Below are 56,890 nucleotides of genomic sequence, written 5' to 3'. Positions count from 1 at the left end.
CGACGCTATCCACCGTCACCCGCCGGCAGCGGCGCTGGGCTCCAACACATGCGTGCAGGACGGCTTCAACCTGGCCTGGAAACTGGCGCTGGTGGTGCAGGGAAAAGCCCATCCGCGGCTGCTCGACAGCTACAACGCCGAGCGCCAGCCGGTCGCCAAGCAGATCGTGCAGCGGGCCAATGCCAGCATGTGGCAGGCCAATGGCCTGGCCGACTACTTGGGCGCCTGCCTGTTCAACGTCTATAGCAACGAGCAGGTGGACGCCAAGCTGGCTAGCCCGGAGGGCCGCCAGGGCTACGAGCAGCAACTGCTCGACACCCGCTACAACGGCGAAGGCCATGGCGTGGAGCTGACCCGCAGCTACCGTTCCGGGGCAGTGGTCGAGGACGGCTCTGCCGAGCCGGAAGTGACCCAGGATCCGGAACTGTATTACCAGCGCTCCACCCGCCCGGGCTCGGCGTTGCCCCACGGCTGGCTGATTACCCGCAAGCCTGGCCCGCTGGTGTCGACCCTGGATCTCGCGGGCAAGGGCAAATTCCACATTTTCACCAGCCATGGTGGCGAAGCCTGGAGGGAGGTCGCACGTCGCGTATCCGAGCGCACTGGCGTGGAAATCGGCGTGACCCTGGTCGGCATCGGCCTGGATTACGAAGACCCCTACCTGGACTGGAAGAACATCCGTGGCATCGAGGACGACGGCTGTGTCTTGGTGCGTCCTGACCTGATAGTCGGCTGGCGTTGCGCGCAACTGCCGGACAACCCCATGCAGCAGCTTGACCAGGTGATGAACAGCATTCTGGGCTGGGCATGACCGGTCGTTTCCAAACACACCAATCGAGAGCGCTGATATGGACAAGACACAACTGATTACCCACCTGCGCCATGTAGGTTTCGCCATGCCGCAGTTGCAGGAACAACGGGCCTTCTACAGCCAGCAGTGGGGGCTGAAAGAAGTGGGCGAGCAGGACGGCGTGTACTACTACGCCGCGGAAGGGTCGAGCGAGCCTTACGTCATCCGCCTGCGCCAGGACGCCAAGAAGCGTGCCGACGTGGTCAGCTTCGGCACCGCCAGCCGCGCCAACGTCGACGCCCTGGCACAGCAACTAAAACAGGACGGCGTCGAGCTGATCCAGGGGCCGGGTGAACTGACCACTCTCGGCGGCGGCTACGGCGTGCGCTTCTTCGACCTGGAAGGCCGCGTCATCGAAGTTTCGGCCGACGTCGAGCCCCGCCAGAGCCGCGAGCTGGAAGCCGGCGAAGCGATTCCGAAAAGCCTCTCGCACTGCGTGTTCAACTCGCCCAACCCGCAGGCGACGGTCGAGTGGTACGAGCAGCACCTGGGCTTTCGCGTGGTGGAAAGCCTGCAGATCCACGGCCGCACCCTGATGTGGTTCATGCGCTGCGCCCATCCCCAGCACCATGTACTGGCCATCGGCAACGCGCCCCATGTGGCCATGCACCACGTTTCCTTCGAGATGCGTGGCATCGATGAGTTCCTGCGCGGCGTGGGCCGCCTCAAGCGCCAGGGCCTCGAGCTGATCTGGGGGCCCGGGCGCCACCAGACCGGCGACAACGCCTACGGCTATTTCGCCGATGCAGCGGGCAATACCGTCGAGTACACCGCCGGCATGAGCGACCTTGACGACGATGCGCCGGCCAGCGTCGGTGACCTGAGCGACCCCGAGGTACTCGACACCTGGGGGACCTCCAGCCCCTGGGGCGAGCACGTCATGCAACACCACTTCAACAGTCCGGACGAGGGGCTGTTCACCGCCCCGCCGCTTTGAGGAGACGCACAATGAAAACGCTGATTATCAATGCCCAGGTGTTTGACGGCAGCGGCAGCCCCCGTTTCCCGGCGGATGTGCTGATCGATGGCCAACGCATCGCCAAGATAGCCGCGTACATCGAGCGCCCGGATGACCCGCAGGTGCGCGTCATCGATGCGGCAGGAGCCACCCTGATGCCGGGCATGGTCGATGGCCATACCCACCTGGGCCTTGGCTCCACCGTGGAGCATCGTTCGCCGCGTACCGAGCCGGAAGAAGAGCAGGCGCTCATCATCAGCCACAACGCGCGGGTCATGCTCGACCATGGCTTCACCAGCATCTACTCCGGCGGCAACCGCCGCCCCCGGGTGGAGGTGGCGCTACGCAAGGCCATCGGCGAAGGCTGGATGCCCGGCCCGAGGCTGCGCGCGGCTTCCTGGGAAGTCAGCGCCGGCACCATGCATGCACCGGCCGCCACGCTCAAACCGACCTCGCCAGCCGACCACATCGGCGCCGACGACCGTGAGCCGATCACCGAACAGGTCCGGCAGTTCGTGCATGACATGGCCGACATCGGCGTGGATGTCGTCAAGATGCCCATTACCGGGGAAAGTGCGCTGGTCGAATACACCTCTCGCGTGATGGAGTTCAAGGACGAGGAAATTGCCGCCGCCGGCGAGGTCGCACGCGAGCGCGGCATCTGGCTGACCGCCCACGCGCATTCCTCCGAAGGCATGCAGATGGCCGTGCGCCATGGTTTCCGGGTGATCTATCACGCCACCTACATGGATGACGAAACCATCGAGATGGTGGCCAATGCGCCCAGCCCGATCTTCATCGCCCCTTCCCCCGGCAGCCTGTGGATGATGGGCAATATGGATCAGCCGCCGTCCCCCGGCATGGAGGTCGAGGAAGCCATCCACAGTCTGCGCGAGGTCGTGCCGAAGATGCTCAAGGCCGGCCTTCTGGTGGTGCCCGGCAGCGATTACGGGTTCGGTTTCAACCCCATCGGCCTGAACGCCAAGGACCTTGAGCTGTTCGTCGACTGGTTCGGCATGACGCCCTGCCAGGCCCTGCGCGCGGCCACCGAGCTGGGCGGCCAGTTGATGGGTATGGGCGACGAACTGGGCCTGGTACGGCAGGGCTTTCTCGCCGACCTGCTGCTGGTCGAGGGCGACCCGACCGAGAACGTCGCCATCCTGCAAGACCCCAAGCGCCTGTCGATGATTATGCAGGACGGCAAGCTGTACAAGCTGGCGGCCCATCGCAGCACCAGCTCTTCTAAGGCGGAAGTCGCTTGATGAGCGCCAGGGTAGGGGGGGCCGATTCAGAAGCCTTGGTACGCGTTGCAACTAGCAGCGGTCGCCTCATTGGCAAGAAGGTTGGCACCGTCAGCGTCTTCAAGGGGATTCCTTATGCGACTCCGCCGGTTGGAGCGCTACGGTGGCAACCACCGCGACCCCAGCTGCCCTGGGATGGCGACCGTTTGGCGCTTGAGTTCGGGCCGGCACCTATGCAGGTGCTGCCTCCGCGCTCGTCATTGATGTATCGGCTCAACCATGATGAAGCTAATGCGTTGGTCATGAGTGAGGATTGCCTGTATCTCAATGTGTGGAGCCCGGATCCGTCGCCTAGAGCGAATCTCCCCGTTCTGGTGTGGATCCATGGCGGCGCGAACAAAACTGGCCACGGCGGCCAGGATTTGTTTGACGGCAGTCGCCTGGCTGCACGTGGCATGGTGGTGGTTACTGTCAATATGCGGCTCGGGGCACTGGGGTTCCTTTCCTTGCCCGCTTTGATTGCGGAGGATCCACTTGGGTCCTCTGGCAATTACGGGGTGCAGGATGTGGCTGCCGCACTGCTCTGGGTGCAAGAGAACGTAACCGCGTTCGGTGGTGACCCAGCCAGAGTGACCGTCGGAGGTAATTCCGCGGGGGCCGCGACGGTGACCCATCTAATGGCCGCCCCTGGGATGCGCGGCCTGTTCCGAGCAGCCATCGGGCAGAGTGCGTCGGGGATGTTTCGGCCTGAAGGCCGCATGCTGAATCAACGGGAAGCAGCCGAGCTTGGCCTTGCCGCTGTCTCCTCGCTCGGCAGCACACTTGAGCAACTTCGCGATCTGCCGGCGACGGCGTTCTTGGGCATTCCGCCTCAGGGCGTCATTGTCGATGGTCGTCTGCTGGTTGAGGAAACAACGAAGGTCTTTTTGGAGGGAAGGCAGGTAGCAGTGCCGCTGCTGGTGGGTTGGAATGCGGACGAGGGCAGCCTATTCGCTTCCAATGCGGAGGACGGTTTCAAGAGCTTGTCTTGTTCTCAGCACGCTCGCGCCATTCTGGACAGAACCTATCCCTTGGAGTCAGTTGGTGAAGGGCTCTCAGCCCGCCGAGCGTTGATTGGCGATAAACGCTTTACCTACCCGGTTTGGCGCTGGGCTCGTACCCATGCCGAAACCTCGGCCGCGCCGACGTGGCTGTACGAATTCGACCATCAGCTGCCATTGCCTGATGACGTTCCACCTCCTCCAGATGGGGAGCGGGATTATGGGGCATTCCATACTGCGGAAGTGCCATATACATGGGACAACCTCGCCATGCGGCCGTGGGAGTGGAGCGACGCCGATCACAACATTGCACAACAACTGGCAGATGCCTGGACCAGATTTGTTGCTGACGGAGACCCCAATGGCAGCGGTCTACCAATATGGAGAAAATTCAATGCTTCGTGTGATGAGCATTTAATGATATTTGGCGAAACAACAAAGCCTGGGCGTGCATCTCGTCGTGAGGCATTTGATGTTTTTGACAAGATTAATTTCCGAATTAATTGGTGAGTGAAATGAAGCAAACCAGTTTTGGTGAGGAGGCGCTGCGCCTTGGAAGTCAGGATTCTGACAATTTTATTTCGTACGCGCAGAGTTCGGTTCTAAACGCTTTGCCATTCGACCCGTATGCTGCGATCGTTGGTCCGCGTCCGATTGGCTGGATGGGCACGCGATCCAAAGAGGGGGTTGCAAATCTTTCTCCGTACAGTTTTTTCAATGCGCTGAATCACAATCCACCTCTCCTCGGTTTCGCTAGTATTGGTTACAAGGATACTATTAGGAATATTGAGGAGACTGGCGAGTTCACTTGGAACCTGGTTTCTCGAGATATCGCCTCGCAGATGAATCAGTCGAGTGTCTCTGCTCCGCCAAATGTCGACGAGTTCGATATGGTGGGGTTGACCAAGGCATCCAGTCGGTTAATTGGCGCGCCGCGGGTGGCGGAGTCGCCAGTGAGTCTTGAATGTCGTCTTTCTCAAGTTGTTCGGCTTAAGGATTCTCGGGGTGAGGATCTGGATACATGGTTTGTCTATGGCGAGGTCGTTTACGTCCATATTCGCAAGGACCTGCTTGATGAAGGTGTTTACAATACGGTAAGGGCGCGGCCCGTGTTTCGTGGTGGGGGGTTGTCGGATTACTTCGAGATCATCGAGGCTTGCCGTTTTGCCATGCGTAAGCCGGAAGACTACAAGCATGATAAATAGGGCTGTTGAGGTTTGCACTTTGTTGGAAGGGCGCCTGATCGCTATTGCGATGGAAACTTTTAGCTCTTAGGGGCGGTACGAAAAGTCAGCCGCACGAAGGTCGGGCAACGCCTCGGTGGCACACAAAAAGTGGCGAGGAAGCGGAGTTTACTGGTCATAAATGAGCATGACTCGCTTTGCTCGCCCATTCGGCGTCGCCCTTGGGGGTGTTCAGGGGCAAGCCACTGTCAGAGTCGCTTTTCAATACAGCATGACCAAACGCAGGCACTTTTTGTACCGAGCTTAGTGGTGTGGTGGCTGCCGCATGGTCTTGGATTCAATGGAGGAGTCGTGAGCATGAGAGCGAGTTTTCTTGGCTGGATAATTGGATCGTTGATGTCGCTGGTATCCCTTGGTGCGCAAGCTGGGGAAAACGTTTTGGACCGGATCCAATTACTGCGCAGCGAAAGCTTTCGAGCTTGCGCGAGCATCCTTTTGAGCTATGACCCTTATGCGAGGACTTTCGACAGGGCAGAGACTGACAGCTACCAGAGTAGTCTTGAAAAAATGGCAGAGGTGGTTAGTTCCCCAGATTTGGCTGGAGTCAAAGAAGAGTACTCGTCTTTTTCCAGCTCCATCAAGGCATTGGAGTCAAGTACCCAGGATGCGTCGGTGTTTTCAGTCAATGATGTGCTTGTGGCGCAGGCAAGGTTGATTGCCGCTGCAGATAAGCTCTATTCGTGGTATTTCTCGGATGGGAATACGGTCAAGCGTAAGCTTCATGAGTTGAGCCTCGAGAAGAGTAAGCTCCTGGTTATCTACCAAGCCAGACCCTATGGGGGAGTGGTGAACTATCCTGGAGTTCTGCTGGATGAGAACACACTACCATCGATGGATGCGCTAATAACTAGCGATCTTGAAGTGTTGCGCAAATCCATTCCAGAGTCTGCACTGGAGCTTGATGATATACAGCGAAGCTACGCATTTGTTAGGCCAAGGATCCTTGATGTGCGGAAGAAATTTGTGGCTGACGGCGTCAAGTACTATTTGGGAAGAAATATTGATCGACTTGATGCGATAGCCAGTAAGTTGTGAGTTTGCGCAGCCTCAGAACCCAGTTGGTCATCTAGAGCTGTACTGCTCCGCTGTTGTCTGACAACGGGGCGGACATGGGTTGTGATTTGTAACTCGATTGGCGCTGGTGGCTTAGTTTCCTCGCATAGAAGCAAAGATGGAGTTTTTTGTAAGAGCCTGTCCGGTTTTTTACGGTATTGCTTTATCTGTTGGATTTTGGTCGGCAGGGCAGGGCAGACGAGTGTCGTTTGATATGGTGGGGTGCTTCATGGAGCCTGTTAGTAGGGTGATGCAGAGCTATGGGCGCTGCTGTTCAAGCTTGAAGTTCTTTGATGATTTCTATGAGCACTTTCTGGCTAGTTCGCCAGCAGTCAGAGAATATTTTGTAAATGCCGACTTTGCTGCGCAGAAGCATCTGTTGAGGGCGGGGGTACTGAACTTGGTGCTCTACGCGCGAGGAATGCCTGATACGAAGCTGCGTGCGCTTGGTCAAAGCCACTCTCGTGTGGCTCTTGATATTAAGCCTGAACTTTATGATCTTTGGATTGAGGCTTTTTTACGTGCTGTCAAGGAGCATGACATTCAAGCAACTGACACGGATATCTTGGCTTGGCGAGAGGTTCTGAACAAAGGGATCAGCTTGATCAAGTCCTTCTATTGATCGCCAGTGAGTTAATCCATATCCCCTTGGAACGAACTACAAAATTCGTAATGCTTTCAATTCAGGACGTTGTCGGCCATCTGGGCTTTGAGTAATACCGTGGCCGCTACGCCTGCTTGTTTGGGCAATACGCCTCCTCAGCTACACGATATTTTCCAGGAGATCTGCCCATGCTGATCGGCATCCCCCTCGAAACCCACACCGGCGAGAGCCGCGTGGCTGCCACGCCGGAAACGGTGAAGAAACTCGTCGGCCAGGGCCATACGGTCGTCGTCCAGGCCGGTGCCGGCGTTGCCGCCAGCCTGCCGGACGATGCCTATGTCGCCGCCGGCGCGCGCATCGGCACCGCGTCTGAGGCCTTCGGCGCCGAACTGGTGCTCAAGGTCGTCGCCCCCGATGAGGCCGAGCTGGCCCTGATGCAGCCCGGCGCCGTGCTGGTCGGCATGCTCAACCCGTTCGACAACGCCAACCTGGCGCGCATGACCGAGCGCGGCATCACCGCCTTCGCCCTCGAGGCCGCCCCGCGCACCTCGCGCGCGCAAAGCCTCGACGTCTTGTCCTCGCAGGCCAATATCGCCGGCTACAAGGCGGTGATGCTCGCCGCCAACCACTACCCGCGCTTCATGCCGATGCTGATGACCGCCGCCGGTACCGTGAAGGCCGCCCGCGTGCTGGTGCTCGGCGCCGGCGTGGCCGGCCTGCAGGCCATCGCCACCGCCAAGCGCCTGGGCGCGGTGATCGAGGCCTCCGACGTACGTCCGGCGGTCAAGGAGCAGATCGAGTCCTTGGGCGCCAAGTTCGTCGACGTGCCGTTCGAAACGGATGAAGAGCGCGAGTGCGCCCAGGGCGTGGGCGGCTACGCCCGGCCCATGCCGGCCTCGTGGATGGAACGCCAGGCCAAGGCGGTGCATGAAAAGGCCAAACAGGCCGATATCGTGATCACCACCGCGCTGATCCCCGGGCGCAAGGCGCCAACCCTGCTACACGCGGCCACCGTCGCCGAGATGAAGCCCGGCTCGGTGATCATCGACCTGGCCGCGGCCCAGGGCGGCAACTGTCCGCTGACCGAGGTCGACCGGGTGGTGGTCAAGCACGGCGTGACCCTCGTCGGCCATACCAACCTGCCGGCCTTGGTGCCGGCCGATGCCTCGGCCCTCTATGCGCGCAACCTGCTGGACTTCCTCAAGCTGATCCTCGACAAGGACGGCAACTTCCAGCTCAACCGCGAGGACGACATCGTCGCCGCCTGCCTGATGTGCCAGGGCGGCCAGCTGGTGCGGGTCAATGGCGGCGCTGCCGCTCCCTCGGCCCCTGCGACTCCTGCTGCTTCCGCCGCTTCCGCCCCCCAAGCCACCGCCTAAGGACACTGCCATGGACCCGATCTCCGACGGTCTCTACAACCTGATCATCTTCGTGCTGGCGATCTACGTCGGCTACCACGTGGTGTGGAACGTCACCCCGGCCCTGCACACCCCGCTGATGGCGGTCACCAACGCCATCTCCGCCATCGTCATCGTCGGCGCCATGCTGGCCGCCGCGCTGACCGAAACCGGCCTGGGCAAGACCATGGGCACCCTGGCCGTGGCGCTGGCCGCGGTCAACGTGTTCGGCGGCTTCCTGGTCACCCGGCGCATGCTGGAAATGTTCAAGAAGAAAGACAAGCCGGCCAAGGCGGAGGCGCACTGAAGATGAGCATGAACCTGATCACCGCCCTCTACCTGGTCGCCTCGGTGTTCTTTATCCAGGCACTGAAAGGGCTCTCGCATCCCACCAGCTCGCGCCGGGGCAACGCCTTCGGCATGGCTGGCATGGCGATCGCCGTGCTCACCACCGTCGCGCTGATCTACAAGCTCGGCGCGCAGATGGGCGAAGGCGCCGGCATCGGCTACGTGCTGCTCGGCCTGCTGGTCGGCGGCAGCGCCGGCACCGTGATGGCCAAGCGCGTGGAAATGACCAAGATGCCCGAGCTGGTCGCCTTCATGCACAGCATGATCGGCCTGGCCGCGGTGTTTATCGCCGTGGCGGCCGTCGTGGAGCCGCAGTCGCTGGGCATCGTCGCCGCCCTGGGCGATGCCATCCCCGCCGGCAACCGCCTGGAGCTGTTCCTCGGCGCGGCCATCGGCGCGATCACCTTCTCCGGTTCGGTGATCGCCTTCGGCAAGCTCTCCGGCAAGTACAAGTTCCGCCTGTTCCAGGGCGCCCCGGTGACCTTCGCCGGCCAGCACTGGCTGAACCTGGCGGTGGGCCTGGCGATCGTCGGCCTGGGTCTGGCCTTCACCTTCACCGGTAATCTCACCGCGTTTGCCGTGCTGGTGGCGCTGGCCTTCGTGATCGGCGTGCTGATCATCATCCCGATCGGCGGCGCCGACATGCCGGTGGTGGTGTCGATGCTCAACAGCTACTCGGGCTGGGCGGCCGCCGGGATCGGTTTCTCGCTGAACAACTCGATGCTGATCGTCGCCGGCTCCCTGGTGGGTTCCTCGGGTGCGATCCTCTCCTACATCATGTGCAAGGCGATGAACCGCTCGTTCTTCAACGTGATCCTCGGCGGCTTCGGCGCCGAAGCCGGCGCCACCGTGGCCGGTTCCCAGGAGCAGCGTCCGGTGAAGAGCGGCTCGGCCGACGATGCCGCGTTCCTGCTGGGCAACGCCGACAGCGTGATCATCGTGCCGGGCTACGGTCTGGCGGTGGCCCGTGCCCAGCACGCGCTGATGGAGCTGACCGAGAAGCTGACCCACCGCGGGGTGACCGTGAAGTACGCGATCCACCCGGTGGCCGGGCGCATGCCCGGGCATATGAACGTGCTGCTGGCCGAGGCCGAGGTGCCCTACGAGCAGGTGTTCGAGATGGAGGACATCAACCCCGAGTTCGGCCAGGCCGACGTGGTGCTGGTGCTGGGCGCCAACGACGTGGTCAACCCCTCGGCCAAGACCGATCCGAAGTCGCCGATCGCCGGCATGCCGATCCTCGATGCGTACAAGGCGCGCACCGTGATCGTCAACAAGCGCTCGATGGCCAGCGGTTACGCGGGTCTGGACAACGAGCTGTTCTACATGGACAAGACCATGATGGTGTTCGGCGACGCCAAGAAGGTGGTCGAGGACATGGTCAAGGCGGTGGAGTGAGATGATTTTTTCCGCTGCGTAGCATGATCACGCAGCTTTTTCACGGTCGCCTCCGGGCGACCGTTTTTTTTGAAGGGGCGCCCGGCAGGGCGCACTTACTCCGAGGTGTAAGCCCTCTACTTGCTCTGCATCGGGAGGGGGGCGCCGATCGGCAGGGAGGGCGATTCCTGATGGATTGTGGGAAGAAGCGAGGCTGGCTCACACTGCAACGCAGAGGCAAGCCTATACAGCTTCTCGATGGTGATGTTCACCTCACCCCGCTCAATCCGCCCCATGTAGCTCCGGTCCAGCCCGCAAACGTATGCCAGGTTGTCCTGAGACAAGCCTCGTGCCTTCCTCTGCGCTCGAATTTTTGCGCCTAAAGCCTTCGTTAGCTGGTCCATACCACCTCACACCCTTTGAGGCGGGACTATCTTGCGTTGCGGATTGATCGGCCACGGACTATAGTCCGCATTTTTTGCTGTTCCGGAGGGGACATGAGCCCGAACCAGATCACCGTCGATGAGGATCTGCATGGCCTGATGATGCAGAGTGACAAATTCACTGCCCGCGAGCTCACCGATGCCTATACCCAATCCCGGCAAAAGGTCTGCCTGAATGTCCCCCTGACTGCGGATCAATTCCGGCACCATGTGTCCGAGCACATAATGCGCATGCTGGAGGTGGGGTGGGTAAAGCGGGTCAGGGTGTATGGAGGGGCGGATCAGGCTTTTAAGCTGATGGCAAAACCTCTGAATCTCGAGGTGACCTTCATCAGTCGCGATAAGCCGGTGAGGCGACGCTCTCCTAGGAGGCGGAAAGAAGCGAATGTACCGGTATCGCAAGAGCCCGTTAGCAGAGGACCCGCTTGCGCGCGTACTGAGCCCAAGAGGTATTTAGGAGAGCTTCATGAAGAGATTCGGAGCGATTTCCTTTCCGCTATGGGAGAAGCAGAGCGCTATCAGCAGCTCATTGAGGTAATGCCTCATCTCAAAGGCAAGCTTGAAGGGGCGTATCTTGACGCCAGGGATCGCAGGGCGCGTCTGCAGGGGCATCTACGAGCCGTCCAGACAACACTCTCAATGCTGAGAGCATGAATCGCCATCAGTCGCTCAGGGTCCCCCCTGGCCGCTGGCGGGCTACCGGGGCAGCGCCGAGCGTGGTTTTCGGGAATTTTCATAAGATGTATTAGAATTCCCTCGTTTATAGATGGTGGTTATAAAGATGGCGCTGTTTGAGGGCCGAAAGCGCTATGGTGCGAGTCCAAATTATTAACCTCAGGTAGACGTGGCGCGTGAGGGGGCATTTGGGGGTTTGGGGGGTTATTTCTGCGATGTAACCTTTCATTTACTTTGGAATTCTATAGACACCGTATAGGAAAAACCCCCAAAACCCCAAATCCTCCCTCAGCCAGGGCTACCGATGTGCTAGCCGATCAGATCCTGCTCCTCATCCAATCCCGCCGGAGGTGTTACTTGGCGCACGCACCAACCCGGTTGTTTTTTGGGCCCATCGCCCTTGCTGAAGCGTAAGCCGCTCACTACTCGGCCATAGTGCCGGCGCAGGTAGCCCGCCAAGCTTTTGTCCGTCAGATCGCCGCGGGCGGAAGCAATCCCGTCCAGCACTTCAATCAAGTTGGCTTCCTCTGGAGATGTTCCATGCAGCCCGGAACTCCGCAGCGCCATCAACTCGCGGACCTGCACTGTCCGCCCACCGAATAGGCTCCACCAAGCATCGAGGAAAGCTGCAAGCTGCTGATGCTGGGGGTCTTCTACTTTGTTCAGGTTCAGCGCTTCTAGCGGATCTGACATTGGAACGGGGGTTACGCCTTCTTGGATCAACCAGCAGACGCACTGCCGGATGAGCCGTTCCCATTCCTCGAAGCTGCCGAGCCCTCCTGGTCCTACGCGGGGCGCTCCGGCCTTTTGAAAGGACAGCAGCACGGACAATAGATCCGCCCGGAACGCATCCAGGCGCGAGCGGATAACGTCCTTCGGATTGAAGTCGAATCGGCGGGTTTCCGGTGCTTCACAGTTAGCATCCAGGCTTATCGGTAAAATGCGGCGGAAAGTGTCTCCACCAGCGCCCACATTGTTTCCGTTCAGTACAAACAAAGCACGGTTCGGAACTTTGCGAGTTTCTGACTTACCTAAGATGCGACCGCTCGGGTTGCCGTTGGTAAGGAATGCGCATAAGGCGCTGTTGTCGATTGAGCCTGTCAAATTATCCAGGATCATGCCGAGGCAGCCCGTCAGCAAATGGGCAAAAAGACGTTTCTCCACTTCGTCCGGGTTGTCCGGCATGGGCATCGCGGACGGTGATTTGATACCGAGTAGCAGCATCAAGCATTCAGACAGCAGGGTCTTGCCAGTGCCAGGTGTGTGGGCACGTGCTAGAAACGCCGGAGCTGTTGCCAGCGCAGCACGGCAAACGGTCGTGAGCAGTGCGGCTAGGAAAACGCCCCGGCTCATATCATCTGCAAACGGGAAGCCCTCGAAAGGCTGCCAGATCCGCTTCAGGGCCTCCACCAGTCCCTGGCGGTCGAGTGCCTGCACCGGCGGCTTTCCCGGATTTCCTTCCAGATATAGCAGTCCGGTTGCGGCATCGAAACCAGGGTTTTCCGCAATACTCCCGTCAGGGCGCATGAATGGATAGGTCACCACAGCAGTAACGTGGGGGATCCCCCACTCGCCGCGAGCAGCAATCAGACGCTGGGCCAGTCGTTCCGGGCAGTCTGCACGCTTCATTTCTTTTTCCCGCGCGTCGTAACGCTGGAAGCAGAAAATCGTTTCCAAGTGGTTTTGCAACCAGTGGGGTGACACACTGATCAGCTCGCCATCAGCTACACGCACCAGCTCTCCGGAGCGATCAAATACCACACCATCAAGGCGAAGACGCTCCAGTACTTGGGTCACTGCACCTGAAAGCCCGCCGGCCACAAGGGTGAGTGTCTCTACTGGCCGGTACAACTGATAGCGGACTCCGCCGTGAGCATGGCTAAACAGGTATGGGCTCCCTCCGCTTTTGAGGTTTGCCCAGGCAATACGGCAGTCTCGGTTGCCATACTCTGGTTCCAGGGGGTCGTAGAACCGTTCGCCATGCCAGCGGTCGGGCTCATCCAGGATCTCTCCCACGGTCACATCCTTCCCGCTGGAATGGATCAGTGGGTAGTCCCCAAGAAGGCGGCGGTTATCGATTGCTTGCTGTAGACAGTTACTGAGTTCCTCTTGGAGGCGGTTGGGCACGGAGTGAGCAGTCGCCATACGCTCGGCCACCCATGCTTCACGGGCCGCTTGCTGCTTTGCAAGCAAGTCCGAGGCATTGCAGGCCTCCCGTTGAATCGCCTTTAGGCGTTCGGTTTCTTCGTTGGACAGCGATGGTAGGGCAATAGCTAGATCCACCGGAGAGGCTTCATTGTTGAGGAAGCGCGGGGCAGGTCGACGGCACTCCAGTGGAGGAATACATACAGGTGGCGCGGCAAAGTCTAAACGGTTGGGCTGCCATACGTTTGAATCGACAGGCGCCCGCATCAACAGACTGCCTGAGCGGCTAACCTCGACGCCCCCGTACCCGGCCAGCCACAGGCGCTCAAACAGCGCTTTGCCCGCCCTCGGGATGTCGCGCGCGTCCGCGACCAAAATGTAAAGCCGTTGCCCGCGGATTCCTGTTACCTGCTCTCCGGTTTCGCCATTCCAGATTTCCGAGCTGCTGGACGTGCTCCAGACCATAGGTGCCGGCTTCAGGCCAGGGGCTGCCTCGAATATTATCGACGACAGTTGCTCACAGCTTAAGGCGTCCCCGTCTTTAGGCGGGTCATAGTCGAGCATTAGCCAGCCTGGCCCAGGGTTCCAGGTGAAAAAGTCATTCGTCCTGGCGATGGCACCCGTTTTGCCCTCTCTCGGCAAGTGCGCCTCTAGCTTGTCTGCGGTGACTACGAAGTGATGATCTGCGGGGGGGAGTCCGAATGTCAGTGCTTGAGTCGGGGCAAGTCCACTCAGCAGGGAGGCCAGATCCTCCGGGGTGGCCGCCGCTACGCGGTCGGCGAACCCGTTGATCAACTGTCCGGCACTTAGCTTGTAAGGCTCCCCTTCCTGCAAGCTCCAGGTTTTCGTCAGATACGTGGGGTTGGTGCTCGTGATTCGCGTCAAGATGGTCATGCGCGTTCCCCCCGGCGAAGGATCAGGCTGCCCTCATCAAGGTGGTGAGCCAGACTCCGGGCACCTCCAAGCAGGTGGAGCGCGGCGCGCTTGTAATTGTTGGCTACGTTACGAGCAAAGTAGTCGGCAGGATCGGTCACCTCGATGCGACCGCTCAGCTCTAGCAGGTCGCTGGCGATTTTCCTCAGTTGGTCGGGAGTCATACGTCACCCTCCCGGCGATCCAGGCGGGTAGCGATCCAGGCTTCGACCTCAAGCGAATCCCATCCGACAGCGCGCTGACCGATCTTGCGCGGCTTCGGAAAGTTCCCGCATGCGGCCAAGTGGTAAATCCAGGCGCGGCAGAAGCCAGTAGCGGCCACGACTTCGGGGAGTCGCAGTACGCGGCGAGGGATGTTTGTGGGGGTAGCTGCCATGACGTTTCCTCAGCAGTAGCATTGGATATACGTCGCTAGCTTCCTGGTTATGGGGATGTCGGGTCGAAGACAGATACTCTGGGTTATTTGTCGCGGCTCTGGCGGTAGCTCAATTGGCTGTACGGTGACTTGTCCCAGTACCGGGTAGCCTCTCGTAGAAGGTTGCGACCAGGCTCCTCTCGCCAAGTGTCCGGCACAAGATCGGGGCGCTGCTCGGTAGCGTCCGCGCAGGCTGCTTCAAACGACAGCCCCGGCGTCTCCCGATAGATCCGGCAGGCCAAGGCGTACAAGGCTTCTACCTTCGGGTTGTGGATTCGACGTTTGCCGGGCTTGCCCCTTGGCAGCTTGCCTGCTGCGAATGCCAACGCAAAGAAGCGTTGGAATGCGGGTGCCTTGAATACGCCGGGGTGAACTCTTCGCGCATCTTCAAAGGTCAGCAGCCCGGCTCGGATGTCGCGTTCAAATTCGATAGCTTTCTCGTTAGTGAGCCAGTCACTGAATAGTCGGACACCCAGAGTCGCTCTGGCGGTGTCGGAGTCCAGAGCAACCGCACGCGGTATTCCATGGGCTTCCATATGGTCGAGGAAGTCACCGAAACGTTCCGGGTAATGACTAATCCAGCCAGTTAGCTCGCCCGAATCATCAGCGAACAAAAATCGGAATCCGTTGGCAACCATACGGACATCCTGGACCTGAATGGGGCATCCGCGCCGAACTATGCCCGTCGTCAACGTCTCAGGGAGTTGGAGCGAAACAAGGTTGCCGTCGGGTAGCCGAAGGGTAATACCATGGGTCATTCGTGCGCCTCCACAGGTCTGTTCAAGTGTCATGGATACTGGTAGGGCGGGTAGTAGATGTTCCGTTTTTGTGCCGTCGAGCTACGCAGGTTCAATCAGTAGTAGGAGCTGGCGAGGAAGTCAGCTCGGCATGCGCGGGCATTGGAGCGTTCGGTGGCGATGTGCATGACGTAAATCGGAGGGCTGGTAGTGCGGCGGCATACGGTGAGTCGACCTTTTTTGGGGGGGGATGGTGTTTATGCCTGTTTGGTCGTCACTACGTTGTCGGTGCCGGGGTGGGTCAGTACGCCTAGGCGGTCTCCGAGCAGGCGCCAAGCCGCTGCCATCTCTACGGTGTAGCTGTGCCGCTGATAGGTGCGTTTCACTTTGTTTTCTTCGGTGTGATTAAGGCAGCGCTCAGCTACCTCTGGAAGGACGCCTAGGGCAGTCATGATGGTGGCGCCAGTGCGGCGTAGATCGTGCGGGGTCCACTTGCCGCCGGGGAGCAGAAGGGCCTGTGCCTTGGCACTGCGGCGGCTCATAGCGCCCTGCTCAGGATGGCGCTGACGGTCGCCTAGTTGCTTGGTCACTGTCTTGGAGTTCACTGGGCCAGTGTTGTCAGTGTTTGGGTAGCACCAAGGTGACGCGCCGTTGATCTCCCGCACTCTCTGGAATTGTTGGGCTGCGAACGTGGAGAGGGTGACGATGTGTGCTTTGCCGTTCTTGCTGTTCTCGGCCGGGATCAGCCACGTGCCTTGATCCCGGTCGAAGTGCTCCCAGCGTGCAGCGAGTAGCTCACCGATCCGGCAGCAGGTGGAAAGGGCAATCCAGATCGCTGCCTCTGTGGTGATTAATAGGCCAGCTTCAGGGGCTTGTTGAGCCAGGATGCGGATCTCATCGTCGTTCAACACGCGATCGCGCTCGACATCTTTACCTCCGATCTTGGCCTTGCGGATGCTGGCGCTGGGGTCATGCTCAATCAGGTCGCGATCAACGGCGAATCGAAACATCTGACGCATCAGACTGAAGATCAGCTTGGCCATTCGATTGACACCGCGAGCGAGAAGGGCATCGGTCACTTCCGTCAGGTGGCCCTTTTTTACTTCCGCCACTGCCATATTGCCCAACAAGGGCAGAACGTCCTTTTCGAACATCCGGCGGACCTCTGCGCCGCCGTCCTTGCGGTTGATCAGATCTACTTTCGTCCAGTGCTCGAACAGCTCTCTGACGGTCTTGCGGGCAGCTTGACGGGCTTGTTCTGCTTCTGCTGCGGTCTTCTCCGCAGCCAGGCGAGCCAGCTCTGCATCGCGGGCGGCAATACGCGCAGCCTCTTCAGCCTCTAGGTGTTCCCGTAGGTTGCGAATGCCACTTTGATAGAGGCGTGACCACTCGCCCGCCTTGGCCCGTGCCTCCTTGAGTGTCAGCCCATCTGTGCCGGATGGGTCGTAGGCGCCGATGGGCAGAAATACGCGTTCGCTATTGGCGTCTGTGTATCGGAAGTAGAAGAGGCGTTCTCCACTAGGGCGAATGCGTGCCATGAACCTGCCGCAGCCGCGTGCTGCGTCTTCGATGAGCCAAGACGCTTTGCTTGGCTTTGCGCTCATCTGTTTGTCAGTAATCGTGGCCACTGCCATTCCCCTCCAAGCTGGTCACCGTTGGGTCACCGTTTCTTGCTTGCTGTGAGTGGATGCTAGCAGACGTCAAAAGACTTGAGTAGGAGGTGATTTTCTAGGAAAATCAATGGTATTGCTGAATTTATAGGCTATGCTTTCCACTAATGGTTGAATTTTCACCCTCATGGGGTGCAAGGGGTCGAGTGTTCGAATCACTCCGTCCCGACCAAAAAACCCTAAAAAAGCTCAAGCCACTTAGTGTCTTGAGCTTTTTTTATGTCCGTCGGAAAGGCGTCTGCTAGGCAATTTGCCGATGTCGGTGGTCAATCAGGATTGGCTACGTGGGGATCTGCCTGGTTGCCGCACCTCCATATAACGCCCCCATAGGCTCGATGGTTCGCGGCCGAGTCCTGTACCGGTCACCGCAAGAGCATTCCGCCCGATCCACTCCGGATGGTGGCTCGCTGCCCAGAGTTACCGCCTCATCGAAAGTCTCGGCTGCATACATCCAGGCCGAGCAGCAGCGCCGTCAGGTCGGTCAGCCGGCCGGCGATCAGGTGGCGCACGCCATCCGCTGCCTCCAGATGGCCGTCGATGCGCAGCATCTGCGCTTGCACCAGTACTCGTCGCTGGCGCTCGGCCAGGTGGTGCCAGACCACCACGTTGACCAGGCCGAACTCGTCCTCGAGGGTGACGAAAATCACGCCGCTGGCGGTCTGTGGGCGCTGGCGGCCGATCACCAGGCCGGCGACGCTGACCGGGCGTCCGGGTTCGACATCGGCTAGCTCACGCGAGCTGCGGCAGCGCCGCGCCCTGAGCTGGCCGCGCAACAGTGCCAGCGGGTGCGGGCCCAGGGTGGTGCCGAGGGTGGCGTAGTCGGTGCGCAGGTCCTCGCCGACCGAGGGCAGGGGCAGGTTCACCGGCGCCTCGCGTGGCGCGGCCTGGCCTGCGAACAGCGGCAGTTGCGGCTCCACGCCGGCTACCGCCCAGCGTGCCCGGTGTCGATGGCCGGCGAGGCTGCGCAGGGCGCCGGCGTCGGCCAACCGCTCGCGGGCGCGGGCGTCCAGCCCGGCGCGCAGGCTCAGGTCTTCGACATCGGCGAACGGACTGGTCTGCCGCGCGGTCTCGACACGCCGCGCCTCCGCCTCGCGCAAGCCGCGAATCATGCGCAGGCCCAGGCGGATCGCCGGCTGCGGTTTGCCGCTGTCCTCCAGGCTGCAATCCCAGTCGCTGTAGCGCACGTCCACCGGACGCACCTCGATGCCGTGGCGGCGGGCGTCCTGCAGCACCTGGTCGGGGCTGTAGAAACCCATCGGCCAGCTGTTGATCAGCGCGCAGGCGTAGGCCGCCGGCTCGTGGCATTTCAGCCAGCAGCTGGCGTAGGTGAGCAGGGCGAAGCTGGCGGCGTGGGACTCGGGGAAGCCGTAGCTGCCGAAGCCCTCGATCTGCCGGAAGATGCGCTCGGTGAATTCGGGCGTGTAGCCCTTGGCGAGCATCCGCGAAGTCAGCCGCTGGCGGTGCGGCTCCAGGCCGCCGTGGCGTTTCCAGGCGGCCATGCTGCGGCGCAGCTCGTCGGCTTCGCCCGGGGTGTAGTCGGCGGCGACGATGGCCAGCTCCATCACCTGCTCCTGGAACAGCGGCACGCCGAGGGTGCGCTCGAACACCGGTCTCAACGCCTCGGAGGGGTATTGCACCGGCTCCTCGCCGTTGCGCCGGCGCAGGTAGGGATGGACCATGTCGCCCTGGATCGGCCCGGGGCGGACGATGGCCACCTGGATCACCAGGTCGTAGAACGTCCGCGGACGCAGGCGTGGCAGCATGGCCATCTGCGCCCGCGATTCGATCTGGAACACGCCGATGGTGTCGGCGCGGCCGATCATCGCGTAGGTCGCCGGATCCTCGGGCGGCAGAGTGGCCAGGGTCCAGCGCGTGCCGCGGTAACGCTCGATCAGCGCGAAGCAGCGACGCAGCGCGCTGAGCATGCCCAGGGCGAGGACGTCGACCTTGAGCAGGCCGACCAGGTCGAGGTCGTCCTTGTCCCACTGGATCACCGTGCGCTCGGCCATGCTGGCGTTTTCCACCGGCACCAGGGTCTGCAGCGGATGCTCGGAGATCACGAAGCCGCCCGGATGCTGCGACAGGTGGCGGGGAAAGCCGATCAGCGAGCCGGTCAGCGCCAGCACCCGGCGCAGCAGCGGGTTGGCCGGATCGAAGCCGGCTTCGACCAGGCGTTCGGTGGGGGGCGTCCGGTCGCTCCAGCGGCCGCAGCACTCGGCCAGGGCGTTCACCTGGTCCGGCGGCAGGCCGAGGGCCTTGGCCACGTCGCGCACCGCGCCGGCGCAGTGGTAGGTGCTGACCACCGCGGTGAGCGCGGCACGCCCGCGGCCGTAGCGGCGGAACACGTACTGGATGACTTCCTCGCGGCGTTCGTGTTCGAAGTCGACGTCGATGTCCGGCGGCTCGTTGCGCTCGCGGGAGAGGAAGCGCTCGAACAGCAGCTTGCTGCGCGTGGGGTCGAGTTCGGTGATGCCCAGCACGAAGCACACCGTGGAGTTGGCGGCCGAGCCGCGCCCCTGGCAGAGGATGTGCTGTTCGCGGGCGAAGCGGACGATGTCGTGGACGGTGAGGAAGTAGCTCTCGTAACCCAGCTCGGCGATCAGCGCCAGTTCGTGCTCGATCTGCGCGCGGGCGCCCGCCGGCACGCCGTCCGGCCAGCGCGCGCGGGCACCCTGTTCGACCAGTGCGCGCAGCCAGGCGGTGGCGTCGTGGCCCGCGGGCACCAGTTCGTGGGGGTATTGGTAGCGCAACTGGCCGAGGTCGAAGGTGCAGCGGGCGGCGATGCGCAGCGTCTCGGCGAGCAGCTGCGGGGGGTACAGCTCGGCCAGTTCCGCGCGCCGGCGCAGGTGGCGCTCGCCGTTGGCGAACAGGTGGGCGCCGGCCTCGGCCACCGGCAGGTGGTGGCGGATGGCGGTCATGCAGTCCTGCAGGGCGCGGCGGCCGCGCGCGTGCATATGCACGTCGCCGCAGGCCACCGGCGGCAGGCCGCAGTCCGCGGCCAGTTCGAGCAGGCGGCGCAGGCACGCGGTATCGTCCGCGCTGCGGTGCAGTTCGATGCCGAGCCACAGCCGCGCCGGGAAGCGTTCGCGCAGCCAGGACGCGTGGTGGACATCGTGCTCCGCCAGCCAGATCGCCAGCAGGCCGTCCAGTGGTTCGGCGAAGTCCTCGCGCAACAGCCGATAGCGACCTTTCTCGGCACGTCGTCGGGCGACGGTGATCAGGCGGCACAGCGCCTGGTAGCCGGCGAGGTTCTCGGCCAGCAGGACCAGCTTGGGGCCATCCTCGATGCGCATCTCACTGCCGACGATCAGCGCCAGGCCGGTGTCCTTCGCGGCCTGCCAGGCGCGCACCATGCCGGCCAGGGTGCATTCGTCGGTGATCGCCAGGGCGCGGTAGCCGAGACGCGCGGCGCGCTCGAACAGCTCGCGGGCGCTGGAGGCGCCGCGCTGGAAGCTGAAGTTGGACAGGCAGTGCAGCTCGGCGTAGTCGCTCATGCGAACCAGCCGTGCAGCAGCAGCGGTCCTTCGCCGCCGACCGTGCGGAAGGCCCAGCCGCGCTGGCCGCTGCGGGTTTCCACCAGGTAGTAGTCGCGGCGCACGTCGCCGCCGTCCCACCAGCCGGACTCGATACGCTCCGCCCCGGCGAGGATGCGCAGGGACGCTTCGCGCAGCGCCAGCGGCTCGTCCAGCAGCCAGCCGGGCCGGGGGCCGCAGGGCGGCAGTGGCAGGGCCGTCGGTTGTGCCGTCCAGGCGTGCTCGGGGCGGTGGTCGGCGCGCGCCCCGAGACCGTGCACGGCCTCGTCGCCCAGGCGGGCGCGCAGACGTTCGCGCAGCTGCTCCCAGGGCAACGACTGCTGCGGGCGTTCGTCGAACAGCTGGCGATGCTCCGGGGTGAAGGGCGGCAGCTCGCGCGCCAGCAGGCGCACCGCCAGCACCGGCGCGGGTAGCTGCAGGTGCTCCAGACGGCCGCGGGTCAGTTCGAAGAGCATCCCCGCCTCGCGCTCGGCGCCGAGCAGGCCGACCGGCACCTCGCTGTCGGCCCGGTTGCGGTGCTCCAGGTGCAGGGTGAAGCGTTGCACGCCGCTGTCGCGCCCGGCGAGATAGGCGGCGAGATCGCCGGTCAGGCGGCGCAGCGGGAACAGCAGCGCCTGGTGCGATTCGACCTCGAAATTCAGCTCGATGCGGGCGTCGAACACATCCGGCGGTCGATAGAAGTCCAGCGCCAGCGGACGCAGGCCGAGTAGCGTATCGAGGTGGTCCAGAACGGCGGCGGGAAAGCGTTTCGCTAGGCCGTCGCGGGGCAGGGCGAGCAGCTGCTGCAGATGGCGCACGCCCATGCGAGCGAGGGCCGTGGCCACCTCGCGGGGCAGGCCGAGGCGCTCCACCGGGAGCCGCTCAAGCGTCTGGCGCAGGGTCTGGGTGTCGCTCACCGCCAGGCCGTCGTGGGCGTTGGCCAGCACCCGCGCGGCGGCCGGGTTGGGGGCGACGGTGATGCGATGGCGAAAGCCCAGCGCGGTCAGCTCCTCGCGCAGGCGCGCCTCGAAGCGCGGCCACGGGCCGAACAGGCCGAGGCTGGACTGCACCTCCAGCAGCAGGCAGCGCGGGTAGTGCAGGCTGACCTGGGCGCTGAAGCCGTAGGCCCAGGCGGCGAGGAGCTGCTGGCAGCGGTCGATCGCCGTCAGATCGTAGTCGGCGGTGGCGAAGTCGTGGCTCAGCGCCTGCGCGGCGCTCAGCGTCTGGCCGGGTTTCAGGCCGAGGGCGCGCGCCCCCGGGTTGACCGCCTGCAGCACGCGGCGCTGCGGCGGCCCGGCGAGCAGCGCCAGCGGCGCCTGGGCGTCGGCGCGCTGGCGCAGCACGCCGTCCATGGCCAGTTGCGGCAGCAGGATGCAGGCCCAGAGCATGGCCGCCTCACGACCAGGCGGCGGTTTGCAGCGGACGCGCCGGGGCCAGGCCGCCGCGACACTTGAGCACGCGCAACTGCGCCGGCCGGCCGTCGAGGACGAGGCGCAGGGCGGCGGGCGAGGGGTTCGCCGCCTCCGCCAGGGGACGGTAGGCGAAGGCCAGGGTCCGGCCGGTCTCGGCGGCCACCTGCAGGCGCCGCAGGGCGCGGTCGTCGGCCTGATTCGGCCAGCACAGCACGGCGCCGCAGCTGCCCGAGCGCAGGCACTGCTCGGTGGCCCACAGCGCGTCGCGGCCCGTCGCCTGGACGATGGCGAGGTGACGCAGGTCGACGCCGGCCGCCAGCCAGGCCTGCGGATAGGGCACATGGGGCGGACCGACCAAGACCACCCGTTCGCCGGCGGCGGTCAATCGCGCCAGGGTCGGCCACAGCAGGCGCAGCTCGCCGATGCCGGGGGCGGCGACGAGGATCTCGCTCAGCGCCGAGTCCGGCCAACCGCCAGCGGGCAGGCTGGCGTCCAGTTCGGCGTGTCCGGTCGGCTGGGCGGCGGACGCGGCAACGACCGCCTGGCCGCGCCAGACGCTGCGCGCATCCAGCAGGCGCTCGAGGGTGACCACGGATGTCATGGGGTGGGTGTCCATTTTGCTGTATATAAATACAGTATTTGGTGTGTTCAGACGGCGGTCAAGTGACGGGCACGAGTTCTACGCTCAGCTGGAAGCGCTCGCTGCGGAAGGGCCCAACGGCAGGGTCGGCAGAGTTTCATAGTCTGCTCGACTCTCCGGCATGCGGCGCGAGCCATCCTGCACGGGGGCGAGGACTTCAGCCGCGAGAGCCTGCGCGGTGTTCCAGCGACGCCGCACTTGCAGGGCGCTGCGCGACGAGAGGCCCGGATGGCACCCTGATCGCGTGGAAGAGGAGAGGAAGGCGCAGCGCCGCCAGGTTCTCGCTGCGCGGCACGGGTCTTCCAGGTGCGGAAGGGTTTTTGAGCTCGCGTCCCCGCTCGCCCTACGGCAACGAGGTCCACTGCGCTTCGGAGGGACTCAGCGCTCCTCATTCCAGTGGAGATTCACCGTGCCGACCGCTGCCGTTTTGAGATCGACGCTGCCGCGTTGCTCCTGGCCATTCTGGCTGGCGATGATCGAGTACTTGTCGGCCGGCAACTTGACGTAAACGATCGGGCCCACCTGGTTCAACGACACCACGGAGCGCCCATCGGCGGCCTGGATGACCACGTCGACATTGCTCAGATACTTGTTCTGCGCCCCGGCGGAAAAGGTCATGTGCAGGTTGTAACCCGTGACCTGCTTGAAGGCTTCCGACTCGTCCAGGCCAATGCCGCCCGACAGATAGGGAATGCCGTTTTGCTCGCGTGGCTGCAGCTGGACGGCCGAGCTATCGATCGGCGCGGTCTCGGCGGCCGGCGACAGCAGGGGAAGCGAAGTCAGCAGCAGGGCCAGGACGATGCTTGCCGGTTTGGGCGAGAGAAAGGGATTCATGATGAGTACTCCTCGCGTGTCTGCGGGCAGCATGGCTGTCGGCATCCCGGCAGCCATGGGTCCGCGACCAGATTGAAGCCGCCGGAGCGGCGGGTCTGTTCGCTAGCAAACATTGCCTCGCGCGGCCGCGCCGGTGGTCCGCTGCCCCGGTGGGCCGGTGCCGCTGAACTATTCTTGCTCGATCCCTGGAGAAGATCTTTCCAGCAAGGGAGTCGCCATGTCCGAGACACCCCCGTCGTTGCAGAATCTCCTTCTCGCCGCTCTGTCCGACGAGGTGCGCGAGCGCTTGTTGCCGCATCTGGAACAGGTGCCGATGCCGCTCGGTCAGGTCCTCTACGAGTCCGGGGGCTCAATGGGCTGCGTCTATTTCCCGATCGACGCCATCGTGTCGACCCTCTATGTGATGGAGAGCGGCGCCTCGGTGGAAATCTCGGTGGTGGGCAACGAGGGTTTCGTGGGTATCGAGGTCGTCCTGGGCGGCTGCAGTACGCCAAGCCGCGGGCTGGTGCAGGGCGCCGGTCACGCCTGGCGGCTGCCGGCCGTGCGCCTGCGCGAGGAGTTCGAGCAGCACGGCGAGCTGCAGCAGCGCATGCTGCGCTTCACCCAGGCGCTGGTCACCCAGGTTTCCCAGACGGCGGCCTGCAACCGTCACCACACCATCGACCAGCAGTTGTGCCGCTGGTTGCTCATGCTGCTCGATCGCCTGCCGGACAATCAGCTGACCATGACCCAGGAGCTGATCGCCAACATGCTCGGCGTTCGCCGCGAGGGGGTCACCGAGGCGGCCAGCAAGTTGCAGCGACTCGGCGTGATCGAGTACCACCGGGGGCATATCACGGTGCTCGACCGTCCCCGCCTGGAGCAGCTGAGCTGCGAGTGCTACGCCGTGGTCAGGAAGGAAACCGAGCGCCTGCTGCCCTGGATAGGGACGCGCAACGACCTTTGATGATGACCGCGTCGCCGCCCGGGTGCCGGGCAGGCGTGCCCCCGTGCAGCGGGCGGACGGCCGCCGTCCTCGCCGGCGGCGAACATCCTCGTCAGCAGCTCGTCAGCTGCACCGCCCACCAGCCCGGCAGCAGCTCGCGCACCCGCCCCTGGCGGAAGCGGTCGTCGAGCAGGTACACCACGCCCCGGTCGGCGGTGGTGCGGATCACCCGGCCGGCGGCCTGCACCACCTTCTGCAGGCCGGGGTACAGGTAGGCGTAGTCGTAGCCGCTGCCCTGGCCGAACATCTGCTGCATGCGCGCCTTGATCTCGTCGTTGACCTCGTTGACCTGCGGCAGGCCCAGGGTGGCGATGAAGGCGCCGATCAGGCGTTCTCCGGGCAGGTCGATGCCCTCGCCGAAGGCGCCGCCCAGCACGGCGAAGCCGATGCCTTGCGAGCGGTCGGTGAAGCCGTCGAGAAAGCCCTGGCGCTCGCCCTCGTTCATGCTGCGGGTCTGCGCGCTGGTCGGGATGTCCGGGTGCAGCACGGTGAACAGCTCGCGCACCTGCTGCAGGTAGGCGTAGCTGCTGAAGAACGCCAGGTAGTTGCCGGGCCTGGCGTGGAACTGCTCGGCCATGATCCGGCAGATCGGCGCCAGGCTGGCGGCGCGATGCTGGTAGCGGGTCGACAGGTTGCCGACGATGCGCACCTCCAGCTGCTCGGCGGCGAACGGCGACTCCACTTCCAGCCAGCGCGTCTCCTCGGGCAGGCCGAGCAGGTCGCGGTAGTAGTCGGCCGGGCGCAGGGTGGCGGAGAACAGCGTGGTGCTGTGGGCGTCTGCGAAGCGGCCGGCGAGGAACGGCGCCGGCACCACATTGCGCAGGCACAGGGTCGAGCGGCTGCGCTGCGCACGGGCGTCGTGGCGGGTGATGTCGAACAGCGAGTGCGGCCCCCAGGCCTCGGCGAGGCGGCAGAACAGCATGGCGTCCAGGTAGAACTGCAGCAGCGCGCGCTCGTTGCCGTCGGGCTGGTCGGTCAGGTGATCGGTGATCGCACTGACCGCTTTCTGCAGCGCGGCGACGAACAGGTCCGGCACGCTCGGATGGATCTGGTAGGCCTGCTCCTGATCGCGGTTGAGCTGGTTCCAGTGCCGGCCGACCCGCTCCAGCGGGCTCTTCAGGGCCGCCGGGGCCGCCTTGCGCATCTCCTGGAACACGGCCTGGTCCAGCTCCGCCGTGTACATGCCGCGCGCGCGCTCGACCAGGTTGTGCGCCTCGTCGACCAGCACCGCGACGCGCCAGTCGTTGAGCACCGTAAGGCCGTAGAGCAGGGCGCTCAGGTCGAAGTAGTAGTTGTAGTCGCCGACCACCACGTCGGCCCAGCGGCACAGCTCCTGGCTCAGGTAGTAGGGGCAGACCTGATGGGCGAGGGCGATCTCGCGCACCCGCTCCTGGGTCAGCCAGCGCTGTTCCAGAGCGGCCAGGCGGGCGGCCGGCAGACGGTCGTAGAAGCCCTGGGCCAGCGGGCAGGACTCGCCGTGGCAGCTCCTGTCCGGGTACTCGCAGGCCTTGTCGCGCGCCACGTGCTCCAGCACCCGCAGCGGCATGTCTGCCTCCTGGCGGCGCAGGCTGGCCAGGGCGTCCAGCGCCAGGCGCCGGCCCGGGGTCTTGGCGGTGAGGAAGAACAGGCGGTCGAGCTGCTGGCCGGGGAACGCCTTGAGCTGGGGGAACAGCGTGGCGAGGGTCTTGCCGATGCCGGTGGTGGCCTGGGCCAACAGCGTGTCGCCGTCGCGGGCGGCGCGATACACGGCCTCGGCCAGCTGGCGCTGGCCACGGCGGAATTCCGCATACGGAAAGCGCAGGCCCGCGAGGCTGGCGTCGCGCGCCGTGCGGTGCGCTTCCTCCTGGCGCGCCCAGGCGATGAAGCGCTCGCATTGCTGCTGGAAGAAGGCGTGCAGCGTCGCGGCGGCAAAGCGCTCGCGCAGCACCGTCTCCTTCTGGGTCAGCACGTTGAAATACACCAGCGCCAGTTCGATCTCGGCGAGCCCGCGGCTTTCGCAGAGCAGCCAGCCGTAGACCTTGGCCTGCGCCCAGTGCAGCTGGCGGTGGTTGTCGGGGATGCGCGCGACGTCGCCGCGGTGGGTCTTGATCTCTTCGAGCAGGTTCTGCGCCGGGTCGTAGCCGTCGGCGCGCCCGCTGACGAGCAGCTCCGGCTGCTCCGGGGTAGGCCAGGCGCCGGCCAGCGGCAGCTCGGCGAGGTAGTCCGGGCCGCGCCGGGCCACCACCGTCTGGTGGCCGGCGATGCCTTCCTGGGCGGTGGGCGAGGGGGTGAAGCGCAGGTCGAGGTCGCCCTGCTTGGCGGTGAATTCGCACAGCGCGCGTACCGCCACCGCGTAGCTCATGGCGCGGCCCAGCTCACGTAGCAGACTTCCACCGGCATGCCGTGCGCGGCGGCGAAAGCCAGCCAGCGCTTCTGGTTGTCCTGCAGGCGATCGCCCGGGCCTTTCACCTCGATCATCCGGTAGCGTCCTTCGTCCGGATAGAACTGGATCAGGTCGGGCATGCCGCTGCGATTGGCCTTGAGATCGCCCAGCAGGCGCTCGCAGCAGGCGCGCAGATGGGCGGCCGGGATGCAGTGCAGCGCCTGCTCGAGCAGCGCCTCGTCGAGCAGGCCCCAGAAAACGAAGGGCGACTGGATGCCGTGCTTGTCGCGATAGCGCGCGCGGATGTGTTCGGGATAGCTGCCGTCGTCCAGACGCTGCAGGCAGGCGGCGAACAGCCCGGCGCGGCGGGCGTGGAACTCGGCGCTGGAGAGGTCGGCCGGGCCGCTCTGGAAGGGGTGGAAGAAGGCGCCGGGCAGCGGTGCGAAGATCGCTTCCCAGCACAACAGGCCGAACAGGCTGCACAGCAGGGTGTTTTCCACGTAGTACACCGGCGCCTGCGCGCTATGCAGATGCGCGGCCACGGCCAGCTCGACGCTGCCGTGCGCGGGCGGCGCCAGCTGCAGTTCGATGCGCCGCTCCTCGAAAGACGGCTGGCGCGGCGGGGCCGGCAGGGCGAGCTTGCGGCGCAGGCGGGCGAGGGCGCGCTCGGCCAGCTGCGCCTCCTCGTCGCTGTGCGGCGCCGCCTGCACCGCCTCGGTCAGGGCATGCGCCTCGGCGTGGCGGGCGAGCTTCTCGAGGATGCGGATCTGCCGCCAGCGCGCCTCGGCATGCTTCGACCCGCGATAGATCGCCAGCGCCTGCTCCAGCTCGCCCTGCCTTTCCTGCTGCTGGGCGATCTGGAACAGCAGTTTGGCGTGGCGCGATTGCAGGTAGGCGTTGGCCGTGGCGAAGCCCTCCAGCGTGGCCAGCAGCGCCGGGGCCGGCTCGCCGGCCTCGAAGCGCAGGCGGTGCTCGCGCAACAGCAGGTAGTGCTCGACGTCGTCGCGGCTGCGGAAGGCGCGCGAGTCGGCGCCGATCGCCACCGGCTCGTAGCGGAAGATGCCGAGATCGGCGAGCACGAACTCCGACCAGTCCTGGCCGAGGTTGCCGAAGAACAGCAGGCGCAGGCGGTCGCATAGCTCGCCGACGGTCAGGCTGTACAACTGGTCGGTCAGCGCCGGACACCAGGCGGCGAAGGACTGCGCCGGCAGCCCGAGGGCCAGCAGCTGTTCGACCAGCTCGGCCTTCTTCTGCGTGGCGCGGCGGTCGGCCAGCGGCAGGTGGGCGAGCAGTTCGTCCTTGCGCAGCAGGGCGGCGAGCTCGGCGGCTTCCAGAGGCGCCTGGTCGCTGACCCAGCCCAGTTCGATCAACTGGCGCGCCGGCGCCTCGATGGCGCCGATCTCCGCATAGCTCAGCTTGCTGGCGCGAAAATGGCTACCCTGGCGCATCACCATGCGCACCAGCAGCGCCTGCGCGGGCCACGGCAGTTCGCCGAAGCAGGCGATGAAGCGACTTTCCTCGGCACTGAGCAGGTCGGCGTAGCGCGCACCGATCCAGTCCAGCGCCTGGCGGAAGTTGCTGAGGTAGTAGAGTTCGGGTGGCAAGGGCGCGGACATGGCTATGCTTGTCTGTATATGCGTCCAGCATTCTCCGTACCTGCGTCGATTAGTTCAACGCCGCTACGTCGGATGGCGCGGACGGGCTGGCCCTGTCGGCGCGCTGCGCCGACAATGGGAGCCATGGCAGCGGCGGTCGCCGTCGGGCACCGCGCTGCGGCTGGATGGCCATGCGCTCCGGAGTGGATCGCCCGTTTGGATAGCCACGCGATCTCCAGGTGAGTCCGGGTGGCGTCCGCTTTCCTGGTCCGTCGCCCTCAACGACGACCAGACAACTCGTATTCCGGAGTCGAAGCAATGCATCCCCGTATCCTTGAAGTGACCGAGCGCCTGATCGAGCGCAGCTGCGCCACCCGCGAGCGCTATCTGGCGATGATCCGGGCGGCCGCCAGCGCGGGACTCTCGCGTGGCAAGCTGCAGTGCGCCAACTTCGCCCACGGCGTGGCCGGCTGCCCCAGCGACGACAAGCAGCGCCTGCGCCTGACGAACTCGGCCAACGTGGCCATCGTCACCGCCTACAACGACATCCTCTCGGCCCACCAGCCCTACGAGGACTATCCCCAGCGCATCAAGCAGGCGCTGCGTGACATCGGCTCGGTGGGCCAGGTGGCCGGCGGCGTGCCGGCGATGTGCGACGGCGTCACCCAGGGCGAGCCGGGCATGGAGCTGGGCATCGCCAGCCGCGAGGTGATCGCCATGTCCACCGCCGTGGCGCTGTCGCACAACCTGTTCGATGCCGGGCTGTTCCTCGGCATCTGCGACAAGATCGTCCCCGGCCTGCTGATCGGCGCGCTGCGCTTCGGCCACCTGCCGGCGATCTTCGTGCCCGGCGGGCCGATGCCTACCGGGCTGTCCAACAAGGAGAAGGCGGAGGTGCGCGAGCGCTACGCCGAGGGCAAGGCCGGCCGCGACGAGCTGCTCGCGGCGGAGATGAAGTCCTACCACAGCCCCGGCACCTGCACCTTCTACGGCACCGCCAACACCAACCAGATGCTCATGGAGGTGATGGGCCTGCACCTGCCGGGCGCCTCCTTCGTCAATCCGGGCACCCCGCTGCGCGATGCGTTGACCGTCGAGGCCGCGCACCAGGTCACCCGGCTGACCCAGCAGGGCGGCCAGTTCCTGCCGCTGGGCGAGATCGTCGACGAGCGCGTGCTGGTCAACGCGGTGGTGGCCCTGCTCGCCACCGGCGGCTCGACCAATCACACCCTGCACCTGCCGGCCATCGCCCAGGCCGCCGGCATCCAGCTCACCTGGCAGGACATGGCCGACCTCTCCGAGGTGGTGCCGACCCTGGCGCACGTCTATCCCAACGGCAAGGCCGACATCAACCAGTTCCACGCCGCCGGCGGGGTGGCCTTCCTGGTCCGCCAGCTGCTCGACGCCGATCTTCTCCATGAGGACGTCGACACCGTGGTAGGCCGCGGCCTGCGCCGCTACAGCGAGGAGCCGTTCCTCGAGGACGGCCGCCTGGTGTGGCGCGCAGGGCCGCTCGAGAGCCTCGACGAGAGCATCCTGCGCCCGCTGGCGCGCCCCTTCTCGGCGGAGGGCGGCCTGCGGGTGATGACCGGCAACCTCGGCCGCGGGGTGATGAAGGTTTCCGCGGTGGCGCCCGAGCACCAAGTGGTCGAAGCCGAGGCGCGGGTGTTCCACGACCAGCAGGCGCTGGCCGATGCCTTCCAGGCCGGCGAGCTGGATCGCGACCTCGTCGCGGTGATGCGCTTCCAGGGCCCGCGCAGCAACGGCATGCCCGAGCTGCACAAGATGACACCCTTCCTCAGCGTGCTGCTGGATCGCGGCTTCAAGGTGGCGCTGGTCACCGACGGGCGCATGTCCGGCGCCTCCGGCAAGGTGGCGGCGGCCATCCATGTCTGCCCCGAGGCGTTCGACGGCGGCCCGCTGGCGCGGGTGCGCGACGGCGACCGGATTCGCGTCGATGGCCAGAACGGCAGCCTCGAGGTGCTGGTCGATGCTGACGAATTCGCCGCCCGCGAGCCGGCGTGCTGCGACCTGGAGCCCAACGTCGGCACCGGCCGCGAGCTGTTCGCCTTCATGCGCCGGGCGTTCAGCAGCGCCGAGCAGGGGGCCAGCGCCTTCACCGCCGGCCTGGAGGGGCTGCGGTGAAACTGGCGCTGCTGGGCGACATCGGCGGCACCAACGCCCGCTTCGCCTTGTGGCGCGCCGGGCGCCTGGAGTCGGTGCGGGTGCTGGCCCCCGGCGACTTCCCCGGCCCCCGGCAGGCCATCGAGCACTACCTGGCCGAGCTGGGCCTGACCCCCGGCGACATCGTCGCGGCGTGCCTGGCGGTGGCCGGGCCGGTGCGCGGCGAGCATTTTCGCTTCACCAACAATCGCTGGCACTTCACGCGCAGCAAGCTGGCGCGCGCCCTCGGCCTGGCGCCGGCCGACCTGCTGCTGGTCAACGACTTCACCGCCATGGCCCTCGGCATGACCCGCCTGCGCCCCCACGAGCGGTTGGAGATCTGCCCGGGCGTCGCCCAGCCGGACTGTCCGGCGGTGATCATCGGGCCGGGCACCGGCCTGGGCGTCGGCACCCTGCTGTCGGTCGGCGGCGGCCGCTGGCGGAGCCTGCCCGGAGAGGGCGGACACGTCGACCTGCCCATCGGCAGCCCCCGCGAGGCGCAACTCTGGCAGGTGTTGTTCGCCCGGCTCGGCCATGTGCGCGCCGAGGACGTGCTCTGCGGCAACGGTCTGCTGCAGCTGTACCGCGCCACCTGTGAGCTGGACGGCCGCGAGGCGCTGCTCGCCTCGCCCCAGGAGGTCACCGCCGCGGCGCTGGCCGGCGACACCGAGGCCGTCGCGGTGCTCGAGCAGTTCTGCGTATGGCTCGGCCGGATCGCCGGCAACAACGTGCTGACCCTCGGCGCGCGGGGCGGCGTGTACATCGTCGGCGGCGTGGTGCCGCGCTTCGCCGACTTCTTCAAGGCCAGCGGCTTCGCCCGCGCCTTCGCCGACAAGGGCGCCATGAACAACTTTTTCGACGGCATCCCGGTGTGGCTGGTAACCGCCGACTATCCCGGCCTGGAGGGCGCCGGCGTGGCCCTGCAGCAGGCGCGCTGAGGCGCGAGGCCGGCACCCTGGGGCAGACCGCGGCAAGCCGGGGCGGATGCCAGCGATCCGCGTACGGCCCCGCATGGCGGCCATGGTTTTATGGCCAGGCGATAGGGGACTGGAGCGTTGCGCCGGGGGTGCATCCCTGCGCGCGGAGGGGCCGGAAGATCCGCCAGGACGACTCCCCCAGCGTTTGAACTCCGCACTCTGTCCCTGTTCGCCGGTCCATGGTGAACAGGGGGGCGTTTCGACATCCCCGCCGCTTGCGGCGCGCAATCGCTTATGGAGGCAGGCTCATGACCATTGCAAACCCGCTCGACCGGCTGTTTCCCACCGCGGAGGCGATCCCCGAGCGCTATCGGCTCGGCGCGCCCATCGAGCAGCGCGAATATCTGGTCAACGGCGAATTGCGCCGCTGGGAGGGATCGCTGGCCCCGGTGCACAGCCCGGTGCTGCTGGCCACTGAGCAGGGCGACCAGCAGGTGGTGCTGGGCAGCACGCCGCTGCTCAACGCCGACGCCGCCCTGGAGGCGCTGGACGCCGCGGTGGCCGCCTACGACCACGGTCGCGGCCTGTGGCCGACCCTGCGCGTGGCCGAGCGCATCCAGCACGTCGAGGATTTTTTGGCGCGCATGCGCGAGCAGCGCGAGGTCGTGGTCAAGCTGCTGATGTGGGAGATCGGCAAGAACCTCAAGGATGCCGAGAAGGAGTTCGACCGCACCTGCGACTACATCGTCGACACCATCCAGGAGCTCAAGGAGCTGGACCGCCGCTCCAGCCGCTTCGTGCTCGAACAGGGCACCCTGGCGCAGATCCGCCGCGTGCCGCTCGGCGTGGCGCTGTGCATGGGCCCCTACAACTACCCGCTCAACGAGAGCTTCACCACCCTGATCCCGGCGCTGATCATGGGCAACACCGTGGTGTTCAAGCCGGCCAAGTTCGGCGTGCTGTTGATCCGCCCGCTGCTCGAGGCGTTCCGCGACAGCTTCCCGCCGGGGGTGATCAACGTCATCTACGGGCACGGCCGCGAGACGGTCAGCGCGCTGATGGCCAGCGGCAAGATCGACGTGTTCGCCTTCATCGGCACCCACAAGGGCGCCAGCGCCCTCAAGAAGCTGCACCCGCGCCCGCACCGCCTGCGCGCGGTGCTCGGCCTGGACGCCAAGAATCCGGGCATCGTCCTGCCGCAGGTCGACCTCGACAACGCGGTGAGCGAGGCGATCACCGGGGCGTTGTCGTTCAACGGCCAGCGCTGCACGGCGCTGAAGATCTTCTTCGTGCACGAGCAGGTGCTCGAGGCATTCCTCGCCAAGTTCAGCGCCAAACTGGCCGCGCTCAAGCCGGGCATGCCGTGGGACGAGGGCGTGGCGCTGACCCCGCTGCCGGAGCCGGGCAAGGTGGAGTTCCTCAGCGGCCTGCTGGCCGACGCGCTGGCCAAGGGCGCGCGGGTGATCAACCCGGGGGGCGGCGTGCACCGGCAGAGCTTCTTCTATCCGGCGCTGCTCAGCCCGGTGACGCCCGCCATGCGCGTCTACCACGAGGAGCAGTTCGGCCCGCTGGTGCCGGTGGTGCCGTTCCGCGAGCTGGAGGAGGTGATCGACTACGTACTGCAATCCGACTACGGCCAGCAGCTGTCGATCTTCGGCAACGACCCCGCGCAGGTCAGCCGACTGGTGGATGCCTTCGTCAACCAGGTGGGCCGTATCAACCTCAACGCGCAGTGCCAGCGCGGCCCGGACAGCTTTCCGTTCAATGGCCGCAAGAACTCGGCCGAGGGCACCCTGTCGGTGTACGACGCTCTGCGCGTGTTCTCGATCCGCACCCTGGTGGCGACCCGCTTCCAGCCGGACAACAAGGCGCTGATCAGCGACATCCTGCGCAATCGCCAATCCAGCTTCATCAGTACCGATTACATCTTCTGAGCGCGGCAGGACAGGGGGCGGCACGGCGCGGGGGGAGGAAGGCAGGCTTGACGCTTATCCGGGCAGGGCCCGCCCGACGCCCCCACCGGCGCCGCGCGGGTCTGCGTATCTCACTGTGTCTTGCGGGACGAGGGCTTGCTGCGCGCCGCGCCGTTTTCCTTCTGCGGCGGCGTCGCCCGCAGCTGCAGGTAGTCCTGGAAGTAGTCCTGCAAGGTGGCGCTGATCGGCATGGCGCCGGTCGTCTCCTTGAGCGAGCTGGCGGCGTCCTTCTGCCAGGTGGAGATGGCCTCCTGGGCGGCGGTGGCGAACATGCTCTGGTTGGCCAGGCTGGTTTCGGCGACCTGCTGGATCAGGTCGGTCTGCAATTGCCACGCCTTCCAGTACAGGTCGGCGGCGATTCCGTTCAGGCTTTTCCAGTCACCCGCGTCGAGCATTCGGGTGGCGGCGCTTTCCAGCTCTCCGGTGCCGCTGTTGGCCGCGCGGCTGCCGGCTTCGCTCCAGCGCAGGGCGCTTTCCCGCGCCAGGTCGCAGAGACGGAAGTACAGCTGCAGGTTGACCTTGAACAGCGTCAGCGTGGATTGTGGATCGAGGTACATGGGAACCTCCCGCCCGTTGGGGCGTGTGCCAGGGATAGGGCTGAATTTCAGTTCTCGCGCACATACTGGCCGGGTGCGTCGTCGAGAACCATGTAACCGCGCTCCGGCGCGCCGGTAGGCGGCGGGTCGATCGGCGCGGCGGAACGTGCTTGGAGCCAGCGCACCCACTCGGGCCACCAGGAGCCTTCGTGGCGCGGGGCGCGGGCCAGCCAGGCGTCGGGGCCGACGTAGTTGCCGCCGGCCGGGCGCTCCAGCACCTGGAAGTGACGCTTGACGCGACCCGGTTCACTGACGATGCCGGCGTTGTGGCCGCCGCTGGTCAGCAGGAAGGTGATCGGTGCCGGGGTCAGGTAGTGCAGCTTGAACACCGAGCGCCAGGGCGCGACGTGATCCTGGGTGGTGGCGACGCAGAACACCGGGGTGGTGATGTCGCTCAGCGACACCGGGTGGCCGCCCACGGGGTAGCGGCCTTCGCTGAGGTCGTCGTTGAGGAACAGGCGACGCAGATACTGGCTGTGCATGCGCGCCGGCATGCGCGTGGCGTCGGCGTTCCAGGCCATCAGGTCGATCATCGGTGCGCGATCGCCCATCAGGTACTCGCCGACCATGCGCGACCACAGCAGGTCGTTGGAGCGCAGCAGCTGGAAGGCGCCGACCATCTGGCCGGCGGTCATGTAGCCGGTCTCCTCCATCTGCGCCTCGAGCAGGCTGACCTCGCTTTCGTCGATGAACAACGCCAGTTCGCCGGGCTCGGTGAAGTCCGCCTGCGCGGTGAACAGGCTCATCGACGCCAGGCGCTGGTCGCCGTCACGGGCCATGGCGGCGGCGGCGATGGTCAGCAGGGTGCCGCCCAGACAGTAGCCGGTGGCGTGCACCTTGCGTTCGGGCACGATGGCGTTGATCGCCTCCAGCGCGGCGAAGAAGCCGAGTTGCAGGTACTCGTCCATGCCCAGGTCGCGCTCCTTGGGACCGGGATTCTTCCAGGACAGGCAGAACACCGTGTGGCCCTGCGCGACCAGGTACTTGATCAGCGAGTTGTGCGGCGACAGGTCGAGGATGTAGTACTTCATGATCCACGCCGGGACGATCAGGATCGGCTCCGGATGCACGGTCTCCGTCGTCGGCGTGTACTGGATCAGCTCGATCAGGCGATTCTTCAGCACCACCTTGCCGGGGGTCACGGCAAGGTTCTCACCCACCACGAACTTCTCGGTGCCGGCTGCCGGACGGCCGGCGGCCAGGCGCTCGAGATCCTCCAGGTAATGAATCATCCCGCGCACCAGGTTGGCGCCGCCCGACTCCAGGGTCCGATGCAGGATCAGCGGATTGGTCATCAGGAAGTTGCCCGGCGACAGCGTATCGAGCATTTGCCGCGCGGCAAAGGCGATCACCTCCTGATGGTGGCGGGAAACCCCGCGCACCCCGCTGGTCGCCACCTGCCACCATTCCTGGGTGAGCAGGAACGACTGGTGCATCAGGTTGAACGGCCACTGGTGCCATTCCGGTGCGGCGAAACGACGGTCGCGACGGGGCGGCTCGACACACTCGTGCACCGGCATATCCGGCGAGGCGAGCGCGAGCTCGCGGGCGTAGCGAGTCAGGCGGCTCATCTGCTCCAACGCCAGGTTGACCAGCTCCAGCTGTTTGCCCGGCGAGCCGGCCAGATGGCTGGACCAGTCGAGCATGGCGAGCATCAGGGCGGTAGGGGAGAGCGACGAGGTGGCGCGGGCGATCGCCGCATGGACCTTGAGGTCAAGAGGATTGGCGGACGGTGCCTTGGGCGCGTCGGTGACCGGCGGCTTCGCGGGTTCGTGGGTGGGCATGTTCATGTGCTGATCCTCGACTGGCTTCACGGGACGTCGCGTATGCCGCGCGGCGCCTGGAAATCCTCTCGGCCTGGACCGCGCTGTCCTTGCGGGCATCTGCCAAGGGGTCGATCAAGCATGCCTGAGCGGGCACGGCGCTGCCAGCGCGAATTGCGCTGCAAGAAGACCATAAATCGCCACAGCCATAGATATTAGTCAAAGATCGCGGAGTTTCCCGGCAGCCGGTCGAAAGGGTTTTGCGATGCGTCATGGGCAGCGCTGCACGCGCTCGGACGCAGGGAGGGTGCGGCGGCGCGAATGGCCCGTGTTAGCCGCGTCCGCGCCGCCACCAGCGCTGCAGGCGACCGGTGCGGGGCGCGCGGAAGGCGGCCAGCAGCTCGGCGAGGTCGCTGCCGCGCTGCGCCGGATCGAAGGCCAGGGCCGCGCGCAGGGCCGCCCAGACAGGCGCCGGCAGCTGTGGCGGGCGCTGCAGCTGGCGCTCCAGCCGTTGCTCCCGCGCCTGCCGGGCGTCGCAACGCGCGAAGGGGTGGCTGCCCGCGCCCAGCTCGTAGAGCAGGCAGGCGAGGGCGTAGAGATCGCTGGCGGCCGACGGTGGCGCGCCGTCGAGCAGCTCCGGGGCGGCGTAGCACGGTGTCCAGGCCTTGACCCGGCTGCGGCTCAGGCGCGGCAGGCCCGGCAGGACGCCCTCCAGCGGCTGGCCGAGACCGAAGTCGAAGAGGCGCAGGCCGTCCTCGGCGAGGATCACGTTGCCGGGCTTGAGGTCGCCGTGCAGCACGCCGGCGGCATGGGCGTGGGCCAGCGCCTCGAGCAGCGGGATGGCGACGTCGCGCAGCGCGGGCCAGGGCAGACCGCTGGGACGCTCGAGGAGCAACTGGTCGAGGGTGGGGCCCTTGAGCAGTTCGAGGGTCATGAAGGCGCGCCGGCTGGGTGTGTCCACCTCGAAGCCGTAGGGGCGGATCACGTGGGGATGGCGCAGGCGCAGGGTCAGGGCGAATTCGCCGTACAGCAGGGCGTGGGCGTCGGGGTGGTCGACGAACTCCGCGCCCAGGGTCTTCAGCGCCACCCAGGGCTCGGGGTCGCCGAACTGCTCGCGCAGCAGGTCGCGGGCGCGGTACACCGCGCCCATGCCGCCGACGCCGAGCAGCCGCTCGAGGCGGTAGCGCCCGCAGAGCAGATCGGGCAGGGCCTCTGCGGGCGCCGCCGCTCGGGCTGGCGCGCTCGCCGCGCCGGCGGTGAAGGCGAAGTAGGTCTGCTCGCAGGCCTGGGTCATGGGCGGACCACCACGGCGCTCAGGTTGTCGCGCGCCGGACCGTCCAGGGCCTGGGCGAACAGGCGCTGCACGGCCAGGGCGGCGGAGGGCAGGGCGAGGGCAGCGCCGAGCGCCTCGGGGGCGAGGTCCTGGTAGAGGCCGTCGCTGCACAGCAGAAAGGCGTCGCCGGGCAGCACCTCCAGCTCGACGACCTCCAGGGCCAGCGCCGCGCCGACGCCCACCGCGCGGGTCAGGGCATGGGCCGCCGGGTGCGCGGCGGCCTGCTCCGGGCTGATTCGCTGCTCGTCGATCAGCTGCTGTACCAGCGAATGGTCGCGCGACAGTTGATAGAGGCGGCCGGCGCGCCACAGGTAGCAGCGGCTGTCGCCGGCCCAGATGCAGGCGGCACGGCGGGCCTCGATCAGCAGGGCCACCACGGTGCTGCCGATCACCGGATCGGGGCAGGCGGCGGTGACCGTCGGCGTCTGGCCGAGCTGGCGATTGAGGCGGTGCAGGCACTGGCGCACCTGGCCGAGGCGCTCGGCGAGATCGCCGGCGAGCGGCAGCTCGGCCAGGCCGTCGACGATCAGCCGGCTGGCCAGGGCACCGCCGCGATGGCCGCCCATGCCGTCGGCGACTGCCCACAGGCCCTGGCGCGGACGCTCCAGCACGGCGTCCTCGTTGTCGGCGCGCACCTTGCCGGTGGCGGTGCGCGCGGCGCTGCTGAGGGGGGCGGCATTCATCACAGGGCCGCCGGCAGCTGGAAGTCGCGCAGCAGGGCGAGGTCGAAGGGATTCGGCGCGCGCTGGCTGTGCAGCAGGTAGCTGGCCTGCAGGCCGTCGATGCTGGCCTTGACCATCAGCACGTCGCGGCCGCGCAGGTAGCCCACTTCCATGCGGTCGAGCAGGCGGAACAGCGTCCAGGGACCGTCGCTCTGGCGGATGCCCACCTTGCGCCCGCCGAGTTCCTCCAGCACCAGGCTGGTCTGCACGTCGTCGGCTTGCGCCGGCCACTGGAAGGCGGTCGCCACGATCGGGCCGTGGCGGTACTCCAGCTGCTGACTGCCGAAGCGGAAGTCGGCGCGGCCCAGGCTCGAATCCAGCGCGTAGGGCTCAAGGCGGAAGCGGATCTGCGGCTCGTTGGGATCCACGGCGAAGAAGCTGCGGCGGATGGTCTGCACGTGGCTCATCTGCTGGAGGAACTCGCCGGACACCGGCAGGCCGTGGCCGTCGATCCGGCGCAGCTGATACTCACCGGCGGCGCCGTTGACGAACGGCTTCAGGTAGCGCTCGAAGAAGCTGTCGGCGACCCCCTGGGCCTTGAAGAACTCGCGGAAGTCGGCGAGCGCCACGTCGCTCTGGCTGTCGGCGCTGAACGGATAGCGCTGGCGCAGCGAGCCCTGGTAGAAGGCGTACAGCTCGCGCTGGTAGCGCTGGTTGAGGTGCTGGTAGGCGCCGTCGAGAACCAGCAGCCAGCTGTCTTCGGCGAGCATGGCCAGCCAGTTGCCCAGCGGCTGCGGCAGGCGGGCGGCGCTGGTGCGCAGCTGGTTGAAGGCGTCGCGCTGGCCGCCCATGCGCGCCTTGGCCAGCTCGAAGGCGGCCTGGTCCGGGGCGCTGGCGTGGCTCAGTTCGGCGAGCTGCTGCTGCAGGGCGTCCATCGCCTGCAGGGTGGTGGCCAGCGCGGGGGCGGGCGCCGCGTTGTCGTCGAGCAGCTGGTGCAGGGGCGCGAAGCGCCGCTCCAGGGCCTTGCGGGCGGTGTCCGGAAGGTTCTGCGCCAGTGCCTCGTCGGCCTTTTCGGCCGCCGCGGCGGCCAGCTGCGCGGCCTTGCCGAGCTTGCCGTCCTGCTCCTTGAGCGCTTCGGCCGCGCCCGCGGCCTCGTCGGCGGCGCTGGCCAGACCGGCGAAGCGGGTGTTGTCGCGCACCTCCACCAGCAGGGCCAGCAGCGGCGAGTTGGCGGCGGTCAGGCCGGCCAGCTGCTCGGCGCCCTGGCGGGTATCGGCGATCTGGTCGATGGTCAACTGGGCCAGGGCCTCGCTCCAAAAGTTGGCGTAGTCGCGGAAGTACAGCTGTTCCATTTCCACCAGCAGGCGGCCGAGGTCGTTGCCGCTGAGGCTTTCGCCCTCGCCGAGCACCCAGTTGTCGCGCAGCAGCTCGCGCACCAGGCTGCTGCCCTGGGCGATGAAGTACTGCTGGTAGCCGCGCTGGGTGTAGAAACCCGGGATGGCGTAGTCGGCGGCGCTGAACAGGGCGCCCTGCGGACCGAGCTTCTCGCCCAGACGGTAGTCCGGCAGGCTGCGCGCCTGATCGCGAAGCATGCGATAGACCACGTTGGCCAGCGATTCGCGGCGCAGCACCTCGCGTGCCTGGGCGACCAGCTGCGCATTGGGCGTATAGGGCGCGAACGGCTCCTCCAGCAGGCGGGCGAAGTGGCCGTTGAGTGCGGCCTGCACGGCGGCGTCGCCGGCGTGGCGCTGCGCCCAGTCGGCGGCCAGCCAGCTCTTGAGGTAGTCGGCGTCGCGGCGCTCCGCGAGGCCGAGCATCAGGTAGGCGCGCAGGCTGCCGAGCAGGCGCTCGCGGTCGCCGAGGTTGGCGCGGATCTGCGCCTCCAGCTGGCGGCCGACGCGCGGCAGCAGCTGGCTTTCCAGCATCCGCCGGTAGGCCCGGTGCAACTGCGGGTCGACGGCCTCGCCCTGGTAGAGACCGGCACGCTCCGCCCAGGCCGCCTCATCAGCGGACGGAAACACCTGGCTGGCCGCCTGGCTGCGGTCGAGCAGGGCGAGGGTCTGGCGGGCATCGTCGCCGACCTGCAGCGCCTGGCGCTCGCGGCCCAGCTCGCCGGCGATGCCGCGCAGCTGTTCCAGGCGCCCGTGGTTGGCGGAGAAACTGTTCGCCCAGACCAGGCCGAACAGCGCCAGGCAGGCGAAGGCGCCGGCGTACAGGGCGCGCTGGCCCCAGTCGATGCGGCGGACTTCCTGCTGGTCGAGGGTGGCCAGATCGGCTTCGGGGAAGATCACCCGGTCGAGCAGGTGATGGATGAAGCGCGCCCGGCCGCTGCGCAGGGTGGGCAGGCTGCTGGCGCGCAGGCCGAGGTTACGACCGATGCCGGCGGTCAGCGGATCGAGCTGCTCCTCCAGCTGCGGCGCGCTGGTCAGGTAGAAGCCGCGCAGCTGGCTGGCGCGCTGGTAGCGGTTGCCGGCGAAGGCCAGTTCGACGAACAGGCACAGGCGCTCGCCCAACTGACCCAGCTGGTGCGGGAAGTCGAGGATGCGGCCGCGGCGCTGGGTGTCGCGCTCCTGGTGCATGCGCTGGATCACCTGGCTGTTCAGGCGGCGCAGCAGCTCCTCGAACTCCTGGCGCACCACGCCGGCGTCGGTGCCGTCCTGCTCGCGGCGGAAGCTGGCGCCGAGCACCTGGTCGCTTTCCTCGCGCGACAGCTGGTCGAAGAACTCGTCGAAGCCGAGCACCTTGTCGGCCTTGCTCAGCACCAGGTAGACCGGCACCTCGACGCCGAGGCGCTGGTGGATCTCCTGCAGACGCTGGCGAACCTGGCGGGCCAGGGTTTCCAGCTCCGCCTCGTTGCCGTCCTGCAGGCGCTCGACCGGGATGTTGACCAGCACGCCGTTGAGCGGACGGGCGCGGCGTTGGCGCAGCAGGCCGAGCAGCGTGCTCCAGGCGCTGCCGTCGACCTGGGCGTCGGGCTGGCTCAGGTAGCGGCCGGCGGTGTCGATCAGCACGGCGTGTTCGGCGAAGTACCAGTCGGCGTGGCGGGTGCCGGCCATATCGCGGGTCAGGCGCCGTGCCTCGTCGCGGTTGAGCGGGAAGTCCAGGCCGGAGAAGTCGAGCAGCGAGGTCTTGCCGCTGCCCTGCGGACCGAGGATCAGGTACCAGGGCAGTTCGCTGCGCCACCTGCCGCTGTGTCCGCGATAGATGCTGGAGTGCTTCAGGGTGTGCAGGGCGGCGTGGAAGCGCTGGCGCAGAAGGCTCTGTTCCTCGCTGACCAGCCCTTCGCGGCGCAGCCGCTCCTGGGCGGCCTCGTCCGCCTCCGTGGCCTGTTGCCGGCGCTGGGCGCGCCAGCCGGCGAACACCACGAACAGCCCCCACAGCAGGCAGAGCGCGGCGATGCTCAGCAGGCGGCTGCCGGCCGACTCCCAGAACTTGTGCTCGGCGACCGCCAGCAGCGGGCCGGCGAACCAGATCAGCAGGGCCAGCACCAGCAACAGGCACAGGCTCCACACCCAGGTCTTGCGGAAAAAGGCGCCCAGACGGGCGAAGAAGTCTTTCATGTGGCACTCATCCCTGAATCACGGTTGTCCGCCGGCCTGGCCGTCGAGCGACTGATACGGCTGCAGCACACTGTCGCGCTGCTCGCCCAATACCCAGGCGAAGCCGCTGTACATCACCACCAGGCAGGCCAGGGTGAACAGCGCCACCAGCCACCACGGCACGATGCGCACCAGGTGGCGGCGGGTGTCCCTGAGGCCCTGCCAGTGCGGCGACACCTCGCGCGGCACGTCGCCGCGCAGCTGGCGGATCTGCCGGTACAGGCTGTCGCGGATCGCCTCCAGTTCGAGCATGCCGCGCGGCAGCACGCGGTACTTGCCCTCGAAGCCGAGCGCCAGGCACAGGTACATCAGCTCGAGCATCGGCAGGTGTTTGACCGGGTTGCGGGTCAGCCGCTCGAGCAGCTGGAAGAACTTCTCGCCGCCGAAGGTCTCGTTGTGGAAGGAGGACAGCAGGCTCATCTGCGACCACTCGCTCTCGTTGCCCCAGGGGGTGGTCACCACCGCCTCGTCGAGCACCGTGCACAGCACGTAGCGGGCGGCCATCACCTGGCTGCTCTCGGCGCCGTCGTGCAGGGCGCGGTGCTCGAACAGCTTGAGTTCGCCGCCCAGGCGCTGGTTGAGCTCGTGCAGGTCCTCGGCCGCGAGGCTGTGCTTGAGGCGCACCACCTCGGAGAGCAGCGCGGAGGCGGCGGCGACCAGCGGGTTGAGGCTCAAGTTGAAGCTTTCCGCCGGGCGCAGGCGGGCGGCGTAGATCATCCGCTCCTCGAGCTGCTCGTAGCGGGGCGGCGTGGCGAAGTCGGTCAGCGGGCTGTGGGCCGCGGCCTCTCCGCCGCGGTTGAGGATGACCGTGCGGTCGTCCTTGGCATAGTCCATTGCGCGGGTCATGTGCTCAGTTCCTGATCGCCCAGAATTTCAGTTCGAGACCGGCGAACTCGCCGGAAACATGGAAGGCGAAGCCGCCGGAGCGCTCCAGCTGGGCCAGCTCCTCGGAGTTGAGTTCCAGGGCGAAGTAGCTCTTGCCGGCGTGGAAGGGGATCTGCCGCGGCGCCACCGGCAGCGGCTTCACCCGGATCCCCGGCAGGTGCAGGTTGACCAGCTGGCGGATGCGCTCCACCGGGCCGACCTTGAGATGCGCCGGCAGGCGCGTGCGCAGTTCCTCCGAGTCGCACTGGGCGCTGGCGGCGAGCACGAAGGAGGCCGAGCCGAGCAACTGGTGATCGTGCAGCGGCGACACCTGGATGCCGTACTGGCGCTGCTGCAGGGCCAGCTCGATGGCGTGCTGCTCGAGCACCATCGACAGCACCTGGCGGATGGCGTCCATCAGCTTGCGGAAGCTCAGCCCCTGGTCGCTGTGCTGATAGCGGCTGTCCAGACGCGGGCGCTTGCTCTCGCTGGAGAAGGTCGCCAGCTCGCCGAGCAGGCCGAGCAGTTCGCGATAGATCTGCTCCGGATGCACCCGTTCGAGGCCCAGGTAGTGACGCAGCACCGGCTCGTGGCGGTTGATCAGCTGCAGCATCAGGAAGTCGCCGACCTCGGCGCCACCGACCTTGCCGGTGGCGCGAATACGCTCGGCGAGGATGTCGCCACGGTGGCCGAGCATGCTGATCACTTCCTTGAGACAGGACAGCAGGTAGCCGGAGGCCTGGAAGTCGATGAAGGTGGGGATGAACTCGGCATCCAGGGCGGTCACCCCGTCCGGGGTGGTATCAAGGATGTCGCACAGCTTGAGCTTGACGTAGGCCTGGTCGCTGCGCTGTTCGCCGAGCAGCAGGCGGAAGTCCGGGCGCGCGGTGCTGACTTGGCTGCTGCCGCCGTCGCCGGCGTTGGAGTCGGCGACTTCCTCGTCGCTGGCGGTGTAGCGCGCCAGGACGTCCTTCTGCTCGGCGCGACGACTCTCGATGTGGTTGCCGGTGACCAGCGGCAGCGCCAGATACACCGGGGTATTGCCGGTGTTCGGCGGCACGTCGACGGCCAGCGGCTCGCGGCTGCCGTCGATCTCGAACAGGCTGCCGTCGGGCAGGATGCCGCTGGCCTGGCTGACCACCAGCTTGCCCATGTTGAGGAACTGGCGGTCGATCTCTACAGCGAAGAAGCCCCAGGCGTAGTGGCCGAGCTTCTGCGTGCGGGTCTTCAGCTGGTGCTCGTAGTAGCGGTCGTTCTGCTGGAAGTGCTGCGGGCGCAGCAGCATGCCTTCCTGCCAGACCACCTTGTACTGGCTCATGGCTCAATCCTCGTCCTTGTGGGGCTGCTGCTCATCGGCGGCGCGCGGGTGGATGCCGCGGGCGTCCAGGTCAAGTTCGATGCGGTTGTGCTGGCGCTCCTCAAGCGGGACAACCAGCCGCCAGCTGCTTTCCGGCAGGTCGCGATAGGCGGCCAGCACGCCCAGATAGCGGCTGCCCGGCTGCACCGAGAGCTTCAGGCTGCGGGTTTCGCCAGGGCGCAGCTCCAGCTCTTCGCTGCTCACCAGGTCGGGCTGCAGGCTTTCCTTGGGCCGCTGGTAGAGGGTGAAGAAGTCGGCGTTCTCGAAGGCCGCCGGATGCTTGAGTTCGAGCAGGCGCAGTACGACCGGCGAGGGACGGTCGTGGAGGTCGGGATTCAGGCGCTGGTCGCCGGCCAGGGTGAGGTCCAGCTTGGTCGTCTCGGACCAGGGCGACAGCGCCGAGCAGCCGCCGAGGGCGAGCAGCAGGGCCAGGGGCAGGAGGCGGGGCATGTCCATCATCCTTGCAGGTCGGTGTCGAGGGTGGCGATCAGGCGCACCTGTTCTTCATAGGTTCGCGCGAAGTCGCGGGCGAACAGGCGCTCGCCCCAGTCGTCGTCGCGCGTCATCGCGGCGTGCAGACGGCGGTAGGCCCGCCAGCGACTGCCGGCGGTGGCCAGCAGCGGCTTGTGCTCGCGCTCGAAGCGCAGGGTCAGCTGCTCGGGAGCGAACTGCTCGAGCACGCCGTTGACCGCCGCGCGGCTGGCGGCGAGCAGGGCCACCTGATGGGCCTGCAGGTCGCGGAAGGCGCGACCGAGCGCCTGACCGGCGGGCAACTGGCCGGGCCGGCCGCCGCGCAGCAGGGCGGCAAGGGCCTCATCGGCGTCGGCGCAATGCTTGAGCGGGTTGTTGCCGGCGCTCTGCACCGTGGTCAGCGCCAGGCGCAGCTCGTTCTTCAGCTCGCTGCGGGTGCGCAGCGCCTGCTGCAGATGGCCGACGCTCTGCCGCAGCAGCCGTGCGGCCTGCAGGGCGAGGGCTTCGCGCTCGGCCTCGTCGAGGGCGGCGAGGTCGACGCCGAGCGCTTCGCCGTAGCGCTCCCAGAAGTCCGCCGGCAGCGGCGTCGGCTGGGCGGCGGGGGCCGGCGCGGGGGCGGCCTTCGGCATCACCAGCTCGGGCAGCGGCAGGCTCTCCATGTCGATGCGCGCATAGTCGCGCTGCGGCGCCTGCGTCGAGCGTGGTCGGGTGAGCAGGGCCACTTCGTCGACCTCGGCATACACCTGCTCCTGCTGGTCCAGGGCGGTCAGCGGATCGAGGTCGAGAAAGGCGTCGTCGGGAATGATGCTGCCGGCCGGCAGCGGGCGGCCGACATCGCCGTCAAACAATGCCGGATCGCGCACCAGCCGGGCGCGAATCTCGAAGTCGCCCAGGCAGTAGACGCTGCCGTGCTCGATGCGTTGCGGCTGACCCTTGGCCAGGCTGGCACCGCTGTCCTTGAGCTGGATGCCGTTGCTGCTGAGGTCGGTGAGGTAGAAGGCGCCATCGCGGTAGCTCACCTCGCCGTGATGGCCGGAGAGGATGCGCTTGCGATCGGGAATCACCCAGTCGCAGTCCTCGGCCCGACCGATCACGCCGCCGGCCTGCTTGAAGGTCTTGCTGGTCAACATGCCCGCTGCGAACTGCTGGGCGCTGACCATCTCGAAAACCAGTTCCATGGTTGCGGTACTCCTTGAGCGGTCAGTGGCCGCGGTTCTCCATCGGCGGTTCGCCCAGCGGGCGGTAGTCGTCGTCGCTGAACTTGTAGTTGCCGCTGCAGCCGGCCAGGCACAGGAGCAGGGCGAGCAGGGCGGTGGGGTAGAGGCGGGACAGCATGGTGGGCTCTCTTCCGGTTGAGAGGGGGAAATGGGCGGTCGGCATCAGGCAGACTCCTCGCCGGACCAGTACCAGAGCGTGTCGCCCCAGCTGGAACCGGTGAAGCAAGGCATGGGTTCGCCTTGCTGGAAGTGGCGACGGGAATTGGCCTGTGCCGGGGTGAACCAATAGCCGGCACGCGGGCAGGGTTGACCGGCCTCGACGCGACCGATCTGCGGCGAGCCGGTCGGCGGAGTGAAGTTGCGGGCATAGGCGACCAGGTCCCTGGGGTAGACCATGTGGTCGATCTGGCTGTCGTCGATGCCGTAAAGGAAGGCGATGGCGCCGGCTTCCAAGGCCCAGTAGCCGACGTAGGAGCCTTCTTCGCCGGCCAGATGCGCGTCATGCCAGGGCGCCTGCGCGAAGGCGGGATACCACTGGTTGCAATACTCCTTGAGCAGGCGAGTGGCCTCGCTCTTGTCCTCCGCATAGATCGCGCGAATCAACGGGGTGTAGAGGTCGTGATACCACTTGTCTACGTCATGGCGATCGGGAAGGACCTTCGCGAGCAAGTCTTCGTACAGGGTGTCTTCGCCCGCATAGCCGGCGTTGTCGATCAGAGCAACGAAACGCTCGAGCAGATCGATACGGTGGAGAAGGATGCACAGGCTGATTACCTGAACGCACTCCTCGTATTGATAGGGCCAGTCATCAATCGCCAGGGGGCTGATGTTGGGGAGTGATTCATAAATTGCAGAATTCTTTTGATATTCTTCGTATTTTTGAATCAGTTGTTCCAGTTGTGGGGATAGTTCCTCAATCGTCTCCCCTGCGGTATAGGTCAGGATGACTCTTGAGAGGGCGCCGGCCTGGATGTGCCGAGATTTGAGTGCGGCCTCCTGTTCGGGGGAGTCGGACTCCATATGGTTTGCTTGCCAATAGGCCTGTTGCTGGTCATAGAAGGCTGAGGTGGCCATGTAGTGCGCTTCGTCAAGAAAGCGCTGGCGTCTTTTTTGGGAAGTTTCTTTGCTGAGGGAGAGTGTCGTGGCTGGTGCGGACATCAGGCGTGACCCTCGTTGCTCCAGTACCAAAGCGTGTCGCCCCAGCTTGAATCTTCGATACAGGGCATGATCTCGCCCTCTGCGAAATGGCGACGGGAGTGGGGCTGGGCGGGGGTGAACCAGTAACCGGCATGAGTGCAGGGCTGACCGGCGACGATGCGGGTCGGGGTGGAGTGCAGTTCGTCCTGGTCGAACCGGGCATACCAGCGGTCGGTACTTTCCTGGTCGAAGCAGTCGCCATAGGGCGAGTAGGAATGAAGTTGGTCGGGGTTGGGAATACGCAGTGGCCTGACAACCTTGTTGACGGCGACGTAGGCCTGGGGAAGGCCGTCCTCCTCTGCACCCAGCTCGGGGTATTGCCCGGCGCGAATGATCAGCCCGTAGTCGTAACGGAGAATTTCGATATCGCCGTGCCCGCTCAGTGCATGGCGAATGGCGGCTTCCCCACCGAGACGGTCCACGTAGCCGTTGCCAATAACCGTGTACCAATTGACGCCTTTGATATGGTTGATGAGCTCCCGCCCCATGGAGTAGGCGAAAGTGTCGACCTCCAGTCCGGAATACTGCTGGGCCAATTGATACTCGGTGGGCATGTAGCTGTCGTAGTCGTTTGGAAGAGCACTGGAGAGTCCACCATAGCCATGCTCGGCCTTGACTTGATTGCATAGATAGACGAGCCATTGGTTGTATCGATCCAACCCATTGGGCTCAATCAGGAGTGACCAAGGTAGTGCCAGTTTTATGTACGAGCGATCCTGAGCGGCATGGATTTCGTGGCTGTTCATGACCGACAGGCAATAGCTCGGCGCATCGTGCACCCCTTCAGAACTGCTTAGGCTCCAATAGATTTGGTCATTCGGTCCTGTTGCAAGAATCTGGGTTGTCGTTTTTTGGAAGCTGTTGTCGGTCAGTTTTTTATCTCTACGATAAACATGCCATTTCAGTTGGGGCTTGAATTCCATATAAAACCGCTCGAAGCATTGCACTACCTTCTGTTTCAGATCAGAGGTGTAGCCATCCTTGAAGTAGAGCGTGGCGATCAATCCAAGTTTGACTACCGGCGTCCCATCCGGCATTTCGAACTCCAGATCGGGAACTCGCTCTTGCAGTTTTTCCAGTATGTTCATGGTCGTCTCACTCAGCTTGCAGCCAGGGCGCCGGTAATGGCGCCAGCGCCCAGGATGCTGGCCAGCCAGGCCCAGGACAGTTGCGCCAGGCGCACCAGAGCCAGCAGGCCGGAAACGATGGCGGCGTAGTGAATGCCTTCCTCCTCGCACAGCCGCTGCACGAAGTGCAGGTCGGACTCGGCGTACTGCACGCAGTAGTCGCGTTCGGGGTAGTCGGCGCCGAGCTGGAAGCGGAGGCCGTCGCCGTCGAGGATGCCGTGCTCCTCGAGCACGCGGGCGAGGATCTGCGGCACGGTGAGGTGCTGGAAGATGCGCTGGTTGCTGCGCTGGGCGAGGTAGGCCAGGCGCGGCACCAGGCTGAGATGATCGCGGGTCAGGTGCTGGCCGGAGTCGCCCGGGGCAGCGCGGTGGACGATGCCGTGCACACCCTGGCCGGCGGCGCCGAAGGTCAGCCAGGCGGGGCGGTTGAGCAGGCTTTCGAGGTCGAGGTCGGGTCGTTCGCCGACCAGTTCGAGATCGAAGCGGTAGGGGGTGTCGAGGGCTTCGTGGCCGTCGATGGCCAGCGCGATATGCGCCTGATTGGCATCCAGCATGCCTTGGCCTCCATCCGTGGATTGGCGAAGGCGGCAGGGTGGCGGGAGTGCAGGGCAGCGTTCAAGACCGGCCTCTTCATACCCTGTACAGGGTCAAGAAACCGCCAGACGAGATTTCCCGGCTGTGACCGACAGCAAGGAATATCGCTTCGCAGGCGCTACCAGCGGTCGGCGGGGACGCAGCACTCGGCGCTACAGCCGCTTGAAGCGAAACGGCCGCGGATCGACCAGCGGCTTTTCCACTTGAATCAGATGATGCCGTTGCTGCTGAGATCGGTGAGGTAGAAGGCGCCATCGCGGTAGCTCACCTCGCCGTAATGGCCGGAGAGGATGCGCTTGCGATCGGGGATCACCCAATCGTAGTCCTCGGCGCGGCCAATCACGCCGCCAGCCTGTTTGAAGGTCTTGCTGGTCAACAGACCCGGCGCGAACTGCTGGGCGCTGACCAACTCGAAAACCAGTTCCATGGTTGTGGTACTCCTTGGGCGGTCAGTGGCCGCGGTTCTCCACGGGCGGTAGTCGGCGTCGCTGAACTTGTAGTTGCCGCAGCAGCCGGCCAGGCACAGGAGCAGGGCGGTGGGCCAAAAGCGTTTTCTCATTCGGTATTCCTCCTTGTCAGCGAGCATCGACGTTGGGTGTAACTTCACGCCTCAAGTCGAAAAGCTTGGTGGATGGAAACTCGTCGACTTCATCGACGAGGCCATCGCTCCGGTAGATGAGGTAGCGACTTGCGCTTTCCTGGCCACTATTTTCGAAGATGACGCTTAATCGGAAGCCATCCAACGCTATCCAGTGGGGGCGATTGCGCTCGGCAAAGTCGATCCTGTTCAGCGTTCCGCTGGCCGGATCAAGACCAATGGCGGCACCCTGTAGCGCGTTGGCGGTGAATTGCCCGGAAAACACCATGAGGGGGACGTCGCCACCTGAGCAGTGGACTTGCATGTCGAAGCCAAGCGATGAGGTCTTGTCTTCGAACACGGGGAAGATGTTGCCGTCGTGGGCGATCCAGTACTGGTAAGAGTCGAGTTGTAGTTGGCTGCGCAGCAATCTGATTGCCTGGTTGCCGTCTTGTGGTCGGCACTGCACGACTAGCTCGAACTGGCTGGCGCAGGCTTGGGCGGCAAGCAGGAAAGGAAGCAGCAGGGGGAAGCAGCGGATCATGGCCGCACTTCCCCCCGTGATATCCAGTGGCTCTTGTCGGCGGCCTGCTGGTAGAGCCGGGCGACCTGCGTCCAGTCCGGCAGGCGTTGCCTGCTGAGTTCGCGGGCCTGCTGGAACCAGTCGTCGGCCACCGCGTCGAGTGGCGGGGCGGTATCCTTCTCGTGGACGCATTTGAATTCGTAGGCCATCGCCGGCATGGTGCAAAGCATGGCGAGTGCCAGAGCCTTAATAATCATCGTCACGCCCCGTCGGCTTCCAGTGGATGTCCTTGTCGGCGTGATAGCCCTGGATCGGATGGGGCGGCAAGGGATGATCCTTGGCTAGGTTGGGGAAGCTCGGGTTGGGGGCGTCGAGTAACTGCCTGAAGACCTTGTAATATGCCTGAGCTATATTTTCGTTTTTTTCATATTGAAACTTTCCGTTCTCGAATACTTCGTTTATATCTGCTGCTCCTTTGGGGTCCCCTAGAGAGGCTGCTCTCTGGTAGTAGTGCATGGCGACGGGGTAGTTTCTGTCAAGAAGCTCGTAGTAAGTGGCGAGCTTGTAGTTTGCGTCGGCGAAGTCCTGTCTGGCTGCGCATTTCAGGTAGCCCAAGCCAACAGAATATTTGCGTTTTTCATGGATATATATGTAGCCGATATGAGTCTGGGCATTCGGATTGCCAAGATCGGCCGCTCTGAGGAGAAACAAAATGGCCTCCCGGTCGGATTGCACGACCCCGACGCCCCGCTGGGTGATGACCCCCATATCGTAGTAGCCGAGCGGCACCTCGAGTTTCACCATGCGCAGATAGAGGTCGACGGCCTGGTTGGTGTCCTTGGGCACGCCCTTGCCGCGCAGATAGAGCTCGGCCAGGTTGTGCATGGCCTTCCAGTGGTCCTTGTCGGCGGCCTGCTGGTAGAGCCGGGCGACCTGCGCCCAGTCAGGCAGGCGTTGCCTGCCGAGTTCGCGGGCCTGCTGGAACCAGCCGTCGGCCACCGGGTCGAGCGGCGGGGCGGTATCCTTTTCGTGGACGCATTTGAATTCGTAGGCCATCGCCGGCATGGCGCAAAGCATGGCGAGAGCCAGTGCCTTAATAATCATCGTCATGCCCCGTCGGCTTCCAGTTGATGTCCTTGTCGGCGTGATAGCCCTGGATCGGGTGTGGCGGCAGGGGATGGTCCTTGGCCAGGTTGGGAAAGCGCAGGCTGGGGTTGTCGATTAATTGCTGCAAAATATTTCCATACGTTTGGGCTGTATTTTCGTTCTTGTTATATTGAAATTTACCGCGCTCGAATACTTCGCTGATGTTCATTGCGCCTTTTGACTCGCCCAGCGAGGCCGCTCTCTGGTAGTAGTGCATGGCGACAGGAATGTTTATGTCTACTATTTCGTAGTATTCAGCCAATTCGTAGTTTGCTTTGGCATTGTCTTGATGAGCGGCGCACTTGAGGTAGGCTTCGCCAAGCTTTCTCTTTTTCAGTTCATAGATGTAAATATTCCCAAGGTGGGTCTGTGCATTCGGGTTGCCAAGATCGGCCGCTCTGAGGAGAAATAAAATGGCCTCCCGGTCGGACTGAGCGACCCCGACGCCACGCTGGGTGATGACGCCCATATCGTAGTAACCGAGCGGCACCTCAAGTTTCACCATGCGCAGGTAGAGATCGACGGCCTGGTTGGTGTCCTTGGGCACGCCCTTGCCGCGCAGATAGAGTTCGGCCAGATTGTGCATGGCCTTCCAGTGGTCCTTGTCGGCAGCCTGCCGGTAGAGCCGTGCGACCTGCATCCAGTCCGGCAGGCGTTGCCTGCTGATCTCGCGGGCCTGCTGGAACCAGTCATCGGCCACCGCGTCGAGCGGTGGGGCGGTATCCTTTTCGTGGACGCATTTGAATTCGTAGGCCATCGCCGGCATGGCGCAAAGCATGGCGAGAGCCAGAGCCTTAATAATCATCGTCATGCCCCGTCGGCTTCCAGTGGATGTCCTTGTCGGCGTGATAGCCCTGGATCGGGTGGGGCGGCAGGGGATGGTCCTTGGCCAGGTTGGGGAAGCGCAGGCTGGGGTCGTCGAGTAATTGCTCCCAAACTTTGTCATAGGCTTGGGCTATTTGTTCATTTTTCTCGTATTGAAGCTTGCCATATTTGAAAGTGTTAGTGATTTCCCCAGCGCCTTTTGCTTCGCCCAGAGAGGCCGCTCTCTGGTAGTAGTGCATGGCGACGGGGTAATTTCTGTCGAGAAGCTCGTGGTAAGTGGCGAGTTTATAGTTTGCGTCGGCAAAATCCTGTCTAGCTGCGCATTTCAGGTAGCCCAAGCCAACAGAGTATTTGCGCTTTTCATGGATGTATATATAGCCAATATGGGTCTGGGCATTCGGATTGCCGAGGTCGGCAGCTCTTAGGAGATAAAGAATGGCCTCCCGGTCGGACTGCGCGACCCCGACGCCACGCTGGGTGATGACCCCCATATCGTAGTAGCCGAGCGGCACCTCGAGTTTCACCATGCGCAGATAGAGGTCGACGGCCTGCTTGGTGTCCTTGGGCACGCCCTTGCCGCGCAGATAGAGTTCGGCCAGGTTGTGCATGGCCTTCCAGTGATCCTTGTCGACGGCCTGTTGGTAAAGCCGGGCGACCTGCGTCCAGTCCGGCAGGCGTTGTCTGCTGAGCTCACGGGCCTGCTGGAACCAGCCGTCGGCCACCGCATCGAGCGGCGGGGCGGTATCCTTTTCGTGGACGCACTTGAATTCGTAGGCCATCGCCGGCATGGCGCAAAGCATGGCGAGAGCCAGCGCCTTAGTAATCATCGTCCCGCCCAGTCGGCTTCCAGTTGATGTCCTTGTCGGCGTGATAGCCCTGGATCGGGTGGGGCGGTAGAGGATAGTCCTTGGCCAGATTGGGGAAGCGCAGATTGGGGTCGTCGAGTAGCTGCCTGAAGACCTTGTAATATGCCTGAGCTATATTTGCGTTTTTTTCATATTGAAATTTTCCATTCTCGAATACATTGTTGATGTTCATTGCGCCTTTTGCTTCGCCCAGAGAGGCCGCTCGCTGGTAGTAGTGCATGGCGACAGGGTAATTTGCGTCTGTACCCTCGTAGTATGTTGCAAGTTTGTAGTTGGCGTCGGCGAAGTCCTGGTTGGCTGCGCATTTAAGATATCCGAGGCCTACCGAGTCCTTGTTTTTGTCATATATGTATATGTATCCGATGCGAGTCTGGGCATTGGGGTTGCCCAAGTCGGCAGCCTTGAGGAGAAACAGAATGGCCTCCCGGTCGGACTGCGCGACCCCGACGCCACGCTGGGTGATGACCCCCATATCGTAGTAGCCGAGCGGCACCTCGAGTTCCACCATGCGTAGGTAGAGATCGACGGCGTGGTTGGTGTCCTTGGGCACGCCCTTGCCGCGCAGATAGAGTTCGGCCAGGTTGTGCATGGCTTTCCAGTGGTCCTTGTCGGCGGCCTGCTGGTAGAGCCGGGCGACCTGCGTCCAGTCCGGCAGGCGTGGCCTGCTGAGTTCGCGGGCCTGCTGGAACCAGCCGTCGGCCACCGCGTCGAGTGGCGGGGCGGTATCCTTCTCGTGAACGCATTTGAACTCGTAGGCCATCGCATTGGTTCCAAAGGTCATAAGCAAACTTGTCAGCAGTGCATTAATCCAGGGCGATCGCATAAGGTGTCACCAAGTCCCAAAATCTGGTCAGGATCCCATTTAAAGGTCGGCTCTTTTTCTGGTTTTCCCAGTTTTTACTAACGACGCTTTCCCATTTGGCGAAGTCTTCGTCGATATGGTCGGTTGTGGGGAATCCCGAATGCATCTTCCACAGTCGGTCCCGCCACAGTCGTGTCGTTCTCGGGCTGGGCATGGCGATATTCAGCTCGGAGTCGCTGTGCAGGCTGCGCGTATTGATATTGGCCGAGCCGAGGGTGAAGAACAGATCGTCGACCAGCAGCAGCTTGCTGTGTACATAGATGGGCTTGTATTTCGCCGTGCCCTGCTCGGGGCCGAGAACTTCCCCGATCTGCTGATCCGTCTGGCGTTCGGCCTGGTTCTTCGCACCCCGTGCCGCACTGGTACCACCATCGCAACTGACCAGGGTCGCAACTATCACCTTCAGCCCCTCCGGCGGCAGCATTTCCGGCTCCAGCTCGCGAGCGGCAGCCTTGTTGTAGTGGGCGTTGGGGTCGAGGGCGATCAGTTCGTCGGCACGGGCTTCGTCGATGTTGTACTGGCGTTTCTGTTTATCGATGTTCGCCAGTTCGCGGTCGCGTTCCGCTGAGGCCGGACGACTGGCCAATTCGCGTTCGCGGTAGACGAGCTGGCGCTGGTCGTAGAGGTAGTCGCGGTGAGCGAGGGGCATCAGCTCGGCCTGGCCGAGGCTGTCGAGCATTTCATAGGTTTTGCTGGAGAAGTTTTTGCTGTCCGGTGTGTTGGTCACCACGAACAGGTGGAGGTCGTTACAGGCCCCGGCGGCCTTGCGCTGCGCAGCCGTGGACTTGAGGCGTTCGGCCAGGGGGGAGTAGCGGAAGTACTGGTTCTCGATATAGGCGTACTGATGCACGTTGCCCAAGGCCTTTTCGTAGATCTCCAGGATGGTGGTCTCGCCACCTTCCTGGGCCTGGGTACGGCAGATCTGCGCAGCCTCGCCGTCGTTACGGATCAGCTCCAGCCATCTGACGGCGGCACGCTGGTCGGCCAGCGTCCCGCTGAACAGCCGGCGTATCCAGGAGGTGGCGTTGTCCCAGGCGTTGCAGAAGTTGTGGTTGAGGTCGAACAGCACCGGGCCACGGACGTGCAGCGACAGGTCCTGCCAGGGGCCGAAACCCGGGTCGCGCCGGCCGGCGGCATCGTCATAGGCATGGGCGGTGGTATCCCAATAATTGCGCTGCAGGTTGTGGCCCATGACCATGCCTTCGGCCCGCTCAGCGTCCAGGTAGTCGACCACCAGGGTCTTCTGGTGATGACTGGGGAAGAAGCTCAGAGCGGCGTAATGCAGCCAACTGCTGTCGGGCAGCTCCCGGGCGATCAGTTTGCTCAGAATGACCAGACGTCCCCAGTGGGCCCGAAGTCCATCCTCGTCGCTGTAGCTCAGGTCGAGCAGCCAGGGATAGTCGCGGGTACGGAACTCGATGTTCTTCGCGGCGCTGCTGTAGGCCCAGCGATACCAGTCGCGGGTCTTGGCCTGGTCTTCGGGCTGTTGCACGGTACCGCCCGAATCGCTGCCTTTGAGGTAGGTGCCGTCAAGACTGTCGAGTTCCTGCTGGATGGCGATGAGTTCGTCCCGGCTGGCGCGTTGGGCATTTTCGTCGTCGCTGGACAGACGCTCCAGCCTGCTACGTTCCTGCCGCTGCTTTTCCAGCAGTTTCTGGCGCTTCTCTTCGCGCGCGCCGACGTCCGCGGGTTGGCCAGCGGTGACGCCCGAGCCAAGCCCCGTACCCCCCCGGCCTGACCAGCCTTCGCCGATCACCGAGTTTTCACCCAGTTGCGCGAAGCTGTTGTTCCAGATCAGCACACGTACCTCGACGCCCTGCTCGGACTTGCGCTTGAGCAGTTCGCCCAGCGTTTCCTGGCTGGAGCCGCCACGTTTCAGGCGCAGGCCCGGATCGAAGCCCCAGCTGATGATGTCGATGCTCTTGCTCGCCCTTTCGATACAGGCCTGGAACTTGCCGAAGGCTTCCTCTCCGCAGATCAGTGGCTCGACGATGTTGCCGGCCGGGCGTGGTGGGCTCAGTGGATTGTTGCGATGGGCGAACCAGTCCAGGGTCGCCGTGGCGCTGCGCTCTTCGGGCATCAGGCACAGGTTCTGTTCAAGATAGGTCATGGTGTAAGTCCTTTTACTCGGCGTCCTGGTCTCGTCCCGCCAGCAGGCGGCGGAAGTGCTCGCCGTCGAGCAGCGGTGCCAGTGCGGCCGCTTCTGCCGGATAGCTGCGATAGCCCTGGCGTGCCAATCGCTCATCGAGTGCGTTGCCCGTGGCATCGGTCTGCTCCTTCAGCTCCAGCGTGAAGCGGTGTCCATTCACGGTTTCGATTAGGTAAGCCTTGGTGCCGGGCTTGTGCTCGAAGCGCACGCAGCCCTGGGGATCGCTGAAGCCTTTCTGGAGCAGCGCGCCGTCCGCGAAGAGCTGGTAGGGCTCGTCTGCATAGCCGGGCAGGTTTGGCAGCGGAGCGAGGCGCACGGTCAGTTGATTGGCAGACTGCCTGGCAGCATTGCCGGTGGTGGGGTCGAGCAGGCTTCCCGCCTGGTCGCTATCCGTCATCCCTGGCAAACGCGGCCCGACGATCTGGAGGCCGGAACCGCTGCCCGACGCCCCGCCCGAGTTGATCATGATGGTCGCGCCACTCAGGCTGGCGCCGCTCGAATCGAGCTTGAGCCAGCTGCCGCCACCGACAGCGGTGAGTTCCATGCCGGCGTCGATGACGACCTTGCTGCCGGCGTAGTAGTGGATTTCCTGACCGGCTTCGGTGAGCTGGCCCTGGCCGACCTTCACGTGCTGGCTGGCGCCGATGGTCAGGTGGTCGCTGGCGCGTACTTCGCTCTTGCGGTCGAGGTGGGTGGTGCGGTGTTCCTCGGCCTTGAACTCGCTGTAGCTGTTGGCCTCGACCGTGTCGTGGCGTTCATGGCCGACACGGAGCTTCTGGTCGTGCTCGACGTTCTGGTCCCAGTCGCGCTGGGCGTGGAGATAGATCTGCTCGGCGCCCTGGCGATCCTCGATGCGCAGCTCGTTGTAGCCGCCACCGCCGGGGGAGCTCAGGGTCTTGAACACCGTGCGGGTCTTGTGGGCCGGCAGTTCGTAGGGCACCACGTGCTCCTTGTGGTACAGGCAGCCGGTGACCAGCGGCTGGTCGGGGTCGCCCTCCAGGAAGCCGACCAGCACCTCCATGCCGACCCGTGGGATGGCGATGCCGCCGTAGCGGTCGCCGGCCCAGCTGGACGATACCCGCAGCCAGCAACTGGTGGTGTCGTCGGCCTGGCCCTCGCGGTCCCAGTGGAACTGCACCTTGACCCGGCCGTACGGGTCGCAGTGGATCTCCTCGCCTTGTGGCCCGGTGACCACGGCGCTCTGGCTGCCCAGCACCTTGGGTTTGGGATGCTTCAGCGGCGGGCGATGCAGGGTGTCCCAGGGCGTGGCGACGAAGCGGTTGCGGTAGCCCTGCTGGAAGCCGTCGCCAGCGGCGGTATCGCTGGTGACCGACTCCTCCAGCACCTGCGGCTGGCGGCCCTCATGGTGCACGGCGCGGATCAGCCAGAGGTCGTTCCACTCGCGGCGCGGATGCTCGGTGAGCTCCAGGAAGTGGCCGCTGCGCAGGCTCGGCTGGTCGCCGTCGCCCTCGGCCAGCCGGTAGTCGCTGCGATGACGCTCCAGGGCACGACGGGCGAGGTGCCGGCCGCGGGTGCGCTCGGTGAAGCGGCCGGGGTAGTCGTAGTCCTCCAGGTCCGGTTCGAACGCGCTGGTGGCGGCGCTTTCCAGTTGCAGGCGCGGTTGCTCGAAGTCGTAGTC

Annotated in this window: 47 protein-coding genes and 2 pseudogenes (1 of these 49 cut by a window edge); 15 read left to right on the top strand and 34 right to left on the bottom strand. The window is 65.0% G+C overall.

Going from position 1 to position 56,890, the window contains the following annotated elements:
• From LMJ29_RS12975 to LMJ29_RS12930, 10 genes are all read left to right on the top strand, one after another.
• Positions 1-811, top strand: partial view of an FAD-dependent monooxygenase gene (locus LMJ29_RS12975; protein ID WP_229605939.1) — the 3' portion only. The gene continues 935 nt to the left of window position 1, outside the view; the window shows 811 of its 1,746 coding nt (coding positions 936-1,746); its start codon lies beyond the left edge, outside the window; it ends in the stop codon at positions 809-811.
• Between the two features lie 37 nt (positions 812-848).
• Positions 849-1,787 (top strand): VOC family protein, encoded by a 939-nt coding sequence (locus LMJ29_RS12970; protein ID WP_229605938.1) that lies wholly within the window; start codon positions 849-851, stop codon positions 1,785-1,787.
• A gap of 11 nt (positions 1,788-1,798) precedes the next feature.
• Positions 1,799-3,070 (top strand): amidohydrolase family protein, encoded by a 1,272-nt coding sequence (locus tag LMJ29_RS12965; RefSeq protein ID WP_229605937.1) that lies wholly within the window; start codon positions 1,799-1,801, stop codon positions 3,068-3,070.
• Entirely contained in the window at positions 3,070-4,599 is a 1,530-nt protein-coding gene (locus LMJ29_RS12960; protein ID WP_229605936.1) for a carboxylesterase/lipase family protein, read from the top strand. Before LMJ29_RS12965 ends, LMJ29_RS12960 begins: the two co-directional genes overlap by 1 nt.
• A gap of 5 nt (positions 4,600-4,604) precedes the next feature.
• Positions 4,605-5,294, top strand: coding sequence for a flavin reductase family protein (locus tag LMJ29_RS12955; RefSeq protein ID WP_229605935.1), 690 nt, complete (start codon positions 4,605-4,607; stop codon positions 5,292-5,294).
• A gap of 330 nt (positions 5,295-5,624) precedes the next feature.
• Positions 5,625-6,368 (top strand): hypothetical protein, encoded by a 744-nt coding sequence (locus LMJ29_RS12950; protein ID WP_229605934.1) that lies wholly within the window; start codon positions 5,625-5,627, stop codon positions 6,366-6,368.
• A 247-nt stretch (positions 6,369-6,615) separates the two neighbouring features.
• A complete protein-coding gene (locus tag LMJ29_RS12945) occupies positions 6,616-7,008 on the top strand; it encodes a globin (protein ID WP_229605991.1) in 393 nt (130 codons plus the stop codon).
• A 170-nt stretch (positions 7,009-7,178) separates the two neighbouring features.
• Positions 7,179-8,369, top strand: a complete 1,191-nt coding sequence (locus LMJ29_RS12940) for a Re/Si-specific NAD(P)(+) transhydrogenase subunit alpha (protein ID WP_229605933.1) — start codon at positions 7,179-7,181, stop codon at positions 8,367-8,369.
• A 10-nt stretch (positions 8,370-8,379) separates the two neighbouring features.
• Positions 8,380-8,694, top strand: coding sequence for an NAD(P) transhydrogenase subunit alpha (locus LMJ29_RS12935; RefSeq protein ID WP_041506114.1), 315 nt, complete (start codon positions 8,380-8,382; stop codon positions 8,692-8,694).
• A 2-nt stretch (positions 8,695-8,696) separates the two neighbouring features.
• Entirely contained in the window at positions 8,697-10,133 is a 1,437-nt protein-coding gene (locus tag LMJ29_RS12930; RefSeq protein ID WP_229605932.1) for an NAD(P)(+) transhydrogenase (Re/Si-specific) subunit beta, read from the top strand.
• A gap of 116 nt (positions 10,134-10,249) precedes the next feature.
• Here LMJ29_RS12930 and LMJ29_RS12925 read toward each other — a convergent pair whose 3' ends face one another.
• Positions 10,250-10,516 carry a helix-turn-helix domain-containing protein gene (locus tag LMJ29_RS12925; RefSeq protein ID WP_229605931.1) on the bottom strand — a complete coding sequence of 89 codons (267 nt, stop codon included), beginning with the start codon at positions 10,514-10,516 and terminating at the stop codon, positions 10,250-10,252.
• 93 nt (positions 10,517-10,609) lie between these two features.
• Between LMJ29_RS12925 and LMJ29_RS12920 the strand changes: the two genes are divergently transcribed.
• Complete coding sequence (locus tag LMJ29_RS12920; protein ID WP_229605930.1) at positions 10,610-11,209, top strand: hypothetical protein; 600 nt, start codon at positions 10,610-10,612, stop codon at positions 11,207-11,209.
• A gap of 330 nt (positions 11,210-11,539) precedes the next feature.
• Here the strand turns inward: LMJ29_RS12920 and LMJ29_RS12915 are convergent, their stop codons facing one another.
• From LMJ29_RS12915 to LMJ29_RS12875, 9 genes are all read right to left on the bottom strand, one after another.
• Entirely contained in the window at positions 11,540-14,269 is a 2,730-nt protein-coding gene (locus LMJ29_RS12915) for a hypothetical protein (RefSeq protein WP_229605929.1), read from the bottom strand.
• Entirely contained in the window at positions 14,266-14,472 is a 207-nt protein-coding gene (locus LMJ29_RS12910; RefSeq protein ID WP_229605928.1) for a hypothetical protein, read from the bottom strand. Before LMJ29_RS12910 ends, LMJ29_RS12915 begins: the two co-directional genes overlap by 4 nt.
• Positions 14,469-14,684, bottom strand: coding sequence for a helix-turn-helix transcriptional regulator (locus LMJ29_RS12905; protein WP_229605927.1), 216 nt, complete (start codon positions 14,682-14,684; stop codon positions 14,469-14,471). The genes LMJ29_RS12910 and LMJ29_RS12905 overlap by 4 nt, the downstream gene beginning before the upstream one ends.
• Positions 14,685-14,767: 83 nt before the next feature.
• A complete protein-coding gene (locus LMJ29_RS12900) occupies positions 14,768-15,361 on the bottom strand; it encodes a hypothetical protein (protein WP_229605926.1) in 594 nt (197 codons plus the stop codon).
• Positions 15,362-15,717: 356 nt separating this feature from the next.
• Positions 15,718-17,088, bottom strand: a complete 1,371-nt coding sequence (locus LMJ29_RS12895) for a tyrosine-type recombinase/integrase (RefSeq protein ID WP_229605925.1) — start codon at positions 17,086-17,088, stop codon at positions 15,718-15,720.
• 467 nt (positions 17,089-17,555) lie between these two features.
• Positions 17,556-20,624, bottom strand: a complete 3,069-nt coding sequence (locus LMJ29_RS12890; protein ID WP_229605924.1) for an error-prone DNA polymerase — start codon at positions 20,622-20,624, stop codon at positions 17,556-17,558.
• Positions 20,621-22,030 carry a Y-family DNA polymerase gene (locus LMJ29_RS12885; protein WP_229605923.1) on the bottom strand — a complete coding sequence of 470 codons (1,410 nt, stop codon included), beginning with the start codon at positions 22,028-22,030 and terminating at the stop codon, positions 20,621-20,623. Before LMJ29_RS12885 ends, LMJ29_RS12890 begins: the two co-directional genes overlap by 4 nt.
• Before the next feature lie 7 nt (positions 22,031-22,037).
• Entirely contained in the window at positions 22,038-22,655 is a 618-nt protein-coding gene (gene imuA / locus LMJ29_RS12880; RefSeq protein WP_229605922.1) for a translesion DNA synthesis-associated protein ImuA, read from the bottom strand.
• A 417-nt stretch (positions 22,656-23,072) separates the two neighbouring features.
• A complete protein-coding gene (locus LMJ29_RS12875) occupies positions 23,073-23,528 on the bottom strand; it encodes a carboxypeptidase regulatory-like domain-containing protein (protein ID WP_229605921.1) in 456 nt (151 codons plus the stop codon).
• A 217-nt stretch (positions 23,529-23,745) separates the two neighbouring features.
• Here LMJ29_RS12875 and LMJ29_RS12870 point away from each other — a divergent pair, with 217 nt between their 5' ends.
• Positions 23,746-24,474, top strand: a complete 729-nt coding sequence (locus LMJ29_RS12870; protein ID WP_229605920.1) for a Crp/Fnr family transcriptional regulator — start codon at positions 23,746-23,748, stop codon at positions 24,472-24,474.
• 91 nt (positions 24,475-24,565) lie between these two features.
• On the opposite strand, the gene LMJ29_RS12865 is transcribed toward LMJ29_RS12870, so the two are convergent.
• The gene (locus LMJ29_RS12865) at positions 24,566-26,854 is read right to left on the bottom strand and encodes an ATP-dependent DNA helicase (protein ID WP_229605919.1); all 2,289 of its coding nucleotides are present in this window, start codon (positions 26,852-26,854) and stop codon (positions 24,566-24,568) included.
• A complete protein-coding gene (locus LMJ29_RS12860) occupies positions 26,851-28,491 on the bottom strand; it encodes a VRR-NUC domain-containing protein (RefSeq protein ID WP_229605918.1) in 1,641 nt (546 codons plus the stop codon). Before LMJ29_RS12860 ends, LMJ29_RS12865 begins: the two co-directional genes overlap by 4 nt.
• A 297-nt stretch (positions 28,492-28,788) precedes the next feature.
• Between LMJ29_RS12860 and edd the strand changes: the two genes are divergently transcribed.
• The 3 genes from edd to LMJ29_RS12845 all read left to right on the top strand — a co-directional run bounded on the left by edd (position 28,789) and on the right by LMJ29_RS12845 (position 33,484).
• A complete protein-coding gene (gene edd / locus LMJ29_RS12855; RefSeq protein WP_229605917.1) occupies positions 28,789-30,615 on the top strand; it encodes a phosphogluconate dehydratase in 1,827 nt (608 codons plus the stop codon).
• The gene (locus LMJ29_RS12850; RefSeq protein ID WP_229605916.1) at positions 30,612-31,571 is read left to right on the top strand and encodes a glucokinase; all 960 of its coding nucleotides are present in this window, start codon (positions 30,612-30,614) and stop codon (positions 31,569-31,571) included. Before edd ends, LMJ29_RS12850 begins: the two co-directional genes overlap by 4 nt.
• A 287-nt stretch (positions 31,572-31,858) precedes the next feature.
• Positions 31,859-33,484, top strand: a complete 1,626-nt coding sequence (locus LMJ29_RS12845) for an NADP-dependent glyceraldehyde-3-phosphate dehydrogenase (protein WP_229605915.1) — start codon at positions 31,859-31,861, stop codon at positions 33,482-33,484.
• A 110-nt stretch (positions 33,485-33,594) separates the two neighbouring features.
• On the opposite strand, the gene LMJ29_RS12840 is transcribed toward LMJ29_RS12845, so the two are convergent.
• The 22 genes and pseudogenes from LMJ29_RS12840 to tssI all read right to left on the bottom strand — a co-directional run.
• Entirely contained in the window at positions 33,595-34,080 is a 486-nt protein-coding gene (locus tag LMJ29_RS12840; protein WP_229605914.1) for a hypothetical protein, read from the bottom strand.
• Between the two features lie 47 nt (positions 34,081-34,127).
• Positions 34,128-35,909: a PHA/PHB synthase family protein gene (locus tag LMJ29_RS12835; RefSeq protein WP_229605913.1), complete on the bottom strand. Its 1,782-nt coding sequence runs from the start codon at positions 35,907-35,909 to the stop codon at positions 34,128-34,130.
• 304 nt (positions 35,910-36,213) lie between these two features.
• Entirely contained in the window at positions 36,214-37,176 is a 963-nt protein-coding gene (locus LMJ29_RS12830; protein WP_229605912.1) for a serine/threonine-protein kinase, read from the bottom strand.
• A complete protein-coding gene (locus LMJ29_RS12825; RefSeq protein WP_264758888.1) occupies positions 37,173-37,898 on the bottom strand; it encodes a PP2C family protein-serine/threonine phosphatase in 726 nt (241 codons plus the stop codon). Before LMJ29_RS12825 ends, LMJ29_RS12830 begins: the two co-directional genes overlap by 4 nt.
• Positions 37,898-41,437, bottom strand: coding sequence for a type VI secretion system membrane subunit TssM (gene tssM, locus LMJ29_RS12820; protein WP_229605910.1), 3,540 nt, complete (start codon positions 41,435-41,437; stop codon positions 37,898-37,900). Before tssM ends, LMJ29_RS12825 begins: the two co-directional genes overlap by 1 nt.
• 18 nt (positions 41,438-41,455) lie before the next feature.
• Positions 41,456-42,322, bottom strand: a complete 867-nt coding sequence (gene icmH, locus LMJ29_RS12815) for a type IVB secretion system protein IcmH/DotU (RefSeq protein ID WP_229605909.1) — start codon at positions 42,320-42,322, stop codon at positions 41,456-41,458.
• A gap of 4 nt (positions 42,323-42,326) precedes the next feature.
• Complete coding sequence (tssK, locus tag LMJ29_RS12810; RefSeq protein WP_229605908.1) at positions 42,327-43,658, bottom strand: type VI secretion system baseplate subunit TssK; 1,332 nt, start codon at positions 43,656-43,658, stop codon at positions 42,327-42,329.
• A gap of 3 nt (positions 43,659-43,661) precedes the next feature.
• Positions 43,662-44,147 (bottom strand): type VI secretion system lipoprotein TssJ, encoded by a 486-nt coding sequence (tssJ, locus tag LMJ29_RS12805; protein ID WP_229605907.1) that lies wholly within the window; start codon positions 44,145-44,147, stop codon positions 43,662-43,664.
• A 5-nt stretch (positions 44,148-44,152) separates the two neighbouring features.
• Positions 44,153-45,346 carry a type VI secretion system-associated FHA domain protein TagH gene (gene tagH, locus LMJ29_RS12800; RefSeq protein WP_229605906.1) on the bottom strand — a complete coding sequence of 398 codons (1,194 nt, stop codon included), beginning with the start codon at positions 45,344-45,346 and terminating at the stop codon, positions 44,153-44,155.
• Between the two features lie 22 nt (positions 45,347-45,368).
• The gene (locus LMJ29_RS12795; RefSeq protein WP_229605905.1) at positions 45,369-45,503 is read right to left on the bottom strand and encodes a type VI secretion protein; all 135 of its coding nucleotides are present in this window, start codon (positions 45,501-45,503) and stop codon (positions 45,369-45,371) included.
• A 44-nt stretch (positions 45,504-45,547) separates the two neighbouring features.
• Entirely contained in the window at positions 45,548-46,543 is a 996-nt protein-coding gene (locus tag LMJ29_RS12790; protein ID WP_264758887.1) for a PoNi-like cognate immunity protein, read from the bottom strand.
• The gene (locus LMJ29_RS12785; protein WP_229605904.1) at positions 46,543-47,670 is read right to left on the bottom strand and encodes a type VI immunity family protein; all 1,128 of its coding nucleotides are present in this window, start codon (positions 47,668-47,670) and stop codon (positions 46,543-46,545) included. The genes LMJ29_RS12790 and LMJ29_RS12785 overlap by 1 nt, the downstream gene beginning before the upstream one ends.
• Before the next feature lie 125 nt (positions 47,671-47,795).
• A pseudogene (locus LMJ29_RS12780) lies at positions 47,796-48,263 on the bottom strand (contractile injection system protein, VgrG/Pvc8 family); the annotation flags it as partial.
• A gap of 254 nt (positions 48,264-48,517) precedes the next feature.
• Positions 48,518-48,730, bottom strand: a pseudogene (locus LMJ29_RS12775) (FHA domain-containing protein); the annotation flags it as partial.
• Between the two features lie 148 nt (positions 48,731-48,878).
• Complete coding sequence (locus LMJ29_RS12770; RefSeq protein WP_229605903.1) at positions 48,879-49,424, bottom strand: hypothetical protein; 546 nt, start codon at positions 49,422-49,424, stop codon at positions 48,879-48,881.
• Entirely contained in the window at positions 49,421-49,660 is a 240-nt protein-coding gene (locus tag LMJ29_RS12765; protein WP_229605902.1) for a hypothetical protein, read from the bottom strand. Before LMJ29_RS12765 ends, LMJ29_RS12770 begins: the two co-directional genes overlap by 4 nt.
• A complete protein-coding gene (locus tag LMJ29_RS12760) occupies positions 49,650-50,513 on the bottom strand; it encodes a tetratricopeptide repeat protein (protein WP_229605901.1) in 864 nt (287 codons plus the stop codon). Before LMJ29_RS12760 ends, LMJ29_RS12765 begins: the two co-directional genes overlap by 11 nt.
• Positions 50,497-51,360, bottom strand: coding sequence for a tetratricopeptide repeat protein (locus LMJ29_RS12755; RefSeq protein ID WP_229605900.1), 864 nt, complete (start codon positions 51,358-51,360; stop codon positions 50,497-50,499). Before LMJ29_RS12755 ends, LMJ29_RS12760 begins: the two co-directional genes overlap by 17 nt.
• Positions 51,344-52,201 (bottom strand): tetratricopeptide repeat protein, encoded by an 858-nt coding sequence (locus LMJ29_RS12750; RefSeq protein WP_229605899.1) that lies wholly within the window; start codon positions 52,199-52,201, stop codon positions 51,344-51,346. Before LMJ29_RS12750 ends, LMJ29_RS12755 begins: the two co-directional genes overlap by 17 nt.
• Entirely contained in the window at positions 52,191-53,000 is an 810-nt protein-coding gene (locus tag LMJ29_RS12745; RefSeq protein WP_229605898.1) for a tetratricopeptide repeat protein, read from the bottom strand. Before LMJ29_RS12745 ends, LMJ29_RS12750 begins: the two co-directional genes overlap by 11 nt.
• Before the next feature lie 43 nt (positions 53,001-53,043).
• Positions 53,044-55,212 (bottom strand): phospholipase D-like domain-containing protein, encoded by a 2,169-nt coding sequence (locus LMJ29_RS21030; RefSeq protein ID WP_319942222.1) that lies wholly within the window; start codon positions 55,210-55,212, stop codon positions 53,044-53,046.
• A 13-nt stretch (positions 55,213-55,225) separates the two neighbouring features.
• On the bottom strand, positions 55,226-56,890 hold a 1,665-nt coding region (gene tssI / locus LMJ29_RS12735), incomplete at its 5' end, for a type VI secretion system tip protein TssI/VgrG (protein ID WP_229605897.1).

The sequence above is a fragment of the Pseudomonas oryzagri genome (genome assembly GCF_020831405.1).
GTDB lineage: Bacteria > Pseudomonadota > Gammaproteobacteria > Pseudomonadales > Pseudomonadaceae > Geopseudomonas > Geopseudomonas oryzagri.
Note: the sequence above shows the minus strand (reverse complement) of the source record. Positions and strands in the feature narration are given on the sequence as shown.

What these genes read in the sequence shown, in the direction of transcription:
- tssJ (WP_229605907.1), bottom strand. Translation starts at nt 44,147, where the DNA reads ATGCCCCGCCTCCTGCCCCTGGCCCTGCTGCTCGCCCTCGGCGGCTGC.
- LMJ29_RS12930 (WP_229605932.1), top strand. Translation starts at nt 8,697, where the DNA reads ATGAGCATGAACCTGATCACCGCCCTCTACCTGGTCGCCTCGGTGTTC.
- LMJ29_RS12885 (WP_229605923.1), bottom strand. Translation starts at nt 22,030, where the DNA reads ATGCTCTGGGCCTGCATCCTGCTGCCGCAACTGGCCATGGACGGCGTG.
- LMJ29_RS12945 (WP_229605991.1), top strand. Translation starts at nt 6,616, where the DNA reads ATGGAGCCTGTTAGTAGGGTGATGCAGAGCTATGGGCGCTGCTGTTCA.
- LMJ29_RS12790 (WP_264758887.1), bottom strand. Translation starts at nt 46,543, where the DNA reads ATGTCCGCACCAGCCACGACACTCTCCCTCAGCAAAGAAACTTCCCAA.
- LMJ29_RS12965 (WP_229605937.1), top strand. Translation starts at nt 1,799, where the DNA reads ATGAAAACGCTGATTATCAATGCCCAGGTGTTTGACGGCAGCGGCAGC.
- LMJ29_RS12795 (WP_229605905.1), bottom strand. Translation starts at nt 45,503, where the DNA reads ATGCTGTCCCGCCTCTACCCCACCGCCCTGCTCGCCCTGCTCCTGTGC.
- LMJ29_RS12755 (WP_229605900.1), bottom strand. Translation starts at nt 51,360, where the DNA reads ATGACGATGATTATTAAGGCTCTGGCTCTCGCCATGCTTTGCGCCATG.
- edd (WP_229605917.1), top strand. Translation starts at nt 28,789, where the DNA reads ATGCATCCCCGTATCCTTGAAGTGACCGAGCGCCTGATCGAGCGCAGC.
- LMJ29_RS12770 (WP_229605903.1), bottom strand. Translation starts at nt 49,424, where the DNA reads ATGATCCGCTGCTTCCCCCTGCTGCTTCCTTTCCTGCTTGCCGCCCAA.
- LMJ29_RS12760 (WP_229605901.1), bottom strand. Translation starts at nt 50,513, where the DNA reads ATGACGATGATTATTAAGGCACTGGCTCTCGCCATGCTTTGCGCCATG.
- LMJ29_RS12970 (WP_229605938.1), top strand. Translation starts at nt 849, where the DNA reads ATGGACAAGACACAACTGATTACCCACCTGCGCCATGTAGGTTTCGCC.
- LMJ29_RS12785 (WP_229605904.1), bottom strand. Translation starts at nt 47,670, where the DNA reads ATGAACATACTGGAAAAACTGCAAGAGCGAGTTCCCGATCTGGAGTTC.
- LMJ29_RS12835 (WP_229605913.1), bottom strand. Translation starts at nt 35,909, where the DNA reads ATGAACATGCCCACCCACGAACCCGCGAAGCCGCCGGTCACCGACGCG.
- imuA (WP_229605922.1), bottom strand. Translation starts at nt 22,655, where the DNA reads ATGACATCCGTGGTCACCCTCGAGCGCCTGCTGGATGCGCGCAGCGTC.
- tssK (WP_229605908.1), bottom strand. Translation starts at nt 43,658, where the DNA reads ATGAGCCAGTACAAGGTGGTCTGGCAGGAAGGCATGCTGCTGCGCCCG.
- LMJ29_RS12925 (WP_229605931.1), bottom strand. Translation starts at nt 10,516, where the DNA reads ATGGACCAGCTAACGAAGGCTTTAGGCGCAAAAATTCGAGCGCAGAGG.
- LMJ29_RS12865 (WP_229605919.1), bottom strand. Translation starts at nt 26,854, where the DNA reads ATGAGCTACGCGGTGGCGGTACGCGCGCTGTGCGAATTCACCGCCAAG.
- LMJ29_RS12900 (WP_229605926.1), bottom strand. Translation starts at nt 15,361, where the DNA reads ATGGTTGCCAACGGATTCCGATTTTTGTTCGCTGATGATTCGGGCGAG.
- LMJ29_RS12750 (WP_229605899.1), bottom strand. Translation starts at nt 52,201, where the DNA reads ATGATTACTAAGGCGCTGGCTCTCGCCATGCTTTGCGCCATGCCGGCG.
- tagH (WP_229605906.1), bottom strand. Translation starts at nt 45,346, where the DNA reads ATGGAACTGGTTTTCGAGATGGTCAGCGCCCAGCAGTTCGCAGCGGGC.
- LMJ29_RS12955 (WP_229605935.1), top strand. Translation starts at nt 4,605, where the DNA reads ATGAAGCAAACCAGTTTTGGTGAGGAGGCGCTGCGCCTTGGAAGTCAG.
- LMJ29_RS12830 (WP_229605912.1), bottom strand. Translation starts at nt 37,176, where the DNA reads ATGACCCAGGCCTGCGAGCAGACCTACTTCGCCTTCACCGCCGGCGCG.
- LMJ29_RS12935 (WP_041506114.1), top strand. Translation starts at nt 8,380, where the DNA reads ATGGACCCGATCTCCGACGGTCTCTACAACCTGATCATCTTCGTGCTG.
- icmH (WP_229605909.1), bottom strand. Translation starts at nt 42,322, where the DNA reads ATGACCCGCGCAATGGACTATGCCAAGGACGACCGCACGGTCATCCTC.
- LMJ29_RS12845 (WP_229605915.1), top strand. Translation starts at nt 31,859, where the DNA reads ATGACCATTGCAAACCCGCTCGACCGGCTGTTTCCCACCGCGGAGGCG.
- LMJ29_RS12875 (WP_229605921.1), bottom strand. Translation starts at nt 23,528, where the DNA reads ATGAATCCCTTTCTCTCGCCCAAACCGGCAAGCATCGTCCTGGCCCTG.
- LMJ29_RS12870 (WP_229605920.1), top strand. Translation starts at nt 23,746, where the DNA reads ATGTCCGAGACACCCCCGTCGTTGCAGAATCTCCTTCTCGCCGCTCTG.
- LMJ29_RS12840 (WP_229605914.1), bottom strand. Translation starts at nt 34,080, where the DNA reads ATGTACCTCGATCCACAATCCACGCTGACGCTGTTCAAGGTCAACCTG.
- LMJ29_RS12890 (WP_229605924.1), bottom strand. Translation starts at nt 20,624, where the DNA reads ATGAGCGACTACGCCGAGCTGCACTGCCTGTCCAACTTCAGCTTCCAG.
- LMJ29_RS12860 (WP_229605918.1), bottom strand. Translation starts at nt 28,491, where the DNA reads ATGTCCGCGCCCTTGCCACCCGAACTCTACTACCTCAGCAACTTCCGC.
- LMJ29_RS12940 (WP_229605933.1), top strand. Translation starts at nt 7,179, where the DNA reads ATGCTGATCGGCATCCCCCTCGAAACCCACACCGGCGAGAGCCGCGTG.
- LMJ29_RS21030 (WP_319942222.1), bottom strand. Translation starts at nt 55,212, where the DNA reads ATGACCTATCTTGAACAGAACCTGTGCCTGATGCCCGAAGAGCGCAGC.
- LMJ29_RS12915 (WP_229605929.1), bottom strand. Translation starts at nt 14,269, where the DNA reads ATGACCATCTTGACGCGAATCACGAGCACCAACCCCACGTATCTGACG.
- LMJ29_RS12920 (WP_229605930.1), top strand. Translation starts at nt 10,610, where the DNA reads ATGAGCCCGAACCAGATCACCGTCGATGAGGATCTGCATGGCCTGATG.
- LMJ29_RS12910 (WP_229605928.1), bottom strand. Translation starts at nt 14,472, where the DNA reads ATGACTCCCGACCAACTGAGGAAAATCGCCAGCGACCTGCTAGAGCTG.
- LMJ29_RS12745 (WP_229605898.1), bottom strand. Translation starts at nt 53,000, where the DNA reads ATGGCCTACGAGTTCAAATGCGTTCACGAGAAGGATACCGCCCCGCCA.
- LMJ29_RS12905 (WP_229605927.1), bottom strand. Translation starts at nt 14,684, where the DNA reads ATGGCAGCTACCCCCACAAACATCCCTCGCCGCGTACTGCGACTCCCC.
- LMJ29_RS12960 (WP_229605936.1), top strand. Translation starts at nt 3,070, where the DNA reads ATGAGCGCCAGGGTAGGGGGGGCCGATTCAGAAGCCTTGGTACGCGTT.
- tssM (WP_229605910.1), bottom strand. Translation starts at nt 41,437, where the DNA reads ATGAAAGACTTCTTCGCCCGTCTGGGCGCCTTTTTCCGCAAGACCTGG.
- LMJ29_RS12825 (WP_264758888.1), bottom strand. Translation starts at nt 37,898, where the DNA reads ATGAATGCCGCCCCCCTCAGCAGCGCCGCGCGCACCGCCACCGGCAAG.
- LMJ29_RS12765 (WP_229605902.1), bottom strand. Translation starts at nt 49,660, where the DNA reads ATGATTATTAAGGCTCTGGCACTCGCCATGCTTTGCACCATGCCGGCG.